The 56,559-nt window shown below is 53.9% G+C and carries 57 protein-coding genes, 1 tRNA gene and 2 pseudogenes (1 of these 60 cut by a window edge); 23 read left to right on the top strand and 37 right to left on the bottom strand.

Annotated elements, in window-relative coordinates; genetic code table 11:
• Window positions 1-603, bottom strand: the 5' portion of a protein-coding gene (locus GS614_RS18420) for a GlxA family transcriptional regulator (protein ID WP_253285436.1). 507 nt of this gene lie to the left of the window's left edge; the window shows 603 of its 1,110 coding nt (coding positions 1-603); the start codon lies at window positions 601-603; the stop codon falls past the left edge of the window.
• Window positions 604-838: 235 nt separating this feature from the next.
• Between GS614_RS18420 and GS614_RS22490 the strand changes: the two are divergent.
• Window positions 839-1,454 (top strand): annotated as a pseudogene (locus tag GS614_RS22490) (hypothetical protein).
• Between the two features lie 117 nt (window positions 1,455-1,571).
• Here GS614_RS22490 and GS614_RS18415 read toward each other — a convergent pair.
• The 3 genes from GS614_RS18415 to GS614_RS18405 form a co-directional block, all read right to left on the bottom strand.
• Window positions 1,572-2,654: a hypothetical protein gene (locus GS614_RS18415; RefSeq protein WP_216601204.1), complete on the bottom strand. Its 1,083-nt coding sequence runs from the start codon at window positions 2,652-2,654 to the stop codon at window positions 1,572-1,574.
• 343 nt (window positions 2,655-2,997) lie between these two features.
• A complete protein-coding gene (locus GS614_RS18410) occupies window positions 2,998-4,095 on the bottom strand; it encodes a Gfo/Idh/MocA family protein (RefSeq protein WP_171727016.1) in 1,098 nt (365 codons plus the stop codon).
• Window positions 4,096-4,107: 12 nt separating this feature from the next.
• Complete coding sequence (locus GS614_RS18405; protein ID WP_171727015.1) at window positions 4,108-4,818, bottom strand: UTRA domain-containing protein; 711 nt, start codon at window positions 4,816-4,818, stop codon at window positions 4,108-4,110.
• A gap of 105 nt (window positions 4,819-4,923) precedes the next feature.
• Between GS614_RS18405 and GS614_RS18400 the strand changes: the two genes are divergently transcribed.
• Genes GS614_RS18400 through dctP form a run of 6 tightly spaced genes read left to right on the top strand, consistent with a single transcriptional unit; the run spans window position 4,924 to window position 10,500 of the window.
• Entirely contained in the window at window positions 4,924-6,078 is a 1,155-nt protein-coding gene (locus GS614_RS18400) for an LLM class flavin-dependent oxidoreductase (RefSeq protein WP_171727014.1), read from the top strand.
• On the top strand, window positions 6,078-6,968 hold the full coding sequence (locus GS614_RS18395) for an aldo/keto reductase family oxidoreductase (RefSeq protein ID WP_171727013.1): 891 nt from the start codon (window positions 6,078-6,080) through the stop codon (window positions 6,966-6,968). The genes GS614_RS18400 and GS614_RS18395 overlap by 1 nt, the downstream gene beginning before the upstream one ends.
• Window positions 6,965-7,483, top strand: a complete 519-nt coding sequence (locus tag GS614_RS18390) for a flavin reductase family protein (protein WP_171727012.1) — start codon at window positions 6,965-6,967, stop codon at window positions 7,481-7,483. The genes GS614_RS18395 and GS614_RS18390 overlap by 4 nt, the downstream gene beginning before the upstream one ends.
• A 53-nt stretch (window positions 7,484-7,536) precedes the next feature.
• Complete coding sequence (locus GS614_RS18385; RefSeq protein ID WP_171727011.1) at window positions 7,537-8,124, top strand: TRAP transporter small permease subunit; 588 nt, start codon at window positions 7,537-7,539, stop codon at window positions 8,122-8,124.
• On the top strand, window positions 8,125-9,414 hold the full coding sequence (locus GS614_RS18380) for a TRAP transporter large permease (RefSeq protein WP_170345268.1): 1,290 nt from the start codon (window positions 8,125-8,127) through the stop codon (window positions 9,412-9,414).
• Between the two features lie 24 nt (window positions 9,415-9,438).
• Entirely contained in the window at window positions 9,439-10,500 is a 1,062-nt protein-coding gene (gene dctP / locus GS614_RS18375) for a TRAP transporter substrate-binding protein DctP (RefSeq protein ID WP_152460164.1), read from the top strand.
• Window positions 10,501-10,530: 30 nt separating this feature from the next.
• On the opposite strand, the gene GS614_RS18370 is transcribed toward dctP, so the two are convergent.
• A complete protein-coding gene (locus GS614_RS18370) occupies window positions 10,531-11,001 on the bottom strand; it encodes a tetratricopeptide repeat protein (RefSeq protein ID WP_171727010.1) in 471 nt (156 codons plus the stop codon).
• A gap of 3 nt (window positions 11,002-11,004) precedes the next feature.
• Between GS614_RS18370 and GS614_RS18365 the strand changes: the two genes are divergently transcribed.
• Window positions 11,005-12,288 (top strand): cytochrome-c peroxidase, encoded by a 1,284-nt coding sequence (locus GS614_RS18365; RefSeq protein ID WP_171119097.1) that lies wholly within the window; start codon window positions 11,005-11,007, stop codon window positions 12,286-12,288.
• A 30-nt stretch (window positions 12,289-12,318) separates the two neighbouring features.
• On the opposite strand, the pseudogene GS614_RS18360 reads toward GS614_RS18365, so the two are convergent.
• From GS614_RS18360 to GS614_RS18345, 4 genes and pseudogenes are all read right to left on the bottom strand, one after another.
• A pseudogene (locus tag GS614_RS18360) lies at window positions 12,319-12,437 on the bottom strand (IS5/IS1182 family transposase); the annotation flags it as partial.
• Window positions 12,438-12,972: 535 nt separating this feature from the next.
• A complete protein-coding gene (locus tag GS614_RS18355) occupies window positions 12,973-14,862 on the bottom strand; it encodes a TniQ family protein (RefSeq protein WP_171727009.1) in 1,890 nt (629 codons plus the stop codon).
• The gene (locus tag GS614_RS18350; protein ID WP_171727008.1) at window positions 14,816-15,817 is read right to left on the bottom strand and encodes a TniB family NTP-binding protein; all 1,002 of its coding nucleotides are present in this window, start codon (window positions 15,815-15,817) and stop codon (window positions 14,816-14,818) included. Before GS614_RS18350 ends, GS614_RS18355 begins: the two co-directional genes overlap by 47 nt.
• On the bottom strand, window positions 15,814-18,075 hold the full coding sequence (locus GS614_RS18345; RefSeq protein WP_171727007.1) for a DDE-type integrase/transposase/recombinase: 2,262 nt from the start codon (window positions 18,073-18,075) through the stop codon (window positions 15,814-15,816). The genes GS614_RS18350 and GS614_RS18345 overlap by 4 nt, the downstream gene beginning before the upstream one ends.
• 164 nt (window positions 18,076-18,239) lie before the next feature.
• Between GS614_RS18345 and GS614_RS18340 the strand changes: the two genes are divergently transcribed.
• Complete coding sequence (locus GS614_RS18340) at window positions 18,240-18,644, top strand: hypothetical protein (RefSeq protein ID WP_171727006.1); 405 nt, start codon at window positions 18,240-18,242, stop codon at window positions 18,642-18,644.
• 1,498 nt (window positions 18,645-20,142) lie between these two features.
• Here GS614_RS18340 and GS614_RS18335 read toward each other — a convergent pair.
• From GS614_RS18335 to GS614_RS18305, 7 genes are all read right to left on the bottom strand, one after another.
• Window positions 20,143-20,739 (bottom strand): hypothetical protein, encoded by a 597-nt coding sequence (locus GS614_RS18335; RefSeq protein ID WP_170567613.1) that lies wholly within the window; start codon window positions 20,737-20,739, stop codon window positions 20,143-20,145.
• A gap of 195 nt (window positions 20,740-20,934) precedes the next feature.
• On the bottom strand, window positions 20,935-21,420 hold the full coding sequence (locus GS614_RS18330) for a hypothetical protein (protein ID WP_171727005.1): 486 nt from the start codon (window positions 21,418-21,420) through the stop codon (window positions 20,935-20,937).
• The gene (locus GS614_RS18325) at window positions 21,413-21,577 is read right to left on the bottom strand and encodes a hypothetical protein (RefSeq protein ID WP_170685413.1); all 165 of its coding nucleotides are present in this window, start codon (window positions 21,575-21,577) and stop codon (window positions 21,413-21,415) included. Before GS614_RS18325 ends, GS614_RS18330 begins: the two co-directional genes overlap by 8 nt.
• A complete protein-coding gene (locus tag GS614_RS18320; RefSeq protein WP_170685414.1) occupies window positions 21,570-22,628 on the bottom strand; it encodes a hypothetical protein in 1,059 nt (352 codons plus the stop codon). Before GS614_RS18320 ends, GS614_RS18325 begins: the two co-directional genes overlap by 8 nt.
• Window positions 22,621-22,782, bottom strand: coding sequence for a hypothetical protein (locus GS614_RS18315; protein WP_171727004.1), 162 nt, complete (start codon window positions 22,780-22,782; stop codon window positions 22,621-22,623). The genes GS614_RS18320 and GS614_RS18315 overlap by 8 nt, the downstream gene beginning before the upstream one ends.
• A 19-nt stretch (window positions 22,783-22,801) precedes the next feature.
• Window positions 22,802-22,895, bottom strand: a tRNA-OTHER gene (locus GS614_RS18310).
• Window positions 22,896-23,509: 614 nt separating this feature from the next.
• Complete coding sequence (locus tag GS614_RS18305; RefSeq protein ID WP_171727003.1) at window positions 23,510-24,397, bottom strand: LysR family transcriptional regulator; 888 nt, start codon at window positions 24,395-24,397, stop codon at window positions 23,510-23,512.
• Between the two features lie 30 nt (window positions 24,398-24,427).
• Here GS614_RS18305 and GS614_RS18300 point away from each other — a divergent pair, with 30 nt between their 5' ends.
• The 4 genes from GS614_RS18300 to GS614_RS18285 all read left to right on the top strand — a co-directional run bounded on the left by GS614_RS18300 (window position 24,428) and on the right by GS614_RS18285 (window position 27,228).
• Window positions 24,428-25,363: an SDR family NAD(P)-dependent oxidoreductase gene (locus GS614_RS18300; RefSeq protein WP_171727002.1), complete on the top strand. Its 936-nt coding sequence runs from the start codon at window positions 24,428-24,430 to the stop codon at window positions 25,361-25,363.
• A complete protein-coding gene (locus GS614_RS18295; RefSeq protein ID WP_171727001.1) occupies window positions 25,360-25,737 on the top strand; it encodes a DoxX family protein in 378 nt (125 codons plus the stop codon). Before GS614_RS18300 ends, GS614_RS18295 begins: the two co-directional genes overlap by 4 nt.
• A 29-nt stretch (window positions 25,738-25,766) precedes the next feature.
• Entirely contained in the window at window positions 25,767-26,555 is a 789-nt protein-coding gene (locus GS614_RS18290) for a nuclear transport factor 2 family protein (RefSeq protein ID WP_216601203.1), read from the top strand.
• A 328-nt stretch (window positions 26,556-26,883) separates the two neighbouring features.
• On the top strand, window positions 26,884-27,228 hold the full coding sequence (locus GS614_RS18285) for a hypothetical protein (RefSeq protein ID WP_253285434.1): 345 nt from the start codon (window positions 26,884-26,886) through the stop codon (window positions 27,226-27,228).
• Between the two features lie 10 nt (window positions 27,229-27,238).
• Here GS614_RS18285 and GS614_RS18280 read toward each other — a convergent pair whose 3' ends face one another.
• The 7 genes from GS614_RS18280 to GS614_RS18250 form a co-directional block, all read right to left on the bottom strand.
• A complete protein-coding gene (locus GS614_RS18280) occupies window positions 27,239-29,983 on the bottom strand; it encodes an AsmA family protein (protein ID WP_171726999.1) in 2,745 nt (914 codons plus the stop codon).
• 108 nt (window positions 29,984-30,091) lie between these two features.
• Window positions 30,092-30,985 (bottom strand): DUF3299 domain-containing protein, encoded by an 894-nt coding sequence (locus GS614_RS22485; RefSeq protein WP_171206953.1) that lies wholly within the window; start codon window positions 30,983-30,985, stop codon window positions 30,092-30,094.
• Entirely contained in the window at window positions 30,907-31,752 is an 846-nt protein-coding gene (locus GS614_RS18270; protein ID WP_171726997.1) for an efflux RND transporter periplasmic adaptor subunit, read from the bottom strand. The genes GS614_RS22485 and GS614_RS18270 overlap by 79 nt, the downstream gene beginning before the upstream one ends.
• A 111-nt stretch (window positions 31,753-31,863) precedes the next feature.
• A complete protein-coding gene (locus tag GS614_RS18265) occupies window positions 31,864-32,244 on the bottom strand; it encodes a hypothetical protein (protein ID WP_171726996.1) in 381 nt (126 codons plus the stop codon).
• Window positions 32,245-32,268: 24 nt separating this feature from the next.
• Window positions 32,269-32,667 carry a hypothetical protein gene (locus GS614_RS18260; RefSeq protein WP_171206956.1) on the bottom strand — a complete coding sequence of 133 codons (399 nt, stop codon included), beginning with the start codon at window positions 32,665-32,667 and terminating at the stop codon, window positions 32,269-32,271.
• 64 nt (window positions 32,668-32,731) lie between these two features.
• Window positions 32,732-34,123, bottom strand: coding sequence for an amidohydrolase family protein (locus GS614_RS18255; RefSeq protein ID WP_171726995.1), 1,392 nt, complete (start codon window positions 34,121-34,123; stop codon window positions 32,732-32,734).
• Between the two features lie 69 nt (window positions 34,124-34,192).
• A complete protein-coding gene (locus tag GS614_RS18250) occupies window positions 34,193-35,554 on the bottom strand; it encodes an amidohydrolase family protein (RefSeq protein ID WP_171617642.1) in 1,362 nt (453 codons plus the stop codon).
• A gap of 182 nt (window positions 35,555-35,736) precedes the next feature.
• Here GS614_RS18250 and GS614_RS18245 point away from each other — a divergent pair, with 182 nt between their 5' ends.
• Window positions 35,737-36,762: an AraC family transcriptional regulator gene (locus GS614_RS18245; RefSeq protein WP_171206959.1), complete on the top strand. Its 1,026-nt coding sequence runs from the start codon at window positions 35,737-35,739 to the stop codon at window positions 36,760-36,762.
• Between the two features lie 314 nt (window positions 36,763-37,076).
• On the opposite strand, the gene GS614_RS18240 is transcribed toward GS614_RS18245, so the two are convergent.
• Window positions 37,077-38,198, bottom strand: a complete 1,122-nt coding sequence (locus tag GS614_RS18240; protein ID WP_171726994.1) for a linear amide C-N hydrolase — start codon at window positions 38,196-38,198, stop codon at window positions 37,077-37,079.
• Window positions 38,199-38,718: 520 nt separating this feature from the next.
• On the opposite strand from GS614_RS18240, the gene GS614_RS18235 reads away from it, so the two are divergent.
• Entirely contained in the window at window positions 38,719-39,735 is a 1,017-nt protein-coding gene (locus GS614_RS18235; RefSeq protein ID WP_171727027.1) for an MFS transporter, read from the top strand.
• Between the two features lie 127 nt (window positions 39,736-39,862).
• Here GS614_RS18235 and GS614_RS18230 read toward each other — a convergent pair whose 3' ends face one another.
• From GS614_RS18230 to GS614_RS18200, 7 genes are all read right to left on the bottom strand, one after another.
• Window positions 39,863-40,219 (bottom strand): PfkB family carbohydrate kinase, encoded by a 357-nt coding sequence (locus GS614_RS18230; RefSeq protein WP_253285432.1) that lies wholly within the window; start codon window positions 40,217-40,219, stop codon window positions 39,863-39,865.
• 207 nt (window positions 40,220-40,426) lie between these two features.
• Complete coding sequence (locus tag GS614_RS18225; RefSeq protein ID WP_171726993.1) at window positions 40,427-41,170, bottom strand: SDR family NAD(P)-dependent oxidoreductase; 744 nt, start codon at window positions 41,168-41,170, stop codon at window positions 40,427-40,429.
• Window positions 41,171-41,224: 54 nt separating this feature from the next.
• On the bottom strand, window positions 41,225-42,097 hold the full coding sequence (locus GS614_RS18220; RefSeq protein ID WP_171726992.1) for an NAD(P)-dependent oxidoreductase: 873 nt from the start codon (window positions 42,095-42,097) through the stop codon (window positions 41,225-41,227).
• Between the two features lie 25 nt (window positions 42,098-42,122).
• Complete coding sequence (locus GS614_RS18215) at window positions 42,123-42,542, bottom strand: heme-binding protein (protein WP_171117758.1); 420 nt, start codon at window positions 42,540-42,542, stop codon at window positions 42,123-42,125.
• 19 nt (window positions 42,543-42,561) lie between these two features.
• Window positions 42,562-43,848: a TRAP transporter large permease gene (locus GS614_RS18210; RefSeq protein ID WP_058272447.1), complete on the bottom strand. Its 1,287-nt coding sequence runs from the start codon at window positions 43,846-43,848 to the stop codon at window positions 42,562-42,564.
• Window positions 43,849-43,850: 2 nt separating this feature from the next.
• Entirely contained in the window at window positions 43,851-44,384 is a 534-nt protein-coding gene (locus GS614_RS18205; RefSeq protein WP_171331149.1) for a TRAP transporter small permease, read from the bottom strand.
• Between the two features lie 76 nt (window positions 44,385-44,460).
• Window positions 44,461-45,435, bottom strand: a complete 975-nt coding sequence (locus tag GS614_RS18200; RefSeq protein WP_171117754.1) for a TRAP transporter substrate-binding protein — start codon at window positions 45,433-45,435, stop codon at window positions 44,461-44,463.
• A gap of 322 nt (window positions 45,436-45,757) precedes the next feature.
• Here GS614_RS18200 and GS614_RS22480 point away from each other — a divergent pair, with 322 nt between their 5' ends.
• Window positions 45,758-46,426, top strand: a complete 669-nt coding sequence (locus tag GS614_RS22480) for a GntR family transcriptional regulator (RefSeq protein ID WP_171169384.1) — start codon at window positions 45,758-45,760, stop codon at window positions 46,424-46,426.
• Window positions 46,427-46,606: 180 nt separating this feature from the next.
• Here GS614_RS22480 and GS614_RS18190 read toward each other — a convergent pair whose 3' ends face one another.
• The gene (locus GS614_RS18190; protein WP_171206972.1) at window positions 46,607-47,290 is read right to left on the bottom strand and encodes an IS6 family transposase; all 684 of its coding nucleotides are present in this window, start codon (window positions 47,288-47,290) and stop codon (window positions 46,607-46,609) included.
• Window positions 47,291-47,520: 230 nt separating this feature from the next.
• Between GS614_RS18190 and GS614_RS18185 the strand changes: the two genes are divergently transcribed.
• Both GS614_RS18185 and GS614_RS18180 read left to right on the top strand, forming a co-directional pair.
• Entirely contained in the window at window positions 47,521-48,093 is a 573-nt protein-coding gene (locus tag GS614_RS18185; RefSeq protein WP_171726991.1) for a carboxymuconolactone decarboxylase family protein, read from the top strand.
• 221 nt (window positions 48,094-48,314) lie between these two features.
• The gene (locus GS614_RS18180) at window positions 48,315-49,094 is read left to right on the top strand and encodes a methyltransferase domain-containing protein (RefSeq protein WP_171726990.1); all 780 of its coding nucleotides are present in this window, start codon (window positions 48,315-48,317) and stop codon (window positions 49,092-49,094) included.
• A 103-nt stretch (window positions 49,095-49,197) separates the two neighbouring features.
• On the opposite strand, the gene GS614_RS18175 is transcribed toward GS614_RS18180, so the two are convergent.
• From GS614_RS18175 to mgtE, 3 genes are read right to left on the bottom strand one after another with little or no spacing between them, the layout of a single operon-like run.
• Window positions 49,198-49,686 (bottom strand): NUDIX hydrolase, encoded by a 489-nt coding sequence (locus GS614_RS18175; protein ID WP_171117744.1) that lies wholly within the window; start codon window positions 49,684-49,686, stop codon window positions 49,198-49,200.
• 21 nt (window positions 49,687-49,707) lie between these two features.
• Window positions 49,708-50,157: a CBS domain-containing protein gene (locus GS614_RS18170; RefSeq protein WP_171206975.1), complete on the bottom strand. Its 450-nt coding sequence runs from the start codon at window positions 50,155-50,157 to the stop codon at window positions 49,708-49,710.
• A gap of 58 nt (window positions 50,158-50,215) precedes the next feature.
• Entirely contained in the window at window positions 50,216-51,580 is a 1,365-nt protein-coding gene (mgtE, locus tag GS614_RS18165) for a magnesium transporter (protein ID WP_171726989.1), read from the bottom strand.
• A gap of 96 nt (window positions 51,581-51,676) precedes the next feature.
• Between mgtE and GS614_RS18160 the strand changes: the two genes are divergently transcribed.
• From GS614_RS18160 to GS614_RS18145, 4 genes are read left to right on the top strand one after another with little or no spacing between them, the layout of a single operon-like run.
• Window positions 51,677-51,955 carry a hypothetical protein gene (locus tag GS614_RS18160; protein WP_171117739.1) on the top strand — a complete coding sequence of 93 codons (279 nt, stop codon included), beginning with the start codon at window positions 51,677-51,679 and terminating at the stop codon, window positions 51,953-51,955.
• A 5-nt stretch (window positions 51,956-51,960) separates the two neighbouring features.
• On the top strand, window positions 51,961-52,443 hold the full coding sequence (locus GS614_RS22475) for a RimK/LysX family protein (protein WP_171117737.1): 483 nt from the start codon (window positions 51,961-51,963) through the stop codon (window positions 52,441-52,443).
• Between the two features lie 13 nt (window positions 52,444-52,456).
• On the top strand, window positions 52,457-53,362 hold the full coding sequence (gene rimK, locus GS614_RS18150) for a 30S ribosomal protein S6--L-glutamate ligase (RefSeq protein ID WP_171726988.1): 906 nt from the start codon (window positions 52,457-52,459) through the stop codon (window positions 53,360-53,362).
• Window positions 53,363-53,367: 5 nt separating this feature from the next.
• Window positions 53,368-54,402, top strand: a complete 1,035-nt coding sequence (locus GS614_RS18145; RefSeq protein ID WP_171726987.1) for a succinylglutamate desuccinylase/aspartoacylase family protein — start codon at window positions 53,368-53,370, stop codon at window positions 54,400-54,402.
• Window positions 54,403-54,449: 47 nt separating this feature from the next.
• Here GS614_RS18145 and GS614_RS18140 read toward each other — a convergent pair whose 3' ends face one another.
• Window positions 54,450-54,815, bottom strand: coding sequence for a hypothetical protein (locus GS614_RS18140; protein ID WP_171117731.1), 366 nt, complete (start codon window positions 54,813-54,815; stop codon window positions 54,450-54,452).
• A gap of 18 nt (window positions 54,816-54,833) precedes the next feature.
• Window positions 54,834-55,082, bottom strand: a complete 249-nt coding sequence (locus tag GS614_RS18135) for a hypothetical protein (RefSeq protein WP_171169366.1) — start codon at window positions 55,080-55,082, stop codon at window positions 54,834-54,836.
• 257 nt (window positions 55,083-55,339) lie between these two features.
• On the opposite strand from GS614_RS18135, the gene GS614_RS18130 reads away from it, so the two are divergent.
• A complete protein-coding gene (locus GS614_RS18130) occupies window positions 55,340-56,191 on the top strand; it encodes a LysR family transcriptional regulator (protein ID WP_171206982.1) in 852 nt (283 codons plus the stop codon).
• Window positions 56,192-56,559: the final 368 nt, after the last annotated feature.

The following is a 56,559-nucleotide window of genomic DNA, read 5'->3' as shown; positions in this document are numbered from 1 at the left end:
CAGATGCAGGGCAAGATCGAGCGAAGCCGCGCCCCCACTGCAAGTCACACGACGGCGATCAATAACCCAAAGCGCTTCACTGATGCCCGTCTTGGGGAACAATTCTTGAAACGCATCTATATGTTCGTAATGGACTGTTGCCGTATAGTTTTCCAGCAACCCGGCATGGGCCAGAATAAAGGCACCTGTATCTAGCCCGCCCAAGATTGCCTGACGTTTCGCGGCATTTCTGAGGTTCGCGCGCAATGCTGCAGAAACATGGCGCTCCGGCTCCCAACTTGACGAGACGAAAAGCATGTCCGCTTTGTTCATTCCCGCCTCCGAGAACCTGGCAGTGTTGACTTCAACGCCATTGCTGGCCGTCACCATTCCGCCCGCCTCGGACACAAGTTGCCATCGGAACAGTGTTGTTCCCTCGAGATAGTTGGCGGCACGAAATGGATCGATAAATGACATCGTGGCCGCCAGGTTGAAAAATGGTGTTACAGCGATTCTCAGTTCTGTTGTTCTGTCCGGCCCGCCGCCCTGGACCATGTCGCCAACTCCCTTCTGTTCTTTCTCAACCGTAGACAGTGCGGCCAGACAAGTAAAATCGACGACCAACTCAAGGCTGATTCAGCCGCGAAACGCAACGTGTATTGCAGCGACTCAAGCTTATCTTTCGCCTCGAACTGCGACGAAGGATCTTCCATTTTCGGCTGTCTGACTTCAGCACCCACCTGGTAGATTTGGGTATCTGTGTAACGGAGGAGTTCGAGTTCATTGAACCTATTGGCAAGCCAAGATGAACAAGAAATCTGGAACCTAGAAAGACGCAGACTAAAAGCTAGTCAGGAACATCAAACGCAAGACCCGCAAACATTACTGGGCCGAATAGAATGTCGGTATTGTCCCGGCCGGTCTGCGCGCTGAGGATAGCATTGCGGCGCTGTGTCTCCGCGAGGGCATAACCGAAAGCTTTTATATTCTGGTCGAAGGAGTTCCCGGAAGCCGGGAGAGCCCGTCTTGCGGGCGACACCGCTCGGCAGGTGACTGCCCCTGAGGCCTCGGACTGAGATCACGTCATGGTCGCACACGAGCCAAGGCTGCTCAGCGAAAACGGCTCGACATACGCCGCGGGTGATCTGGTGGACTGTCTCGGATCACGTGCACGGTGCGCCGCACCACACACAAACCCCACTCAAACCCCACTCCAGTTCGAGCGTTGGTACCAAACTAAGAAGAACTGGGTTCTCTTGGAAATTTACTTCCTACCCGGAGGTTTTGAGCGACAGATCGGCACCTTTGTCGATCACAACAACAACTACTGTTACCCCGAGAGCCCGGCCAACTTGACACCCGCCGACGTCTATCATGGCCGAGACGACAAAATCCTGAACATAAGAGTGGAGATCAAGAAGCAAACAATCAGAAACCGTAGGTTTCAGAACAAAGCCGCTGCCACTTTTACTTAAACGTAAACCGAACCAGAGCCTGCGTTACAAAGAGACCAACGCCAAAAAAACTCTGAAAACGGGCGATCGAGATCCATTTCGCATTTTTTGTGCCAAAGAACAGCGCACAGCTCACTTTCAATCGGTGACCTGCCCCGCGCCGATTATTGTTCCGAGAACAAATTGTGTCGCGGGATCAATTTCGCCCCTCACGATAAGCGCTTGAAATTGGTGATTCAGGGCGGTCTCGCCCCAGTTCCGCATGGCAACTGCGATCCGCGGCGCTAGATTACGGTCCTTTTCGAGTTCACTCGCGAAAATGCCAATAATCTGAGCGCGAAGTTCAGGCAAAACCGTGCCGCCTTCGGTCAAAGCCCGGATCAGGGATTGCTTTTCGGGCGGTTGCCAGCCGGGGCGCTGCAGTGCTCGCTCAATCGCAGTAACTGCAAGGGCGCCGTCGATTTCGATACCTGCGAGAGCCCATTCATAAAGGTTTTGACCATTGCTTTTCAAAACCTGTTCAAATCGCGAACGCACAACAGAGGCTGCCTGTTCATCAGATTGCAAGCCAAGCAGACGCACCGCGACGGGTATGTAACTGATCCTGTTCAGACTACGAAATTCTTGCAGGAGCTGCTCAGTAGGCACCGTGTTCCGCAGTGGATGAACAAATTCATATGGGGCACGGTAGATTTCAACCATAGCGATGTTTCTCAGCACATGATCTTCGTGGCTTAGATAGCCCGCAAAGAACATAACACGCTCCGAGCCGTCATTGTCGCCGTACGCCCACGATCCTCCAACAGCTATTAAATCCTCAACAAAGCGAGATCTGTCTGTCGTCATCATGAATAAGCGCTTCCAGCTTCGTGAAATGCTACGCCCTGCACCATCCTTGTCGGTTGCGCCATAGGTGAAGAGAACCGTCTTTTCTGGATTGGACCGGAAAGCTGCGCGGGTCTTGCTTTCGATCAGAAACGGTATTTCCGGCAGCGTTGAGATTTTCTGTTCTGTCCCTCTCAGAATGTGAACCGGAGAAAACCGGAACGGGTTGTCCGGTGTGGGACCGGCCAGAACGATAATGTCCGCGGAAATAATGTGATCAGCCGACGAAGCCTCAGGCAAAGTCACGCAGACTGAGCAAGCTTGCAAAGGTCTTGAGGTCACCAAGAAGATGGCCAGAATACAAAGCAGTGAGAGAAGTTTCGTTACTAAGCGCATAAGATACTGATGTTATTTAGTTTATGTGTTCCTTTTTACCTGTCGGCACTTGAGTTGGCACAATAATCTGTAACTCAACTTAGTTTAGAATGCGAATCTTCGACAGTGACTAAGCTCAGAACCCCGTGACGCGCTCGACCCGACAGAAAAGCAAAAACCAGACATTCCCGAACCGCCGCGTTCTGCATAAACACAGCGCGCTGCAGATTGAAGTTACAGCGAGCTTGACCCTCTTAAACCAATCAAGCGATCGTGGTCCTAGTCATACGATGAAAGACATTGCCAGCAACAGTCTAAGGCGTCTTTTAGCGATCGCAAAACGCACCCGGGACTCCGGCCCCGATCAGTCGGCCAAGTAAACCGTTTCACCGGTTTCAATTGCCTGTTGTGCCGCTTGCCCCATCCTGACAGCCCAGAGGCCGTCCTTCAAACTCACATCCGGTTTCGCCTTTTCGCCACGAAGCACGGACAGGAACCCTTTGTGCTGATAGTAGGTCGATCCATTGTGATCCCCAGCCGCCAAAAGGGTGGCGTCCACCGGAACGTCCATTGATACCGGACCTTTGGGATTGCGCGGGCTCAGGATCACCTGGGGCAATGGCGGGGCTCCCAAGTGATCGGGCCAGAATCGTCCGGGCCCGGGAACAAACGCCTCGATCTTGGCGTCCGGTCCGACGGCCGATATTTCTTCTTGATAGCGTGCGCCTCCGGCAAACATGCAAAGTTCCAACATCGCGCGCGCACCCGAAGCAAAGTCGACCAGAACATAGCCGTGATCCAGAATATCCGGGATTTGACCGTCGTAACTTTCGTCCAGATGGTTCACCGCCTGCCCGCCGCTTGCCGTGATGCGCACCGGATCGGATTGCAATACCAGACGCATCAGGTCGAAGAAGTGGCAGCATTTCTCGACAAAAGTGCCACCAGTATTTCGGTTGAACCGGTTCCAGTGGCCGACCTTGTCGAGGAAGGGAAAACGATGCTCGCGGATCGACAGCATTTTCACCCCACCTGTCGCCTCGGCCTTGTCGATCAAAGCAGCGATAGGGGGCATGTACCGGTATTCCATCGCAACCCAAATCGGGCAGGGGTAGTCGCGCTGCAACTGCTCGAGTCGGGGCACGTCTTGCGGGTTGGTGAATAATGGCTTTTCAACCAAAAGCGGTAGAGGACGTGTTTCAGCGATTTCGCAGATCTGGTCCACATGAAGATGGTTCGGGCTGACAATGACGACGCAGTCCAGTTCCTCTACCGCCAGAAGCTCTTGCACGGAACCTACCATGGTTGCAGTTGGCGCAATTGCCTTGGCGGCTTTTGCCATCTCTTGATCGGGTTCAAAGATCGCAGACACACTGGTACCTTCCAGCAATCCGATATTGTGCAGGTGCTCTTGCCCCATCATTCCGCATCCAATCAGCCCGTAATTGATGGTCCGGGTCATGTGCGATTCCTTTTACTTCAGACGTTGGACGTAGTTGGCCCGATCCGGGTCGAACCATGTTTTTGAGAATTCAACGGGTTCGGCGCTTTCCGACCAGCTGAACCGCTCGATATAACCGACTGCTTGGCCTGCTGGCTTGGTGAAGTCAGAAGGCGTCCAGTCCGGTAGGGGCCGGACCGAAACCCTGTCTTCGGCTCTTGCGATCCAAAAGCCCAACTGGCGCTGATAATAGCGATAGAGCGAGTCGGAAAGCAGGCTCTGGTCGATCAGGCCCGCTGATTCGTCCAGCCAGATTTCTTCGACGGCGATGATTGTATCATTCAGGTAGCGCATCCGCCGGACACGCGAACAGGCGTCAGAAGCACCGAATTTCGGCAGATCGACCGGCTTTTTCAGATGGTCAACCGACAGGATATCCGCACGAGGCAGGCCACCCCCTTCCGGCAGTTCCAGCCTGAACATTGCATAGACGCTGTTTTGCGTACCGGTCTCGCGTATGTAGTTGCCCGAGCCCTGGATACGCTCCAACATCCCCTTTTTTTCCAGCTCTGAGAGCGATTTTCGCAGCGTTCCAACCGAGACATTCAGCTCTGCGGCCATCTCGCGCTCGGGCGGCAATCGTTCACCGTCAATAAGACGACCAGCCGCGATGTCACGGATCAGAAGTTCCGCGATCTGAATATATACCGGCAGGGCATTGGGGTTTCGGTTGGATGCAGGCACAGCAGACGCTTCACTCGGTCGCAGGAAAAATTGATACACTATTGATCTACATCAAGGCGATTGCTACGCAAGAGGAAAGTCAAAGATGTACGGAGCGTGAATCAAATGAGCATCGTCCCCATCACATCCCCCGATCTGGATGCGGCCGAAGTTTCGTGGTTCGCTGCGCTGTGTTCCGATGATTACCAGTTCCTTGGCGTTCCCGACGGTGCCCTGCGGTCGAGTTGGGAGCATTGCTCGAACATTGTGAAAGAGGCCGAAGCGCAGGGTTTTCGCAACATCCTCTGCCCGTCCTCCTATCAGGTCGGTCAAGACACGCTGAGCTTTGTCGCCGGCTGCGCTCCGATCACCGAGCGGATCAACCTGCTGGCCGCCGTGCGCTGTGGCGAGATGCAACCGATCATGCTGGCCCGCACCATCGCAACGCTGGATCACATGCTGAAGGGGCGGTTGACGGTCAACATCATCTCATCCGACTTTCCCGGTGAGAAGGCCGACAGCGCGTTCCGCTATCAGCGCTCGCGCGAAGTGGTGGAGATTCTGAAACAAGCCTGGACGCAGGATGAGATCAATCATGCAGGCGAGGTCTATAACTTCTCGGGCCTGACCACCGACCCGGCCAAGCCATATCAGACCGGCGGGCCGCTGCTTTATTTCGGCGGCTATTCTCCCTCTGCTTTGGATCTGTGCGGCGAGCATTGTGACGTCTACCTGATGTGGCCTGAAACCAAGGATCAACTGGCCGAACGGATGAAGGCCGTTCACGCCGTCGCTGAAAACTACGACCGCACGCTGGATTACGGGTTGCGTGTCCATATGATCGTTCGCGATACCGAGGCTGAGGCACAGGAATACGCGGATTACATCGTCTCGAAGCTGGACGACGAATACGGTCGCGCCATCCGCGAACGGGCGCTGGATTCGACCTCTCTGGGGGTGGCGCATCAGGCCAGGAACCGCGATCTGGCGGATGAATACGGCTATGTCGAACCCGGTCTCTGGACCGGTGTTGGCCGCGCGCGTTCGGGCTGTGGGGCGGCGCTGGTCGGATCGACCGATCAGGTTATGTCGAAGATCGAGGAATACCAGAAGATGGGCATCCGCGCTTTCATCTTCTCGGGCTACCCGCATCTGGACGAAGCCCGCCATTTCGGCGCCCGCGTGTTGCCGAATTTGAAAACCTGTTCCCTTCCCGAAGCTTACGGAAGGGTTCCCAAATCGACCCCGGCCACACCGCTGGGCAAAGGAGAACGCCGCTGATGCAACGTGTGAAACTATCTGACTCGCTGGAGATGAGCCGCCTTGTCTATGGCATGTGGCGGTTGGGCGATGACAGTGACACGTCCGCGGGCCATGTCGAGGCCAAGATTCAGACCTGTCTGGATCAGGGTATCACCACCTTCGATCAGGCCGACATCTATGGCGGCTACAAGGCCGAGGCCGTGCTGGGTGCCGCCCTGCGCGCCAATCCAAACCTGCGTCAGAAGATGGAGATCGTCACCAAATGCGACATCGTCGCGCCGGTTGGCCGTTACGCGGATGCGAAGGTAAAATACTACGACACCTCGCGCGCCCACATTCTGAAATCGGTCGAGACGTCGCTGTCGGAAATGGCGATTGACCACATCGATCTGCTGTTGATCCACCGCCCGGACCCCATGATGGACCACCATGAAACCGGAGCCGCCCTGGATGAGGTCGTCGCCAGTGGAAAGGTCGGTGCGGTGGGTGTGTCAAACTTCCGCCCGTGGGATTGGTCGTTGCTGCAATCGGCGATGAAAACGCAGTTGGTCACCAACCAGATCGAAATTTCTCTGGGTGAGATCAGCCCCTTCACCAACGGGGACCTGGCGTTTCACCAACAGCATGGCCATCCGGTGATGGCATGGTCGCCGCTGGGTGGAGGCCTGTTGATGGCCGGAAACCCACCGGTTGGGGTCGTCGCCGACGAAATCGCAGCCAGGTTCGGCGTGGATCGCGCGGCCGTCGCAGTGGCGTTCCTGCTGGCCCACCCGGCCAACATCCTGCCGGTTCTGGGCACCAACAATCTGGACCGGATCAAACGCGCCTCGGACGCATTGAAAGTCAAACTGGATCGCGAAAGCTGGTTCCGCCTGTACGAGGCGGCACTGGGGCATGAGGTACCATGATGAACGCAATCTCAAAGGACATGACCCGCACCTTCATTCCGCATAAGGACGACACACGCACCCTGCGCGACGCCTTCGGCCGCTTTGCAACCGGCGTCACGATCGTGACTTGCGACAGCGCGGACGGGCCGGTCTGCATCACCGCGAATAGCTTTTCGTCCCTATCGCTCGACCCACCGCTGATCATGTGGGCCGGAGACCGCAACTCGCGCCGCTTCCCCTATTTCCACAAGGCGCGCCATTTCAGCGTCCACGTGCTGTCCGCGGAACAGGCCGAGCTGTGTTTCGGCTGCTCGAAAGACGCCTTTGCACTGCGGGACATCCGCCACGAGCGCTGTGAGAACGGGACACCGGTGTTGGCGGACTGCCTGGCGCGATTCGAATGCGAACAGCACGCGTATCACGATGCAGGCGATCACGTTATTGTAGTTGGAAAAGTTCTTCGGGCCAGCATGTCGGATGGCGACGCGCTGACCTTTTATGCCGGGAAACTCGGCCAATTCGCGAAAGCCTAAGCGCGATTTGATGACCACGGGGGACACCCGCGGCTGAACAAGGGAGGATCCGCATGGGCGGACTGGCATCGGTGCTTGCGCCGATTGCATTCGTGAACGAAACCGTGCTGCGTCTGGGCCGCGCGGTTGGTGTTGTTGCGATTGCGCTCATGGTGATCGCAATCCTGATCCAGGTGTTCTTCCGATACGTTCTGGGCAATGCCCTGCCGTGGCCGGATGAGGCCGCGCGGTTCTGCATGTTGTGGATGACCGGTCTTATGGCGCCCACCGCCTTTCGGCGCGGCGGCTTTGTGGCCATAGACATGCTGGAACGCTTCCTTCCCCGTATCATCGGTCAAACGCTGAATCTGTTCCTGCTTTTGATCGCGCTCGTCGTCCTGCTGGTCGCGGTCAACATCGGCTGGTCCGAGGTTACCGGCTTTGGCGGCAAATTCGCCACCGCCGCGCTGTATCTGCCCACCTCTTTCGGGTTCGACGAATGGTATCGCATTCCGCGCAGTTGGATGATGGCATCGCTGCTGGTGGGGATCATCCTGCTGATCTCGGTGAATATCGAGCTGATCCTGAGATCCTTCATTATTCTGCTGGGCGGCGGCCACCTGTTGCCCGAAATTCCCGATGCGGCAGTGGGGGCCGAATAAATGCTGATCTGGTTCCTGCCCACCTTCCTGATTTTCCTGCTGATCGGCCTGCCGGTCTTTTTCGCTTTGCTCGCGGCGCCCGGAATCCTGCTGTGGCTGAACGGCCAGACAAACGACATCACGTTGCTGTATCGCAATGTCTATAACGGCATGGACAGCTTCCCTCTGATGGCGATCCCCTTCTTCATGCTGGCCGGAGAGCTCATGAACCGAGGCGGCATAACCATCCGCCTTGTCGAGTTTTCCCAAGCTCTGATGGGCCATCTGCGCGGTGGTCTGGCGCATGTGAACGTGCTGAGTTCGATCCTGTTCGCGGGCCTGTCGGGGTCCGCCGTGGCGGACACCTCGGCGCTAGGGTCGATGCTGATCCCGGCGATGGAGAAACAGGGCTATACCCGCAAATTCGCCGCCGCGATCACGGCGGCGAGTTCGGTGATCGGGCCGATCATTCCGCCCTCGGGCATCATGATCATCTATGCCTATGTGATGGGCGAAAGCGTGGCCGCGTTGTTCCTTGCGGGTATCGTTCCGGGCGTGATGGTCGGTGTCGGTCTGATGCTGATGATCAAACTGATGGCCGACCGCTACGACTTCCCCGTCGCCAGCCGCAAATACACATGGTCCGAGAGGCGTCAGGCCAGTTTGAAGGCCTTCTTCCCACTTTTGACACCGGTCATCATTCTGGGCGGTATTCTGGGTGGTATCTTTACACCGACCGAGGCTGCGGCAGTCGCTGTGGGCTATGCCTTCATCATCGGTTTCTTCGTCCTGCGCACACTGACATGGAAAGAAGTTCCCGAGGTGCTCAGCAACGCAGGCATGACCTCAGCCGTTGTTCTTCTGCTGGTCGGCGCGGCAATGGCGTTCAAGACGGTTGTCAGCCTCAGCCATGCGCCGGAACAACTGGCCTCGCTGATCCTCAGCCTGTCGGAAAACCCGCTGATCCTTCTGTTCCTGATCAACCTGCTACTGTTCATCGTCGGCATGTTCCTGGACGCAGGCCCCGCGATCATCATCCTTGGACCAATCCTTGGCCCGATCTTCACCAGCCTCGGCGTCGACCCGATCCATTTCGCCATCATCATGAGCGTCAACCTGACCGTCGGCCTCGCCACCCCGCCAATGGGCTTGGTGCTATTCGTGGCTGCCGCCGTATCGCGCGAACGGGTTGAAACCATCGCCAAGGCGATCCTGCCGTTCCTGGCGGTCGAAATCATCGTGATTTTCTTGATCACCTACATACCCGCACTTTCCATGACGATCCCGAGGATAACGGGATTTGCCAACTAACTGAGTTTCACAGGGAGGAAACGCATGCTCAGAGAATTCATCAAAACCGCAGCGGTGGCCACATCGCTGGTGGCGGCGTCCGCCATGGCTGCGACAGCCGCCGATTATACGCTGCGCGCAACCGCAAATTCGAACGAAAACGATGAGGATTATGATGGGCTGATCGTCTTCAAGAACTATGTCGAATCTGCCTCGAACGGCGCGATCGAGGTCGAACTGTTCATCGGCACACAGCTCTGCTCGAACGGGGCCGAATGTTTGCAGGGCGTGGCAGACGGCACCATCGACATCTACATCTCGACCTCGGGCGGTGCCTCAGGCATCTTTCCCTACGTGCAGGTTCTGGACCTGCCCTATCTGATGGCCGATGACCGCATTGCCGAGCATGTCCTGTCGGGCGACTTCACCCGTACCATGCGTGACATGGCGCTTGAGGACTCGGGCGGCGCGATCCGTCTGATGACCATCGGCAACACCGGCGGCTGGCGCAACTTTGCCAACACCCAGCGCCGCATTGCCGAGCCTGCGGATATGGAAGGTCTGAAAATCCGCACCGTCGTCGCCGACCTGCCGCAGGAACTGGTCAAGGCGCTGGGTGCGTCGCCTACCCCGATCCCATGGCCGGAACTGTTCACCAGCTTCCAGACCGGTGTCGTTGAAGGATCTAAGAACGGCATCACCGACATCATGGGTATGAAATTCCCGGATGCGGGCCTGCAATATGTAACGCTGGACGGCCATGCCTATATGGGCGCACTGTGGTGGATGAACAACGCCAAGTTCCAGGAGATGCCCGAGGATCTGCGCCGCGTCGTGGTCGACGGATTCTATGCGTTGCAACAGGCCACTTTCGCCTCCCCCAAGCGCAAGTCGATCCAAGCCTATGAGGATTTCGTCGCCGGTGGCGGAGACCTCTATGTGCTGACACCCGACCAGAAGGCTGCGTTCAAAGAGGCCGCAACGCCAGTGTATGATTGGTTCCAGTCCAACGTTGCGCGTGGCGATGAAATCTTTGCTGCACTGACCGAAGCGGTCGCGGCGGCTGAAGCGGACGTCAACGCCGCTCGTGATGCGGATCTGAAGTGAACTGTTGGGCCGGGCTTTGCGGCCTGGCCCTCACCGAAACGGGTACATCCACCCTTTGTAGTCGTTGACCAGAACATGCGCCTTTTCGATCTGCTCCGGCGACATTTTTTTGACCACCTCCTCAAGGCTGATCGCCGCGTCGGGGTCGCCGCCAATGGCGCTGAGCGTGTACCACATATACGCGCGCACCAGATCGGGCGCGGGCATGCCCAGGCCCAATTCATAATACCAGCCAACGCCCGATTGCGCCCCCGGATGCCCCTTCATCGAGGCGCGCAGATACCATTCAAAGGCCCGTTCGTAATCCTGCTCGACCCCCAAACCCAACCCGTACATCACGCCGATCAGCTCTTCAGCCTCGGCGTTGCCCGAGCGAGCGGCTGGAAGAAGTGCCTCGCGCGCGGCTGCAAACTGACCGGCTTCCATCATATCGCGGGCTTGTTCCAGTTCAGCCAGAGCCGGAGACGCAAATACGCAAAGGGCAAGAACAAGCTGGCGCATGGGATGGTTGCCTTCTTCTGGGTCGGGGCCGCTGTGGCACAGGATTTGCCGCGCCCGCTGACCGATGATGACTTTATCCCCTTTGATATGGAACAGGCCGCCATCGGTCATCAACTGTTTTACGACCCGATCCTGTCAGGCAACCGCAACAACGCCTGCGCCCATTGTCACCACCCGGATTTCGGCACTTCGGACGGGTTGTCTCTGGGCATAGGAGAAGGCGGGCAGGGGTTGGGGCCGGACCGCACACCCGGCACCGGGGCCGACAGAATACGCAAACGCATCCCTCGCAACTCTCCGGGCCTGTGGAATCTTGGGGCCAAGGACATACACACCGTCTTTCACGACGGCAGGCTGAGCATTTCCGACGTCTACGGCAACGGCTTCAATTCCCCGGCGCAGGAGTGGCTGCCCGAGGGCCTGAACTCCCTGCTGGCGGCACAGGCTCTGTTTCCCCTGACCTCACAATTCGAGATGGCGGGCAATGTGGCCGAAAATGAAGTCACAGGCGCGGTGCATGATCGCATCGACAAGGGCTGGCTCATTCTGGCGAAACGCGTCCGCACCGATCCGCGCTATGGTCCAGCCATAGTCGCCGCCTTTGCTGAGGTCGAGACGACCGAGGACATCACGATCACGCAAGTCGCCAACGCTCTGGCCGCTTTCATGGCGATCGAGTGGCGCAGCACCGACAGCCCGTTTGACCACTATCTTGCGGGCGACATGAATGCCCTTTCACCGGCGCAAATCGAGGGGATGAGGCTGTTCTACGGCAAAGCCCGCTGCTCCGCCTGCCACAGCGGACCGCTCATGTCAGATCAGAAGTTCCATGCACTGGGCTTGCCACCCTTTGGGCCGGGTCGCACCCGGCAGTGGGATCCCTTCGTCCGGGATGTCGGCCGCATGGGTGAAAGCAACCGCCTTGAGGATGCCTACAGGTTCCGCACCCCGATGCTCCGTAACGTTGCCCTGACCGCACCGTACGGTCACAATGGCGCCTTCCCCGATCTTGAAAGCGTCATTCGCCATCATTTGGATCCGCAGGCCAGCCTGGACAAATGGACCCCACAAATGGCTGCCTTACCCCACGTGCCATGGTTGCAAAAAACGGATTTCCTAGTTTGGCAGGACCAATATGAAATGGCACGTCAACGCAAGAAAATTGATATTGATCCGATCCAGCTTGCGGAATTGGAAATAGAAAACCTGATTGCTTTTCTGCATTCGTTGACAGGTCGCAGCGTGGACTCGCCGATATTCGGTGTGCCGAAAGGGTTTACTCCTTAGCCATCCCTCTCATCAATTAGGTCATGTTGACTAATGGCTGAGCCAGAGACGGGTTGATGCGATATCGACGAAGCCGAAGAGCTTTCGGCGGGCACGTCGCAGCGAGTTGCAACTCGGCTGGCATTCTTCAACTTGTTGAAGCATTTCTCGGCTGGATAGCCTCATCTGGCCCCGCCCATCTCTGAAAGTTATCAATCGCCTACAAACAAATACTCTCTGCAATCTTCGTGGGCATTCTCAATTTGGCACCTGCTTTATTTCACTGCATGGCTAGAAGACCACAATCAGGCTAACGAAGCTTTGATTGGTCCAAGCGGACCAATGCGGTTTGGCACCCGCCAACTTTATCGGGAGCGTGCTAAAGCGCTGACAACTCTCTCTACACAATCCAAATCAAAAAAAGCCAGCGCCTCGAAACGCGATGGCAAAGTTCTGGTGGTCAAAGTTGCAGTTTGAGCAGGTTAAATTGCAGACTGTTGCTGGTTTTCTGTTCCGTCGGGCATAAATAACCCATAATCGGCAGCTCCCAAAATTTAAAGCATTGATTTTTATATATATTTATTATCACCCTTGATTATGCCGCGGCCACTTCACCCATCTTGACAACTCATTGTCGCCCACAAAAAAATTTGGGCAACAAAAAAGCCGCCCCGAAGGGCGGCTGTTACTTCAGCTTTTGTTCTTCTAGAATTCTGAGGTTCTGTAGAGCTCCACTCCCGCCGTTTTGGGTTCCCAAACTGGCAAGATCCCTCGAGATTTTAACTTCCTTCGGGCTTCCGGCACTGTTGTTGCCATTCTCGTCGCAACGTCGGTGATCTTTTGGTAGTCCAACTTGAAACGGTCCACGCTAGCAGGGCTAACAAGATCACGCATCTGCCCCATGTGTCTAGTTTGTCCGCAAATTGTCAGAACCGGTTCCATTCCGTCTGGTGGAGTTCGAAGAAGGAAGTCCACTGAGTTGGCAGAAAGGCCAAGCTTTCGCGCGACATCCGAAATCGATTTCCCGGGAGAACCAATTCGACAACCGAGTTTTTCACCCACTTCTGCCACGTCAACAAGTACAGATTGGTAACGCAGTTCTTCGTCGAGAAGCTCAACTCCAGTTAGTTGCCTTTGGAGCAACAGTTCGACAATCTTGACAGCGGGCACTTTCAAGGCTTCAGCCGCATTGGCAATTCCCAACACACCCTCTGAAGGTTCAGAAATGGGCTGTCCGAAACTTCGCAAGCGGTTCACAAAACTGTCCAGGTCGTTGGCGTCAACTCCCTGAGCAATGCTCCTTCGGCCATCTCTACAGCCCGCGATTGGTTTAAGCATGCCGGCTTCGATGAGCTGCGCCACTTGGGGCCGTTTGCAGCCTAGATATTTTGGAACTTCAGAAATCGGAACCGAACGCCGCATCCTCCTGAGAAGGTCTTCAGAACGTGCAACGTCAATGGCGCCGAAATCCCGTTTTGCGTCATAGTCCGCAGGCAGCAGATCGGCGACCATCAGCGCATTTTGAACAGTTCTGGGATGCACACCAAACTTCTGGCTCAGTGACACTACAGAATGACGCCGCCGCTGCACGACGGGTTCTCCAAACAGAATCGTTCCCGCACCAATTGGCATGGTTTCCAGAATATGTTCACGGAAAACCTCCCGAAATGGCCCAATCGGTTTTCGGTTTTTTTTGAACTGAATCCACTTATAAAGAACACCGAACACACCTTGCGGCCCGGCTTGGATCTTGGAGCATGGCGTCTTCTTCTGCACCGCTTCAAGCCCTTCTCGAATGCCTTCAGGGCCACATCGAGTAAACTCGTACCCAACCGCCCCGGCCAAGTCCCAATCCGCTTGCGATAGATTTGGAAGATTTGCATTTGGACCAAATGCGATACACGCACCGAGCATTTCAGATGCACGTGAGGCTAGATCAATCAGCTGCCCGTCTAGCCACTCTGGCCCAGGGCGCCCTTCAAGTCTGGCTTCAAGGTAAGATTGCAGTTCAGAGATGCGCCTCTGTTTCCCAATTTCGGCCAGCTTTGCCAATCGCGCTTCGTCTGGCATATGGGCAGCCAAGTCCAGGAAGAGATTGCCTCGGCCTCTCTCAGGCTCTCTGACCAAAGGAACGGAATGAACGGGACAAGTTCTCACAGGTGAAAAAGCCCAATTGATCTTCCCAACCGGCATTCTCAACGATTGAGGGCAGTCCGAGATGTCGTTCAAGATGCATTGCGGGCAATAACTTACTCGATTGCCCGCAACGAATTCTGAATGAAACTCTTCATCTCGATGTTTGTAGTAGCGAAAGGCAAGCTGTTTGTATCCGCCCTGCGTAAGTCGCTTCACAGGAATGCCGGTCAGCTGATGCATCTGCTCAACCGCGTTGTCTCGGGTCCTGGCGAGGTCCTGAAGTGGAATACGCACAAAAGAAGAAAACTCTTTCGCAGACATATCACATTGAACACGGGCGAACCGGCTGACCCATGAAACAAAGCTCTCACCTGGCAAAATGGGCATCATTGGTAAAATTGTACTCAATGCATCAACCCCGTCCAACTTGCTGATGTTGCCGCCGGGTTCGTTCTGCATCAAACTCTTCGGCGTCGCTATCAATCTCCAGCGCTGCCCAATCATTGATCTCGAACACGTTTTGATCCCAAGAGCAGCCTTCTTGGATGCTCCAAGCTTCCGCAAAATGAGATCGCTTCAAACAGTAGCTCTCTTCGTAGAGGGCTTGTTCGATGGCCGCGAGGATAGTCTCGATTGCTCTTCCGAACAGACCCCGGCTGCCATGGATAAGTCGCCTCAGTGTATCCGGTTCGATGTCGGGCCGGATACCGGCCATCTGACAGTATGTATCAATCAAGCCTTGAAGGTTTTGTTCGTGGTGACCCACGACAAGCGGTCGAGACATGATTTTCCTGAACCGTCGGTCGACTTGCTGGTCGTAGCGCGCCACCTCAAGAAGCCGGTCAGTACCACTGAGAACCAGGACCACTGCTTGGTCTCCTTGCATCAACGATTTCAGCGTTTTGAGCATGTCGTCAATCTCACGTGCTGAGCGTGACAGGAACACGTCTTGGGCTTCATCGATCCAAAGCACGACGATGCCCAACAACGACAAGCGATGCTTCACGACACGCCAGATGTCCCAAGCGGGGGCCCGCTCTGAAACATCGTTCAATCCAAGTTCTCCAAGAATGGCGCGGCCCAGGCTTTTGAGTGTCGCTGGACTTGGCACCTGAATGCGGATGTACCGAGGCAAGTCCTGCCCCGTCGCCGCTTGCAGCGCCGGATGGCGACTCAGGACCCTGTGAACCGCGGTAGTTTTGCCATCCCCCGGCTTCGCGACAACCATAAGCCCCCTGGCCTCAAGCCCCCCTGCATGGAGTTCCGGAGCAGGCAACCTACCACCTTGCTGGTCGGGTTGAAGCAAACGGTCGAGTTCACGCGTAATTTGGTGGTGCCGATTGTTTGTGAAGTACTTGGCCCGCAACGACTGCATAACCGTCTGAGGATCGATAACTGGGTTGATCTGGTTCATTTGTCGCCCTCCTCGTCGTTCTCCCAAACATCTTTTTCAACGGGTGGATGACGGTCCTGGTTGCCCTCGTCCTCGGACAAGTAGTCGGGTTTTTTCGGAGCAACGGTAATGCCAAACTGCGTTGGCCCCTGTTCCAGCCGTGTCTCAGACGAGGAAACGGTAAATCCGACAAACAGTTCCTTTTCCAACGCCGCCATGCGTGTCTCAGAGTAGACCTGTGAAACCAGACCGAACTCGAGCGATTTTTTGAGGTTCATTGCGTCAATGGCTTCAAGCGCATTTGCGACGACATTGTGTTCCCAGGCTCTTTGGCGCGGTTCAGCACTCTTCATCTTGCGTCGAGCTGCAACCCACTGTTGTGCATGAACACTGTCGAATTCATCGTAGACCGCTGGCACTTCATGCCAGTGTTCCCCAAGCTTTACAGAGATCGTCCCAATATTCTCAGGCAACCAGCTGACTTGCAGATCCTGCTTGCCACGATGCGCAAACCACTCCGCCAAGTGCTCTGAGTGGTACTGAACGCCCAAAACTGTGACACCTGATTTGCTCAGGGTCCGTTCGAGTTTCTTTCCAAAAATCAGCCGCCTCTTGCGCATATCAGGCGTTGCCTGAGCGGGGAAGTTGCCGTCCGCGATGTCTTTGTTCCACTGCTCGAGCGGTGTCCGGCCGTGCAGACCTTCATGAGGTGTATTATGGTAAACGTCCACAATCCAGCGCACCAGCGCAAAGCACAGATCTTCTGTGTTCAAGCAGGTGCGCTCCTCTGTCGGATGATCTCCGCGTTCAACCGAATTCGAAAACGTGCGACCATGAAGTCGGGCGGCAAGCCCCGTCGATGCAGTCTTGAAAAACCTTTCGACTGTTCCGCGCATACCAGGCATGCCGGCGATGGTTTTTTCGACGGTAATACCCAGATCCAGACAAGTGCTGATGAACTCTTGAGATTTGAAGGCAGCTCCATTGTCCGTAACAAGGACTTCCGGCAAACCAAACATGTCCCAAGCCGCTTCGGCGCCTACGGCATCCACCCAAGCACCTTTGTCCTGTACCGCCATTTGCAAGCAATCGATTGCTGTGGCGGATTTAGGGTTCTTCGTCAGCTTCATCGCAAGAATGCAGCGGCTGCGGCAATCAATAATGACAGACAACCACCAACGTGTGCTCTTTGCCCCCTTTTCGCCAAGCAAACCAAGGTCCTCGAGCTCTTTCTGATTGAACAGTTGGCCAAGACCTGTGCTGTTCACAAGGGTGCAAAGATCGACCCGCCATTCATCCATTTGAGCCTTTTGGAGCAATCGAGAAGTCTCAATTCCCCGCCCTACCGGCTTGCAGCGTTTCATCGCCTCGTCGTACCCGTACCGGTGCAGCAAAACTTCGAACTCACTATAGCTCTTGATGCATCGGCGCACTGCATCGCGACTAGGCACGCGGAATGGGGTCAGACCCTCTTTTTCACGTTCCTCGTTGACCCTTTCAAACGCCCGCTGAACGTCTTCGGTAGTCTTCTTTTGAGTCGGTCGGTTGAGATTGAAGTAACTTTTTCGCGTTTCTGCATCGAGCAATTTTTTCTCTTCGGTGCTGAAGTAACTAAACCGATTTCCGCGGTTATGGACGCTATCGATAAGACCAAGCTTGCCGTTTCGACGATATGCAGTCACCCACTTCCTCAGGGTGGTCGCATGGACAGGCTCAACGCTCCCTACAATCCGTCCGCCGCCATGACGACGACGCCGCTTTCCAGACCGAATTTCTTCGTCGCGCATGCACTCTTCTGGGGTCGGCATCTCTTCCAAGGCAATTGTTGCGGCCAATTGACAAATTTCCGCCATACACTCCTTGATCGACTTGTCATTTGGTGAGACACGATCCTCGCTTTCCAGCTCCAGATAAGCGCTTACCAAGCTGTAGCGTTTCCAGAACCGCTCTTTCTGCTTTTCCGTCAAATCGAACAGCGAGATAGAGTTATTGAAGTTTTGTTTGCGATCCGCCTTGGGCAGGAAGTGGTTACGTTCATGCACAATTTCGCCAGAGGCGTTGCGACGGCTCAATTCTTCATAACCAAAAAACTCGGCAAGTCCTGATCCGGAAGTTGGATAAAGGACATAGCCGTTTGCAGTTTTTCCGGCCAACCGCATACGTTTGCCTGCAATAGTTACGCGGTCATGCATCGAGATTTCGAAGCGGCTTTTTGTTGAAGTGCTTGCGGTATTCTTCGCTTCAGCCATTTTCTTGATCAGATCATAGTGAACAGTCATGGGAATTATCCTTTCCGTTGGACAAGTGTTTGGGGGTCGATGATTTCACGGGTAAGTGGCACAAGGTGTTGAGCGGCAACCAAACGCACGAGCGCTCGCCAACCGTCGGCACCAAGTCCAGTTTTGATTGTAAGGTCCCGCAGTGAGGCTGCGCCCAGAAGGTCTTGAGCTACATTCCAAGCTACGTCGTCAGCACTCGGCATAGGCTGCCGTACGGCCCAGAAAAGCTCTGCATTCCTCTTTTCAATCTGATCTGCGCTGCGTTCCGTCAGGATACGTACTTCATCGCAAAAGCCAGACTGAACGGAGAACCACGCAACCTCTTGCATTTTTTCTACAAATACCGACTTCGTGGCCTGAAAGCTTGGCTTTACGGCGAAAGCAACTTTAGAGCCTCCACGGATGTGCGCGACGTAATCAAACACATGCTCTCGCACCTTTTCGCTGAAGCCATTCCAACGGAACCGCACTTGATCGAAGATGTCTTCAACCTAGAGCTGCGCGTGCATTACCAGCAGATTGGCCAACTCAAGATGAGACTCCGCCTGAACCCTTACGCCCGGGTTTGAACCGATCACGGTGTAAGCAGTGCAATGGCGTTTCGCGGCTTTCGCAATGGCACGGTCTGAACGAAAATCTGACGGGAGCCGGATTCCGTCAGGAAAGTTCTTTTTCATGTGAATACCTCACGTCTTATCGAGCCCACCGAACGCGTTCGGTAGAAAAACTCGTGAATTGAATTTTGGTGGGAAGCAGGCGGCCGAAACCGCCCGATCACACGGCTATTCGCGTGAGATTCAAGAAACGCGGAGCAAAAGAAGGCGTGATGTCGCGATGGCTATCGCAACACATCTTCAAGAACCCCAATAGTTTTGTAGTAAACGCCATGACTAGCGCCTCATATCGACTTAGTGCCTACAGGAGCTCGCAGCAGAAGAAGGATATGTGTACCTATCGCTGAAGAGAGCTACCAACGGATCGGAAACTCAGAAAACCCGTATCTGATTGGGCGCGATATGATGGTCAGCATTTTGCATGGGCGTTCCTCGTACTCAAAACTCGGAGGTCTGCGCAAGCGAAAAGATGCGGGTACAGATGACGTGACTTTTACGCCGATAAAGTGTGACTAATTTGTCAGATCATTCGACCCCACTCTAAACAACTGGCTACCTCATTGATTAGCCGATTTGTGCTTTTCGTCTTTTTCAACGAAAAGGCGCCTCCGAACACAGCACTGCGTCACCAGCAGCAAATTTATCTACAACGAATGGCATATCTCTCAGCCTCGCTTTCATTTCGTGCACCCCCAGGTTGGGATAGGTTTGACACGCCAATCAGCATATCAAACTTCCGCCAATGCCTCAATAACTCATTGTTTTTACACATTTACCCTTGGGCGCGCTTGCGTTGCAAAAACCGACCCTGAATTAGGCTCTGCCTAATTCACTTCTTGCGAGTAAGGATAAATTCAAAGAGAGATGGTTGTCTTTGCGGCATGAGGAAGCGCCCAAGTGTAAGAATAGAATTCCTTCGCTTTCGTCTGGTCAAATGGCCTCAACAGCCAAATCACCCGTGTCCTGAGCGAGGTGATTCGCCGCTTGTTGAAACTGGAGCCCGGGCTCTTTGGAACCGACGGCAGTCTCCGCTCAATGTGCCCCGACACTATCGCAGTCAATCACTCGGGACGGTTTCACGGCGGTTAGTCCAATAGTGATATTGCGCGGATTGCCCTGCAAGTCATCAACGGCAGAAATGTTTATTTCCCGGAGCTATCGAATTCACGCACCGGTTTTGCGGAAAAAAGCCGGGATTTGATGATTTTATCCAGGTCGCGAAAGTACTGCATTTGCAATATCGCGATCTCGCATCGTGCGGACCCGATCAGTGTTTTGAATAAACCCATTTCAATGCGATTGGCCTTTTCGCCACGTTGCTTGATGATCCTCATCCGGGGCGCTTTGGTTCCTAGCAGGAGAGGCGCTTACAAGAAGCGCGCACTACTACAACGACAGTCGCCATATAAGACTTCGTATGTAAAATATTGGGTAATGGCGGCAGGTAACTGTACTAGCGGTCTGGGTCTGTATCGAGTTTGCCCCAGAGATCATCAACCAGATCTGAGAAGCCATCATTCGAGGTCCCCTTGGGCAGTAGACCAGCTCTTCGCCGGCGTTCGATCTCGGCCAGTAGTTCCTCCTCTGTAGCTGTTTCAACCACATCACATCGAAGAGCTTCAATCTCGTCCGCTGTCCACGACTCAAATTTGTCAGCGTAGAAGCCCAGGGAATACGGCTCGTCATCAGAAATCTGTTTGATCACAGCATTCCAATCGTCATTCTGGTTCGATGCCTTTTCGATCCTCTCGTCTGGTTCGCGAATGGACTCACGGATCAACGGCAGCAGCTTTGCCTGAGCGCTTTCTTCACCAGCACCAGTCCCTGCAAGCCAAAGGTCTGCGATCTTGCGAACAAGCGACCAAACAGTTTGATTTCGTGGGTGGTCTTCGATTCTGCCGCCAAGGCCTCGTTCTTCAACACCGAGCTGTTCAGATGCCCTCTCATTCATGCGGATATCGTAATTAGACACGTCAGCCAGATCTGAAGCGTTCTCAGCCACAGCTCGGGCGACCTCTTGATCACCAACATAGACAACCACCTTCAACATCCCGCTACCTCTTCCTTCGCCGGTTCATCACTCGGTCCAGGTGGCTGTAGTCCAGATCTCGCATGATCCTTTGAACTCGCTCTGGATCGACTTCGCGATCTTTTCCAGCGGTGCGGACGATGTGTCTGACGTAGACCGCCAACGCGACAACGATCACGGCGGATAAGATCAAGCTGTAATGCTCGGGGCCCATCACTACTTCTTCTTCCTTGGGTCTTCGATCCCGAGGTCGTCGAACACGTTGCCGCTACCATCAGTGATCTCGACATCATCGTCGTCAGTCACAAGATCCCAGGTGTTCTCTTTGACCCATTCATCCCGCCATTTGGGCGCGTCGGCCGGACGCTGTGCAAAATCGGCGATTTGCTCGAAAATCATTTTGCGCAATGCAAGCCAGACCTCCGGACCCTCTTTGCGACGAGCTTGCAACTCTGCGATCAACTCATCCAGAGGAACATCATGTAACGGGCGCCCGAAGATTTCTTTTACTGAACAAACTTCGCCTCTTTTGTTCTCAGCGATCCACTCGTCTGTCCACTCGGGAACCTCGTCGGGCTTTGGCACGACTTCCACCACGTGCTCTTGCACAACCTCCAGCAATGCTGGCCAAAAATCTTCATCCGCTTTCAAACGCGCGCGAATCTCGGTAATCAGGTCATCGCTAGAAAGTTCGTCACTCATCTGTCTTGTCTTTCGGCTCAGTAACCTTTCGCGCCCGGATCTTATCCGCTGAGATCGGCTTGGTTAGTTTCGCTCGACCGGCCGCAATTTCAGCCTCCCGAAGCCTAAGCAAACGCAAGGTTTGTTCATCCAGCTCAACGTCGTCGTCATCACCCATCAGACTTCTCCCGAGTACAGTAACAGTGAGAACAGAGCACTTGAGACCTGTCGGCTGTCCGAACGATGTCACCAACGTGGCCACACTCTTCACACGTCACACCGCATCGAAATTCCATCCAGTCAGCGTACTCCTGAATGAGATCGTGGTATCGACTGAAACCGATGGAAATCTTGCCATCCCGGCCTTTCCTAATTTCCGAGATCTGAATAGTTCCAAGGTCCAGTGCCCTGAAATCCTGACTGAAGGAAAGCTTGTGGAGTGCTTGCGAAATCATGACGAGCCAGCCCTTTCCGACAGCAGGAACAAGAGATGCGCAATCCGGAGAAACGAGGTCTGGATAGTTTTCCACAATGTCCAGCCTCAGGCTGTCGGGCCAGGATTCTTCAGCGCCCTCAAATCGCCGCCGCAGAGCATCATTGTAGCACCAGCTGCAAAGCGTCGTCACAAACCCAAGGAAGTTCTGGCGTTGGGCAGAATTAGAACAACCTTCACAGGTTTGCTCAATCTGATCGACACGCCATTGAATCTCTTCACTCGCAGCCTGGTTGCAGTCCGGGCCCTCATAGACGCGCAAGCCTCCCCATTTCTGTTTGATCTGAACGATGGACGGGTGTTCATCACCAAACAGGTCGGGCTGCTCGTCGATCAACCTTTTCACTTTCTCAAGTGCAAGCGTAAGCTGCTCCACCCACCCGGCACGATACTCACCAAGCTGCTTGAAGACGCTTCCATGAATATCGTTCCAGTCGACAACACTGCTCATCACTGACCTCCCGGCCCGCGCCTCTTTTAGATCATGTGAAACCTCCGCCATAGCAGTCATCATACGGTCGACCACTTCGCGGTCATCACACTCGACATGCAGAACCTCGGTCGACCATGTGACGTCAGAGACGTGCGGAGCTGGGTAGTTGTGCGCCATCACCAAACGCATCTCTTCGGCGTACCAGGCGTCAAATGAGCGGAGATCATCTGGCGCTCCATGGTCCTCGATCACACCTCGGACCTTTCCCCGGAATTCCTTCCAGCTCTTTTCGACATCATCCATCAGTCACATTCTCCAGAACTTGGTCTTGTTGAGATGGAAGACCCCTCTCGAGATCTGGCAAGCCGGACCAGCCTTCGGGTGTGCGTCCGAGGCACTCCTCGACCGATTGCTTGATGTCGTTGAAATCAATTGCGTTCGTAACGTCGTCCGCCATGTCGGACACCTCTTGAGGATGGTAGGAGGCGTCGGAATCGAACCGACTCGTGCACTCTAATCTGGAGCAATTACAAGGATATAAGCCTCGCCCGCATACCAATGCTGCCTCCCGCGGATTTCGCGTGGGTTATCGACCTCAGGCCGATATTCGATGGCAGTGGATGCGTATGAACGTCATGACCGCAAGCTGAACCAGTTCGCATAACCATGTCAAGACGGAGCGTGCGGCACTTCGAAATTCACCGCGTAGTTCTGGGAACCTTCGCGCTAGACGAGTGCCAAATAGGTTGTCCGCATCGCAGAATTGTAAACACATTAGGTATGTGCGGTGTAAGGCTTCCTCTAGCCACTTATGCGAAAGTCAGCGGCGCTCGATACCGAATCCAAATTGACTGATGCCGCGCGAAGCTCCGATGACAGCTATGCGCAGAAAGCGGACTTTGCAAATGTTCGGCGTGCAGCCCAGAGCTGTCGTCGGGCAGGTTATCCGGATGCTGTTGACGTAGTTCGCGGAGCCGACATTCGAGCACAACGAAGCAGATCTACGGGAGGTTGTAGTCTAGTCTCTGGGAAACCAGAAATCCGCGGTAAACTCAGTAGGGTCGACTTTGATTAACAAGAACCAACGCTGCCCTTGAAGTTCTCCTTCCTACGAGGTTGGCGTACAACATTACTGGCCTCATTGCACAGTTGGCACCGAAGAGCAGTACTAGATCCAATAAACGCTATGTTTCCAGCTGGCTACGGATCCAGCTGAGAAGGGGAGATCGTGCGTCTCGCTCATGCCAAATTGCACGGATTCCCAATTCCGGCAGAGGAAAAGGGCAATCGCGCGTGACTAGGTTTTTGTTGTTAGTAGCAGCTTGGGCGAGCGTCTCCGGCACAAAAGCGATTAGATTTGTTCCTTCCAGAAAGGCCGGTTGCAGATGCAGACTATCAGTCACCAGCCCAACCTGGCGTGGGGGCAAACCCTGATCCTTTCCATAAAGGTGAACTGGGTCATCTTGTTTAACCATTAGGTTCAGCCGGACGTGTGGATATAAAAAGACCGTCTCGGCGTTCCAGCTGTTCAAAGCTGGGTGGGTTCGGTCCAATAAGCACACTAGGCGCTCGCGCAGTAGACGCTTTTGAAGAAACTTAGGATTTGCCTGAAGTCCTGCGCCAATGATCAAATCGGCATCCCCGGAATCGAGCATCTGGTAGCTGTGATCTGAATAGCTGTGAATTTCGAACACGATCCCTGGAGCTTGATTTCGAATACGCCGAACTGCGTTTGCAAGGAAGCTGGTGGCAATAAAATCATGGGCATGAATTCGAATAGTTGCGCCCGCGTTTTCAGGTGAGAACGTAACCGGCGCGGTCAGCACGCTGATCTCAGAAAGGATCGTGTTCAACCGCGCAGCAAGGTCCAGAGTGCGCGCTGTTGGCACCATTTCGCGCCCTTGCTTGACGAACAGAGGGTCGTCAAACACACGGCGCAATCTTGCCAGAGTGTGGCTCATGGCAGGGTGCGTTACGTTCATTCGCTGCGCAGCACGTCCAACATGCCGTTCCGAGATGAGCGCTTGAAGAGATTTCAGTAGATTAAGATCAATTCCATCAATTTCATTCATACTAAGAAGAAATAATGATTATTTCCAATTATGTCTATTGATTGCCATTTTCCTCTCGACCACAAGAGGAACAGGAAGATGAATATTCTGATTACTGGGGCCAGCAGCGGCTTCGGAAAAGAAATGGCCATTGGACTCGCAGACGAAGGTCATTCTGTATTTGCCGGAATGCGTGCTTTGAAGGGGCGAAACGCCGAAGTAGCGGCCAGTCTGGAGGCAGTATCTGGGCAAATTTTTCCCATCGAACTGGATGTCAGCAGTGACGCGGGCGTAGACAGCGCAATTGCCAATCTGATGTTAAAGCTGGATGGCCCACTTGATGTCGTGATCAACAATGCCGGGATCTATGTCGGCGGAATCAACGAGACCATTTCTGCGGCTCGGTTTCAGAACATGCTTAATGTGAACGTTCTGGGACCGGTTCGCATTCTACGCGCCGTCCTTCCCAATATGCGCGCCCAGGGCTTTGGCACAGTGATCAGCATCACCAGCGACATGTCCAGGTTTGCTTTGCCGATGAGCGGTTATTACGCGGCCAGTAAGGCGGCACTTGAGCTGGTCGCCGAGACCTATGCTCTTGAACTCGCCCCTTTGGGACTGGAATCCCTTATCGTTCAACCCGGCGCATTTGATACTGGTATAATGCAGAAATCGCCGCCAACGGATGAACCGGAACGCATGGCTGGATACGGCCCAACGTTGGAAAAAGCACAAGCGATGGCCGGACGCTTCATGGGGTTGGCGCAAAAAAGCTTTTCTGAGGCGTGCCCTGCAATGGTTGCCGAATCCATCGCCGATCTGTTGAACCTGCCCTACGGCAAAAGACCATTGAGAACTATTGTCGACCCGTCGGACATTGGCGCTCTGGCCAACGCAATGAATGCTGCCGTAGCCGCCAAGCAGGAGAGGTTTCAGGACGCTCTCGGCGCCGAATTCTCCTTCCCCGTTCAGGAGGCTGCGGAATGAATGTGATCACTGTTTTCGTCGGACTTCTGTCCGTCTTCTTCCTCTTCGCAAGCTCGATCAAGATCTTCGGCTGGCAGAAGTTCGTTTTCGAAACCCAACAGGCGATGTTCATCAAGTACGGGTTAAACCGCCAGATTATGGCCTTGGTTGGCGTGGTTGAATTGTTTGGTGCAATCGCGATCTGGTTTCAGGGGTCCTGGATCGGAACTTTGGGCGCGTTGGCAATTCTTGGCACATCCATCGGTGCAGTTGGTTGTCATCTGATCTGGGACACCTGGAAAGAAGGCGTTCCCGCCATGGTCACAGGCACCTTGTCCACTATCGTGGCCTGGTCTGGCCGTGAAACGGTGTTGAGCATTTTAGGTATTGGTTGAAACCAAACTGTGAAACGGGAGTACATATCGTGACTGACAGTATCCGCGTGGCAAACGCCAAAGGCCTCTATCTGGAAGGCATTTGTGACGGCAAAATGGTCGAAGCGCTCGATAAATTTACCGGGGATCGCTACACGCAACACTCAACGGGTGTACGCGACGGTAAAGAAGGCTTCATCGAGTTCTTCACACCTTTTCTTGAGCGGAATCCGGTGCGCGACATTCAGGTTCTGCGTACAATCGAGGATGGAAATTTCGTCTTCGTGCATGTGTATCAAAGACTCAATAACGGTGAAGCCCAGTGGGTGACGGCCGATATCTTTGATACCGACGGAGACGGTAAAATCATCGAGCATTGGGATGTGATTGCCGCGTATAAATGGCCAACCGTTTCGAGCCGCAGCATGGTGGATGGTCCAACCGAAATCGAAGATTACGATTTCACCGAGGCCAACAAGACCGTGGTGCAAGGGTTCATCGACAATGTCCTGATGGCAGGGCGCATCGATCTTGTGAATGACTACATATCGACCGAGCAATACGTTCAGCACAACCCAGAAATAGCCGACGGATTGGGAACTTTCTCCAAGCATCTTGGAGAGATGACAGTTGGCGGAAAAACCGCGCAATACGTCAAAGTTCACCGACTACTCGGCCAAGGAAATTTCGTGGTTGCTTTTAGTCATGTAAAACAAGACGAGGACGACTGGGCCGTCTTTGACTTGTTCCGGCTCAAGGGTGGAAAGATCGTCGAACATTGGGATGTTCGGGAACAGATCGGCCCGAAAGAGACTTGGAACAACTCTGGCAAATTCTAGGGGAGGAGACTGTCATATTTTCTCTGGCAGAGGCCGAAGGTGATTGCTTTTTCACGGCAAGGGCGCGTTTACGTCGGCACAACATTCCAGAAATCGAATGGTTGTATTTGATTTACCCCGCGCGATATTCTGAACGCAGCTCAAAACCTTCGGAACAAGTGTGGAGCAACGAATGAACAAGTTAGCGCTGACAGCAATGGCATTGATCTCCACTGGCGCGGTGTGGGCCGCCGGTATGGAGCGGTGGGGTGAATCCGGGGACTGGACAATTCTGATTGATCCCGAAAAGGGAAACGGCTGTCTCGCGTGGAAGCCCTTTGAAAATGACATGACCGTTGAAATCGGCGCAGCACCCAATCAGGCCGGCGGCTTTTTTGCCGCTTTTAATCCGGCCTGGGTTCAAATCGAGGATGGGGCGACCGGGGTCGTACAGTTCGATTTTGGTGATGCGAAGTTTGAAAGCGAAGCGGTGGGTGTCTTCAAGAATGGCGTACCTGGTGGCTACGCCTTTTTCGACAACCCGGCTTTTGTAACCGAGTTTGGAAGACGCCAAAGTGTCACGATTATTGGTGAAAGCGGGGCTGAGGTTGAACTAGATCTCAGCGGGTCTGCAAAAGCAATTGAAGCGGTTCTGGCGTGTCAGGCCGAACAGCCGGAACCACTGAAGAACTAGGTGCGTCCGATTACTGCAATTGATCGATGTCTGGCACGCAGGGTTGCCTGTTGGCAGGCATAGCATCAGCGCCTTCAGGGGCCTTGTTTCTGGACCCGCCCACATCAAGCTTGAACTTTGGCGACGAAAGCTGGCCAGTCACATCAAAGGGCCAGGCGCTTCGGGATAGGGGTTTGCCAACGCGCCGCGGCTCCGCTCTTATTGCTATCGTATCATTCAGCCAATCCACTTGCCCCCTAGCAACCAATTGAACCGATCCTGTTTCTATTACGATGGAATTTGAACTGACTTGTCCGGCCTGGATATCAACCGGGGCAACGACGCAAGTTATGTCGGTGTAGCCTTTTCTGAACTCCTCTGAAAACAGCCAGGGGAAAATGCCCAGCCCCGCCAGTTCCAATAAGCTGGTGCTGATATAGCCCTGCGACATCGACAAAGACGCGTTGCCGCGCATCGAGTTGATGAAGGCCTTGCCCGAGGCAGTATTGCCAGAAACGTTGAACTCACCGCTCAAACGGCCATAGGCATCAATTCCAATTCCCAATTCATCAAGGATTTCACCAAATTCCCATCCTGAGGTCGATCCTGACAATGAAAGCCAATCAGGTGAGTCAATCAGGTCCATGACCGCCCGCAGGCTGAAGTTTCCGCCGCCGTAAGACATCTGAAGAGGTCCGAAATCCACGGTTCCTTCTTTGGCAGACATTTGGCTGGAAACAGATGTTACGCCTTGTTGGCCTAAAATCTCTTTGAATTCGATTTGTACCTCGACGTCAGCTTCTGTTAGCACGCGTTGCACATCCAGAAGATCGGCAGGTTTCCCTTTTTCCTTTGGCAACACCAGGGGCTGGACATCTGTCTCCTTCGGCAAAACCAAGGGCTGAACTTCGGCGTCAGGTTCTTTTGAGGCCTCGCCCACCAAGCTTTTCAGTTGGTCCAACACGGCAGTCAGGTTCTTCAGGTCGTTGAGATCGAGTTTTTCGCTTGTGATGTTACCACGGACGACGGGTGCACCTTCGGGAAACTTTGTATCCAATGCTGCAAGAAGATGCGAAGATCCGGCTTCGAACTCGATTGCGGCATCAAAGTCTTCGCCCTGCCTAGAGGTTTCAGCATCGATAGCTAGTGCTCCGATTTCGACAGGTTGCAAGTTGAGCGCGGTCAGAAACTGGGCACCGTCGTCGACATCCAGTTCAACGTCGAAAACGAGACCGGCTAGCCCTTTTAGCTCGTTGACAGATAGTGCGAGATCGAGTGCCCAGAGATCGGTGTCGTAAGCAGTCGCGTTAAACCTGTTGAGTGAAACCGGCCCACCCGCGTTGGATATGTTGAAATCGGCTTTGATGCCGCCGAACTGGTCAACGTAGTCTTCATCGAGGTTGGGCAAAATCAACTTGGCGGGCCCGTTTAGCTCCCCATCGAAAGTCACGTCCTGAAGCTGAAGCAGATCGAGGATTTTACCTTCGGCTTTCAGGACAGGCTCTTCAATTGGACCGGCTTGCAGCGCGATGCCCAGCATGGCGAGCCGGCCGTCCGGCATGCGGCGAATGCTTTCGATTGAGGCTGGACCGATTACGTCCAGCCCTTGGTCGAATGCATTGGTTTGGAACAGCAACTTCTCGAATTCGAAGGAAGCCAGGGATCCGACCATATGCATTTCAAAGCCCGTGAACTTCAATTCCTGGATACTTTTTGCTGCTGGTGGCGGCTGTCCTTCGGGATGAAGTCGCGCGTTGAAAAGCAGATCGACGCCCTGAGCGGTGTAGAGGTCATCTATTGAACCTTCAGCTTCGAGTTTCTGTCCATCTTCCAGGCTTACAGTTGTTGTAAACGCCTCAATCTTCAGAGCGTCCTGAGACACGAGCTCAGCCTGCAACTGGCCATTGCCTTCCAGAACGCGTTCCAGCCCGATGACGTCCAGAAAATCACCGAATTCACCTGTGTCCATCTCCAAGACTGCGCGATAGCCGCCCCCTTCGTCTGCCGAGAAGGGCTCGCCATCGTAGCTTACGGTCATTTCGCCAAAACTGGCGCGTGTCGTAAAAGGTGCGGCGTGTGGGTAGTCGCCTTCGATTTCGAAAACCTGACCGTTGACGGAGCCGGAACCAGAGACCTTTGTTCTTTGTCCATTATCTACTTGTTCGAGCGCGAGGACCTGAAGGTCAAACACAAAGGAGAAGCCCGAGACCTTGTCGTCGATGTTTAACCCGATTGACCTGAAGCTGACGTTCTTGTCGCTCAGGAAGTTCAGAATTCCACTGCTTTCGGTGTCGATCTCATCGATACTATCAGCGCTCGCGACGTCTTTTTGATCATCCGCCGATACTGTTTCCTCGGACACGGGCTTGGGTGTTGGCCTGTCTTTTTGCCAGCTTATGGTGCCGTCTGCGGCCGTCAGAAGATTTGCTTGGAGGCCTTCCACGACGAGATTGTCAAAATGCAGACGTCCGTTGGTCAAAGCGGCAATGTCCAGCTCCAGTTCCAGTAGGTTCAATTCTACAAGAGGTGACTCCGGCATTGTTTGGCTTGGGATGACTACCCCACCGACGTAAATGCGACTAATGCGTCCAAGCGCGACGCTTACATCATCGTTGACCAAAAGTGGCCGACCAATTTGTTCCGAAAGAACTCTTTCCACAAGGTCGCGCCGTATGTCCGAGAACATCGGAGCAGCAAACAACAACCAAACAAACGCAACTGCTGCGAAAGCGAGAAGTGCAACAAGCCCAATTACCCTAAATAGCCAAACCCTCATGCGCTCCCCTATCGCCGCTTTCGCCGTTCAGTCTCTCACAAGCAGATATTCGGCCCACCTAACTGAACGCCCCTTCTGAACCATATTCGGGTCAGTTGGGCTGTGTCATTATTCGTCTTTGATAGCCCCGCCAGTCGCTTTTATTCTTCCCATCAGTACGCTTGCCCTATTGGTCGAAGCCTCTTCGGAAGTCTGGATTGTTTCAAAAGTCTGAACGTCATCGACCTCCAAAGTGAACGCAGCCTTCATGAGGACAGGACCATCAACAACCAGCATTTCCTTCTGCGTCGGGTCAATCCTGATTTGACCGGTTACAACGATGGGCTCGTAAACTGTCGATGGCGTCCAGGAATCACTCAGGCGCAAACGCACCATCTGGTTCGGAGGCGGAGGCGGCACATGGCTGCACATTCCACGTTCCGGCACGATATATGCCATTTGGGAGCCATCTTCGTCGCGGGGTGCCGGGATCACAAATCCGCCCAACGAAACGGTTGCACCATCGATGTCGACGTTGGCGGCCATACCCGCCTTCTCGCGTCTTTCCATCACAACCCAGCGTTGGGAAATCAGCCAATTTGCATCAACGCCTTCCTCAGCAAGGGTTGTTTCAGTCGCCTCGATATCCAAATTAATCTGATCCAACAGCTCTGGCGTCGATCCGCCTTTCTCTAGCTGCGCGCGTAACCGGACCAATCTGCGAAGCGCGTTAAGCTGTTTGCCCGTCAACTCGACGAAAGGATCTTCATAATCCTGAGCGGTTTCATCGACCAAGTCTGCCCATTCGATACGTGCAACTTCCGAATGAGCCGGCAATGCCAATAAGCACGCGGCGATTACTGCAAAGGAAAGACGCATTGTCATATGCTCCTCACTTGTCGGCAAAACAGCGCTTGTTGCCACTGGCTTCGACGGGTCATCATTCAGTTCCTCAGACTCGAAATAACTGTGACTTTTGCTCCTGGGCGAAGCAGCAACTCTGGATTCGGGAACTCGGCCCACACATCCATCAGCTGCGTTTTGGGATTAACCTTGAATGCCCCACCGAAATAACGGCCCTCGTAGGGGTGCAACTGTCCGTCCGGCATCTGCAAGGACAGGCTGAGCCCCTCAAACGCCTCGACATCTGAATCAAATATCTGACGCCGTTTGATGAATTCCTCGTAGGGCACTTTGACGACAACGTAGACAGGGTCGATGTCTAACAGGATCGCCAGCGTTTCGTCCCCCCGTCGTTCTGTGCTCAGATACTGGTACTGCTTGACATGCGGTTGGCTAATAATCCCCGAAAACGGCGCATGTAATTCGGTGAAGCTATACTCGAGCTGTGCCCCTTCATAAGCGAGGCCCGCCCGTTCAGCTGCGATTTCAGCAAGATCGCGGTTCACCTGGGAAAGCTGCAACTCCGCTTCCGGTATCAGCTCTTTCAGGTAGAGTTCCTTTTTTCGGGCCAATTCAGCGTCGGCGAGCCTGAGTTGGGCTGTCGCATCCTTCACAGCTGTTTCGCTTAGCCGCATTTCGATGAAGGGGCCCTTCTTGCCAAACTCGAACAGAAGGTCGCCCTGCTGAACATATTGGCCCGCGTGAAACGTAATTCGGGTGACCACATTGTCGACCAGTGGCGACAGCTCTGCTTCGCGACTTGGCTGTACATAACCCTCAAAGCGTATTGTTTGCGGGGCGTCTGTTGCTCCGTTTTCCTGAGCGAGTAGGGCGCTTGCTGACGAAAAGGTAGCAAGCGCAAAAAGAACAAGAAGGGCCTTTATCATCGTAGCGCCTCGGATCCGGGTTTTGAACTTGGGCCGGGGTTCACAAATGATCGCCCCGGCCAGCGTCAGGGCAAACGAGGTAGTTCTTGCCCTGAAACATCGTACTTTCGCCTAATTTAGAAGATCACCGACGATGCCGACGGCATCGACCACGGTAGACAGGTCATTCGTAACTTCGAGGACTTCACCATCGACCTGAATGTAGCGGTTTCCATTGCCCGGCTCCTTCAGCTTCCATTTGGAAAGATCCCCGATTTCCTCGAACTCTAGGTCAGATGGGAGCTTGGCACCGCGCGTGTAGCGCTTGATCTGTCCAGGTGGTACAGCTTTTGGGCCTTTGCCGGGTTTGTCTTCTATCTGAATGCTGACATCACCGTTCTTGCCCCCCTTGTTCGGCTTTTTACCCTTGTTGTCTTTGGCATGGGCATCGCTGCCTCCAAGGATGAAAAACACAACTGCTAAGGCTGCAAGAATTCCGTATGCAATCTTCATAGATTGTTCCTTTGCTTCCCAACTTCATTCGACCGGCGTTGAAAATTCCGGCACGCGCTTCAGGGCTTCGACCATGTCCGCGCTCGTCATCAGTTCGATGAAGGTGTAGTCTTTCAGAACCCCCTGGCTCAGACGCGAAATATACATGGCCTGCACCATGCCCGGATCGTCCGGGAAGCGGACGGTGATGTAGTTCTTGCCATCGGCCAGTCCCCAGAAATAACTGATCATCTCACCGCCCATTGCGGCGAGGGCAGCGCCCATGTCCTTTTCCCGGTCGGTCGGATTGTCGATCATGATTTGCCAGGCATCGGGGTTTGGTTCCCCGATCCCCAGGTAGTATCGGCTATGAGACTCCTCCGCCGCTGCTCCGGAAAAACCAATCCCAACTGCGCAAAGAGTTACTGCGATTGCCTTGTTCATTGATCGCTCCCCTGTTCAGGATCGACGGCGCAAGGCGCAGGGGTCAATTTTCCGCATACTCTGCTCATTCGAGTGTATTCTTGTAGAAGACGCCGTCTTTCATGATCACGCGAATGGTCTCGAACCCTCGATCACGCGCAGGTGCATCAAACCACTTCGGATTTGCTCCAAGAACCGATAGGTCCTCCAGCGGGTTTCCGTCGACGATCAGGATGTCTGCATAGGCCCCTTCTTCGATCACACCCAGCTTATTGGGATAGGGGTTCCGCCGCCCTGTCAGTTGCGCCAACTCACCCCCTGTTGATGTGGCCGCGACCAGGAAAGCGTGGTTCCCCAGCAATTCAGCGAAATAGTGCTTCTCAAAGTCCCGGTGTGCGCGGCCAAACCCAATAGTGGACAGCACGGTGTCGACGTTATGCACGATCTTGGGCTTGTATTTTTTGATGTACTCAATGACGTTTTCTGACCCGACCAGATATTCTTCCAGTTTTGGTTTCACCGTCGGCATCGAGAAATTCGGATGGTCGAGCAGCGCGGGATCCATGCCTGCAACATTCAAGGCCCAGAAGATACCTTCATCCGCAATGCGTTTGACGGTCTCCTCGCTCACCATTTGAGCGTGCTCCAGTGACTTGACGCCTGCGTCCAGAGCCATTGTAACCGTTTCGTCTGTATATGCGTGGACAGTCACATAGGTATCAAAGAAGGACGCGGCCTCGACCGCCGTCGAAATCTCATCAACGTTGTAGGCAACCGACCAAAGCGGATCGAGCTCGGATGACACACCGCCGCCAGCCATCAGTTTCAGGAAACTCGCCCCATGCGCGAAGTTAAGCCGCGATGCCTTCCGGATTTCTTCGGCACCATCAGCAATATAGGACAGGTTGAACGTATTGGCGACGTCGTCCGAACCCATGTTGAAGGTTCGCTGCTCGGGGTTTCGCCAGTCACCATGCCCGGATGTCGGGCCGATGGCCGCACCTGACGCATAGATGCGTGGCCCGTCTACAATCCCCTTGTCGATCAGTTCACGCAGACCTGATCCCATTCCGCCGGTATCCCGCACCGTGGTGTAACCGTCGTAGAGATAGTCGCGGGCATTTTCAGCCGCGGTGGCCCCGATCTGATCCCATTTGGCGGCCTGAAGACCCGAGAAGGATTGCACGAGCCCTGTCGCGTAGAGATGCACGTGACTGTCAATCAACCCTGGCATCAGCGTGCGACCACCCCCGTCAACAAGCGTTGCGTCGGGCGCATCAATACCGTCGGTCGAGACTGTCTTTATGAGATTGCCTTCAACCAGAACATTCGCGTTTTCGATCCGCTCTTCACTAATTCCGTCAAAGATATGCACATTGGTGAACAAGGTTTGCGGGAGCGCGTCCTGCGCCAACGCACCGCTTGCTGCCAAGGAAACAAATCCAGCGATTGCTGTCAGTGAGGCCAGTGTTTTCACGTGTCAGTACTCCCATTTGTCAAACTAAGGGGGCGCGGGATGCCGAGGTAAATTCACCCCGCGCGACACTCAATCGAGTGTATTCTTGTAGATCACGCCATCTTTCATGATCAGGTCGATGTTGTTGGTGTAGTCGACCAGTATCCCGGCATCCTCGACCGGGTTTCCTTCAACAAGCAGTAGATCGGCATATGCGCCTTGTTCGATCACGCCCAGCGGGCCTGCTGTGTAGGGATTGAGTTTTCCTGACAGTGCCAGAAGTGCGGCCGATTTTGACGTCGCCTGTTGCAGGATTTCGTGCGAAGTCCACGCCTCCAGCCGGTATTTGAATTCATCGTTTTGCTTGGTCAGCGCGACGGGATCGCCGATAATGTCGGTGGAGAAAGCCACATTCTCGATCCCGAAATCTTTGATCAACTGCATCTGCTTTCGCGCACCCGCTTGCACGCTGAGGAACTTTTCGGCGGACCCAGGCCCAAGTGCAGTAACAATGGTTTGCTCGTCGATCCCCAGAAGAGAATAGAACGGAACGATCCAGGCATCCGCGTCTTTGATCGCTTGCGCACCGACTTCGGTCATCAGTTGTCCATGTTCAATGCTGATCACACCTGCCTCAATTGAGCGAACAATAGATTCGTCCGTATAGGCGTGAACCATCACATAGGTTCCCCAATCGGCAGCGGCCCGGACAGACGCCTCAAGCTCTTCCGGCAGACCCTGAACGGTGTGTAGGGGATCAACCTGAGAGGATACCCCACCGCCAGCCATGACTTTGATCTGGACAGCGCCAAGGCGCAGGGCTTCGCGGGTCGCGCGCAGTGTTTCCGGCACGCCGTCGGCCAGAAACTCCAGATGCTGGTTAAAGAAAGATGGTTGCGCCCCCATGAAATTGGGATGGGGCTCGGTGTAGACGCGATGCTCTCCATGCCCTGAGGTTTGCGAGATTACTGGCCCAGAGGCGTAGATACGCGGGCCAACGGCCTTACCCCGATCAATCGCTTTTTGAAGACCAATTGCCGGGCCGCCCGCGTCCCGAACGGTTGTGAAACCACGCAAGAGCATTTTCTCGGCCTCAATCGTGGAGACTGCACCCCAGTACATCCAGTCGAAGTTATCGCGCAGGTCCGCCACCGGTTCGGTGACCGTCATATGTACATGTGCGTCGATCAGGCCCGGCATCAGGGTTCGACCACCACCGTCAATGATCTGTGCATTGGCGACGGCCAATGGTTCCGCTGATACGTCTGCGATCAGGTTGTCCACGACCAGAACGTTTGCGTTCTCAATTCGCTGTTCATCGACACCGTTAAACACGTGCACGTTGGTAAATAGGATCGGAAAGCTTTCTTCCTGCGCAAAACCTTGGCCCGCGATTACCAGGCTTGCAGAAAAGGCTGTCGTGGCCACCAGGTGTTTGAGTTTCGGTGTCATTGAGGCCCTCCAAATACGAATCACAGATGTATGTTTCTGAATATGATTTTAGAGTGATTGCCGGATTTTGCCTGACAGTATGGCGGGCTGCGCCAAATTGATTTGGCATTCTGCATGCTTTTGGCGCCTTTTTGTGTGTTTTCTGTCTTTCTGTCGTTACCTTCATGATATTTGAGGGCGACATGGGCGTATTTGAGCAAAACACAAAGAAGGCCTTGCCGCTGGTTCGGGCATCGGTTGCTGCACCCGTCGTAGCTGCTTTGCGTGGTGCCGGTGTTGAACCGGCTGTTGTTCTGGACCCTCTGGGCGTGAGCGAAGCTCAGGTGATGGATCGCCAAAACTTCCTGCCACACGAGACGATTTATAAAATCCATCAAGCCGCTGCTGATGCAACATCGCCGGACTTCTGCGCGCAAGTTGGTCAATCAATCGACCTTGTTAGGTTTTTGCCGCTTGGTGACATATTGGCCGAGGCGTTGACGCTAGGTGACTTCTTTACGCGCTACACTCAAGCCGTCTCGAAAGAATCCAACGCGGTCACACAGTCTATGCTTGTGGAAGGCGAGCACGCTTATTTCAGTGCCAAGCGGAATTTCAAGTTTTCAGTTTCGCCGGGACAGACCGACGCATTTCTGGCGAGCATCTGGATATCATTACTGCACCGGGTTCTGGATTTTAGGTGGGACCCGAGCCAGATCATCTTACGGGTCAGCGAACCTGACGTGCTGCCCAAGCATTTTCATGGTGTCCAAGCCATCAAGTGTAGCCCTCAGGGCTTTTCGATCCGGTTTCCTTCACCCTGGCTGAGCCATCAATTGATCCCGGAAATATTGGAGAACCCGTCAGACCTTCCTGTCACTGACCCTGACTTTGCGGCACCGCAAGATTTCCTGGCCGGGCTTCAGAGCCTGATCCGAACTCACCTCGGCGAGCCGGGATTTGGTGTAGACGAACTGGCACGCCTATGTGGTTTCCACCGGGAGACATTGAACAATCGGCTGGCCTCTTACGGGCAATCAGCCTCTCAGGTCATATCTGGCGTCAAACTGGAAGAAGCAAAGAAGCTGCTGGGTCCGGCAGAGAAGTCCGTTGGTGAGACCGCACTGCGGCTTGGTTACGCAGACTCCACCGCGTTTTCGAGGGCCTTCCGAAAATGGTCTGGAATGTCGCCGTCGGATTTTAAGAAAACGGTAAAAGAACGGGGCTGAAATACCTGCGCCAGTGCGGTCGCATGCTGCTCGCCGTCGTTTCTTCGGGCATAGGATGTGAACGCTAGCCGAATATATCCCAAGTTTCGCGCACGTTGTGAAAATCTGGTCGAGCGCCTGCAACACCATTCACTCCTGTCCGGTTCCGCTAAAAACTAGAATTGCAAAGTCTTGTTTTGAATGTCCGGTTTGAGCGGTGATTTCAACTGATCGCCGCAACACATTCTGCGAACTTCTCAGCTGGTGTTTGATATTGCAAGGTTTTGCGGGGCCGCAGCCAGCGGTGATGCCGCCACGGCCCGCGTGGTATAACGTCAATTCGTTGGGGTCACATCGACCAACGTGGGTTCTCGATCACCGCTGGTTTCAAAGACGATCATCTCGTCTCCCATAGCTCCGAAGTCAATCTGCTTCATATCAACCATGTGCACCGTTCGGTCGTACATTGTGTGATAGTAGTAGACGAGGTTCAGGGAGTCCGCAGCGGTCGTGATCTGTGTTGCGCTGTAAAGCAGGTCATCCGATTGCACATCGTCTTGGGCACCCTCAGCGGCATCGGCCGGAATGTTGAAATTATCCAGAATGCGAAACGCCTCGCGCACGGTGTCATAGCCGCCTTGCGTCTCCCGCGCCGTCTGGGAAAAGGCGACAGCACGGACAAACCGGGATGGGGGTGTAAAGTCGCCTGGCAGTCCTATCATACCGCTCCCAGCGCCCAGGGGTGCGAAGGTAACCCCGCTTGCCTCAACTTCCGGAAGCCCAAGAGCCGACAGGTTTACGTAGTTGTTTAGGTTGGTCATGTGCCAATCGTAGTTTGGCGAATTGGTGATCACGCCAAGCGGAGCATCGAAAATCGTCAGTTCACCATCAATGTACTCGACAACTATCCTTCCGCCGAACCGGTCAGCAACCAGCATATGAAATGGGAAGGGAAATCCGAGGGTCTCATCCACAACCCCGACGACACGGACATTCGCTAACCCGGTGGCAGCCTCTTCAACTGTCTCAAACTGGGAAAGAACATAGCTGGCGAGCAGATCGCCGGGAATCGTGTTGTCGGCAAGGTCAGGATCGTACTCCTGATACTCGGTAAATCCGGGCAGATAAAACAGTCCGGCGGTCAATCCAGCTTCGTTGATCCCATCTGCGGGAGCTCCATGATCCAGCATGCTGATACCGACCATCCCAAAACGACCGGTCCAGTTTGTTCCGTCTTGCCCATCGGGCATTTCGCCTGCGGAATACGTGAAACCTCGGGGAATAATGTTGATCTTTGTCTCAAGATCGAACGGCCCCCACTCGGCGGTCCTAGCGCGAACGATGCTTCCATCCTGCCCCGTCAACATGATGCCAGTACATCCCCAAGCCATCGATACTGAAGCCACAAAGGCTATGGTCGCTTTTGGCAATGTTCGAAGTAACTTGAAATGACGCATGGTCGTTCTCCAATTGGACTGATCTGATCTCATGAACTCACTCAATCAAGCTACCACACTGGTTCTCAAGTTGAATGAAGTTTGCATGATCTCCAAAGAGGCGAGAAAGTCCGCCTATTCCGTCCCTCGGACTTTGCAAATTCCGACTCTGAATGTCTGGTTTGGGGCTGGATCGGTCGCTTGCCCAGGGCGCAGAGGACAGCAGCGGAGAGCTCATTGTGCCAACTTACCGTCGCTCTGCGAAAATTAGGTTTGAAGCTGCGCGTGACCTGAACCCATCCTGTTTAGTAGTTTACGATTGTCGGATGTCATTCAGTGTGACTACCATAGCAGACCGGCGATACGCTACGCGGGTTCAGGTTTCCAGTTTCGGAGCATGTTATTGCAAAATCGCTGGATCATTCTGTTTGTGCTGTTCTTTGCGCGAACGACTATGGCCTTTCAGTTCCAATCAGTAGCGGCGCTGTCTCCACTTATGATTGACAGCTTGTTGTTGTCGATCACGGAGATAGGGCTGTAGATCGGCCTCTACCTCGGCCCAGGGGTTATCGTAGCGATCCTTGGGGGATCAGTTGCGTCTGTGTTTGGCGACAAACGCGTCGTCGTAGTGAGCCTCATTTTGATGTTCGTGGGGAGTATTTTGGTATTGCAGGCCTCGACCTTTAGTGGGCTGGTCGCTGGGCGCGTCATGGCCGGTATCGGGGGCGTAGTCGTCAATGTCCTTATGACAAAGATGGTGATTGATTGGTTTGCCGGGCGCAATCTGGCAGCCGCGATGGCAATATTCATAAGTTCATGGCCCATGGGAATTGGCTTGGCACTAGTCACCCTGCCAAGGGTCGCGGATCAAGGTGGTTTGGATTTAGCCTGGGCCTGTGTCGCGTTAGTAATTGCGATGGCGTTGGTCGCGTTCTGGACGAAATACAAGACACCAGAAGGAGCCGTTGCACATGGGCGTATCGCCGTAGTTGAACTGCCTTGGGTGCCATTGAGCTTAGCAGCATTGGTCTGGGGCTTTTACAACGCGGCTCTCGCGATGGTTTTTGGCTTTGGCCCAATCATATTAGTCAATAGTGGGCTTTCGGTTGCAGGAGCGAGCACTGCAACGAGTCTTTTTATGTTCGCCATAGTCATTGCGGCACCTTTGGGGGGATGGGTCGCTGACAGTCTAAACCGTCGAGATGCACTGATCCTATTTACTTTGGTTGCTGCAATCTTAGTACTTCCGCTGATGCTCTACCTTTCGGCATCGACTGCTTGGATCGTATTCTCTTTGGCTGGTTTTCTTATCGGGCTTTCGCCTGGAGCGATTGTCAGTATGACCTCGCAGATACTCCCGGCAAATGCGCGAGCCTTTGGCACCGGTATATATTACTCCATATATTACGTTGTCATGTTGGTTTCACCGCCAATGGCTGGCGCACTAGCGGACCATATGGGAAACGTGAACATTACTCTTATACTTGCTGCGGGGATGATGAGTATCTGCATTTTGGCTCTTCTGGCTTTTCGAAAAACAGCGTTATCTACAAGTTGAAATTCGCTTCACAGTAAATGCGTTACCAAAGAAGAGTGTATTCGGCTTACACACCAAAAAAATGGGTTGTACTGTCTATACCAGTCATTGGAGCAGACGCAGCGATAGCTCACCTTGTACGCCAAAGCTACAATTGCAAAGTTCGGATTTGAAGGTCTGCTTCGGGCTGAACGTGCCAGTGAAACAACCGAAGAAAGGGCGGCTCAGGGTTCAAGATTGCCAGAGTGACGCCCGAGAAATAGATGAGATCTGATTGCGTCATGGCATGGGCAAGTGCTTGCTTGTCTTGGGCCAATAGGCGTGCGGCCGACTGGCCGCGCCAATAGGTAAAACTACGTTCCCCGTTATTTAGCGTGATAAGATACAACTCCACTGAACGGTTTGGCACGATCCGCACCTGCTGGGTGTTGACTCCGCTTTCGCGCATCGCACCCAGCATCCGGGACGAGATGGCATCATCTCCGACGGCGGTAAAATAGGACAAGGGCGTTTCGGGTGTGAGTTAGGCCAGATACCAAGCTGTATTGAACGTGTCTCCGGCGAACCCCATTTGATACGTGCTTGGCGCGTCAGTTGGGGCCATTTCGGCCATGCATTCACCTATCGCTAGAATTCGCATACTCCGGTTTCCATTACTTCGAAGTTTAACAAACGGTAGCGTTCGACAATTAGGTAACCTGTTTTGCAGTGGTCACGAGAACAGCATCCCACCATTGATATCGACATTGGTCCCGGTCAGATAAGCCGAGTCCTCGCTTGCCAGAAACGCCACGAGGTTCGCAACATCCTGAGACTGGCCTTGCCGCTTGAGTGGCGCAGCAGCTTCTAACCCCCGACGACCTGCGTCGGGAGTGTGGATGTTATGGAAATCCGTGTCGATCATACCTGGGCAGATTGCATTAACACGAATGTCAGGGCCCAGTTCTTTTGCGAGACTGCGGGTAAATGTCATCACAGCACCCTTTGATGTTGCGTAAGCCGACGCACCCGGGCCGCCGCCGTCGCGACCCGCCTGACTGGCGATGTTTACAATGGCCCCGGATTTCATATGCAGCAGTGCCGCTTTGACCATAAGAAACGTGCTGGTCAGGTTGAGATCCATGACAGCCTGCCAATGCTCAAGCGACATCTCGGTGATTTTCTTGCGCGCAATCAAACCTCCGGCATTGTTCACCAGAATGTCCAGGCTGCCATAGGTATCGACCGTCTTGGCGATCAACGCATCGACCTCTTCGGGTTTGTTCAGGTCACCTTGCATTGCAAACGCCTGTCCACCGATCTTTTTGATCTCGGCTACGGTTTCCTCGGCGCCGGCACTACTGGCGAAGTAGTTCACCGCGACATTCACCCCTTCGGAGGCGAGTTTGACAGCGCAGGCGCGCCCGATATCGCGGCCACCACCCGTGACAATTGCGGTCTTTCCCTGAAGTCTCATGGTTGCTCTTTCCCGTTCAATTGGTGCTGCTATGCGTGACTGATGGATCTGACGCTAAAGCTTGGCAAAATAGTCGAAGATTTCCGGCACGTTGCCGTCGCCCATGCCTGCGTCCGCGGCTGCCTGAAGGTTGTTCGCGGTTCCTTCAGCGATCTCGGCACGAGTGCCCACGTCCTCGGCCAGTTTCAGGAAGTAACCAAGATCCTTGTTGGCGTTGTTAATCGAAAACCCCAAATCGCTGACACCATCTACCGCGTAGTTCTTACAAAACTGCATAAAGGGGGAATTGGACGGTCCAGCTGACATGATGTCAAAAAGCTGCTGTTTGTTTACCCCTGAGCGTTCAGCCACAGCAAAGGCTTGGCTCATGGTGCAAGCTGTCGTCATGCCCATATAATTGTTGATGAGCTTGGTCACATGGCCCGCACCCAGTTCGCCGAGGTGAAAGACATTTTCCCCCAGTACATCCAGGACAGGTTTCACCTTCTCAAAGGTGGCTATATCGCCCGCTGCCATGATGTTCAGCAAACCATCCTTGGCGTGCGAGGGTGTGCGTCCCAGCGGCGCATCAATCATACCAGCACCTTTTGCGGCCAAGTCTGCGCCGATTTTGCGTGTGGACGCTGGGATCGAGGTGCCAAAATCAATGACTACAGCACTATCTTTGATGCCTGCCAGGATGCCGTCATCTCCGTAGATCAGGCTTTCGACGACATCCGATGTTGTTACACAAAGCATCACGATATCGCTGTTTTCAGCAAGCTCTCGTGGGGTCGCAACCTCCACAGCGCCGCGGTTGACTGTGGCGGCCACCGCTTCCCTGTTGCGGCCCATGACAACCAAATCGAAACCGTTGTTTTGCAGGCATTCTGCCATGTTGCCGCCCATGAGACCGAGGCCGATGAAACCGATGACGGGTTTTGTCATATCTGACTCCTTAAACTCTTTCTAATTAGACTTCGCAGAGCGCTGTGACCGCTGCATGCGCGACTTCGAGATCTTGCGCTGGTGAGCCCGAGCTCACTCCGATCCCGCCGACAACATGTCCGTCAACCGTCACAGGGAGGCCACCTGCAACGGTCACCATGCGCCCCCCCAACGATGAAGATATTCCATGTGCGGCCATACCCGGCTGATTAGCTTCACCAAGAGCGTCCGTACCTTTTTGGATGCCGGCCGCGGTGAAGCTCTTGTCGATGGCTAGGTTGATGCTGGTGATCTTGCCGCCGTCCATCCGCTCAAACGCGATGAGGTTGCCGCTTTCGTCGGTGACGGCAATACACATTGGCACGCCGATTTCCTGCGCTTTGGCTCGCGCTCCTGCGATCAACTTGCCCGCGTCATCGATGTCCAGGCGTCTTATTGTCAGCATCACCACATTCTCCTTTGATTTAGGGGCCAATGATCAGGTTCGGCAGCGTCAGCGATATTGCCGGTACAAAAGTGATCAGCATGAGCGCGGCAAAGATGGCGAGGTAGAAAGGCCAAATAGTTTTGACCGCTTTCTCCATCGGTAGTTTTCCTACAGCACACCCCACAAAGAGACAGGTCCCGACAGGTGGCGTGCAAAGACCAAGACCGAGGTTCACCAAAAGGATCATACCGAACTGCAGCGGGTCGATACCCAGCATGTTCATCACCGGCAGGAAAATCGGCGTGCAGATCAGGATCAACGCGGCCATGTCCATGATCATCCCCAAGAGCAACAGCACAGCGTTGATCATCAACAAGATCAGGATCGGGTTTTCTGTGATACCCAACAGGAATTCGACTGTTTTTGTCGGCACCCGGTTGAACGTCAGCATATAGGCAAAGGCACCGGCGCAGGCGATTAGGATCATCACCATAGACGTTGTGCGCACCGAAGAGATAACGGCGGTTTTGAAGTTTTCCCAGGACAGGCTGCGATAGACTACAAGCGTCACCACAAAGGCATACATTGCCCCGAACGCGCCGGATTCAGTCACCGTAAAGACGCCTGACAAGACCCCTCCGACAATGATCACGGCCGTCAATAGACCCGGAATCGAACCCACAAAAGCAATGGCAAGTGCGGTCCAACCTGGAAACTGCTCGGCCTGATAGCCGCGCTTGACCGCTACGACGTATGCTGCAATTGCAAGGCAGCAACACATAAGGACGCCGGGCACAACGCCAGCCAGAAACAGTTTTGAGATAGAAACCGCACCGCCCGTTGCAAGGGCAAAGATGATCATGTTGTGGCTGGGCGGAATGATGATCCCGGCAATTGATGACGTCACTGTGACGTTCACCGCATAGTCGGCATCATAACCTTTGTCTTTCATCACCGGGATCAGGATCGACCCAAGCGCCGAGATATCGGCAATTGCCGATCCGGAAATGCCACCAAACAACATGGACGAGAAGACATTGACGATGCCAAGTCCACCGCGCACAGCGCCTACGGCGGCCTGCGCAAACCGAACCAACCGGATCGCGATACCACCGTGAAACATAAGCTCGCCCGCAAAGATGAAGAACGGGATCGCCATTAGGGAAAAGACGTTGATCCCCGACACGATACGCTGGAATCCAACAAACAGCGGCAATCCTTCAAACCAAAAGGAAGCCAATGCAGCAATACCAAGGGCGTATGCCACTGGCGCGCCTATGATGACACATAGGGCAAAAACCCCCAACAGAATCATGAGTCCCATGACTATCCCTGATCTATGTTGTCTTGGCGTTCGTCTCGGCCCAGAAACAGGCGGATCAGATGGCCAGTGGAAAAAAGGAACACCAACGCGCCGCTGATTGTCAGTGGCAAGGAACGCAAGCCCTCTGACCATTGGATGAGCGGGATCAGCGTGTTCCATTTGAATTTGGTCAACTCGATTCCGTACCAAAACATCATGCCACCGAAACCTGCCATCAGGACATCAGAGACCACGACGAAAACCGTTCGCACAGAGGGCGGAACTATATTGCGGAACACGACAACAGAGAGGTGCGTGTGATTGTGCACGCCCGCAGCCGCACCGAGGAACGCGATGACCATGACCAACAGCAGTGAAACCTGCTCGACCCACGTGGGCGTGTTGTTCAGAACGTAGCGGCCAAATACCAGCCAGGCAAAGATCGCTGTCATAACAACAATGGCGACGCCGGACAGCAACATGCAAACTCGTGCGAGCAGATCAAGAATCCTGTCCATGTTGCGCATGGCGGCAGGGGGGGTATCGGGCTCTTGCATTGGATTTCCTCTGAGACAAACCGCCCGGCATCCAATTGGCGGAGCCGGGCGCTCAAAGTTGAACTGTTAAGACAACTTATTCAGTGGCTTGCGCCATTTCTACCAACGCTTTCATGTCAGGATTTGCAGCCAAGTAGTCAGCATAAACCGATTCCATTGCAGACTGGAATGGGCCTTTGTCGGCGATTTCATTGACGGTGATGCCGGCCGCTTCAACATCTTTGCGCGCTTGTTCAGAGCCAATTGCCCAAAGCTCACGCTGGACCAATGCGGCTTCTTCTGCTGCACCGCGCACAGCGGTTTGCAATGCAGGAGACAGGGCATTGAATTTGGCCGTGTTCACGCAGATGCACTCGGGGATAATCAGGTGCTCGGACAAAGAATAATTTGTGGTCACTTCATAGTGACCGACATTCTTGAACGACGGGAAGTTGTTCTCCGCACCATCAACAACGCCGGTTTTCAGCGCTTGCTGAACTTCGGAGAAGGCCATTGGCGACGGGTTACCGCCCATAGCTGAAATCATAGATGTATAAAGATCGTTGTTCATCACGCGGATTTTCAGACCTTCGACATCTGCGGGCGTGTTGATCGGCTTTTGACTGTAGAAAGAACGCGCACCGGCATCAAACCATGCCAGTGGCAGAATGCCTGCTTCACCCATCGCAGATGAGACAACCTCACCGGCGTCGCCGTCCAGCACGCGGAACATGTGCGGCACATCTTTGAAGATGAAAGGAAGCGATACAAGGTTAGCTTCTTTCACCATTGGGCCAATGGGACCGAGGTTGAAGTTACCAACCTCGATTGCCCCGATACGAACTTGTTCTAGGGCATCCGGTTGGGAGCCAAGAACACCTCCGTGGAACACATCGACGGTAACTTCGCCTTCTGTAGCAGCGTTAACCAGTTCGGCGAACTTGTCCATTGCAGCCGTGTTGGGATGGCCGTCGTTGTGGATATTCCAGGCCCGCCAGTTTTCGGCTGAAGCTGACGTTGCAATGAATGCCACAGCGGTCGCAGTTGCAAAGAACGATTTCGTGAAAGTCATGGGTTCTCCTCCCCGGTTAATTTTGGACAGGATTTGGCTTTCATGGAATTTCAGAGATCGTAAGCCACGTAGCTTTCGATTTCCCCCAAGAACCAGAATCGCTGCTGCCCTTAAAGGGACACTAGTATCCAAGTTATGTCAACAGTAGGCATCTAGTATGTCAGATTGCTTGACAGTCGAAAGCGCAGGGCATTTGATAGGTGACGGGCATATATTGGTTCACTCAAGCAAAGTGAAATAGAATATTCTTTTTATTTCAATGTTATAACAGTGAATCTGTAATTTGAAACGTGACTAAGACAGAGGGCGCAAGCAACATACCGTGGAAGAAATTGTCAGACGAACCACAACCGATGCGGTCTATGAAGCGCTACACGACGAGATCGTTTCGCTAAAAATTCTTCCCGGTACAAAGCTATCCGAAACAGAGGTAGCCAGCCGATTCGGCGTATCACGCCAACCTGTTCGCAACGCATTCACAAGGCTCGGCAACGAAGATCTGCTCTTAATACGACCACAAAAGGCGACCGTAGTTCGAGGATTTTCTATGGAGCGTGTGGCTCTCGCGCGGTTGGTTAGAATGGCGGTGGAGCTAGAGATCGTCCATCGGGCAATGGAAGTTTGGGACGCAACACGTGAAGCAAAACTTGCAGAGAATCTCGCCTTACAAGAGCAGGCAATCAGTGATGGTGATCTATCGGCGTTTCACTCTCTGGACTATGATTTTCACAAACTGATCTACGTGCTCAGCGGCAATCCGATGGCATTTGAAGTAATGCTAGAATCCAAGCAAAAGGTTGACCGGCTTTGTATGCTCAGTCTTGAAAAGGGCAGTGCCGCAGACGCCATCCTCGCCGATCACCGAGAGATTGCACAGGCCATGGCGGCAGGAGACCATGACCAAGCACAAGCCGCTGTTAGAAAACACCTGTCCCGCCTCGACGAAACCATCGAGTTCATTCACAAGACGCACCCAGGCTACTTTGAGTAACCTAGGGTGTGTCGCAGCTACGGGAGCAACAAGTTTGCGGTGAGAATCTCTGATTTGTCATCTTCACCGATCGACTTCTCGCTTGGCTCAAAATATCTAGTTTCTAATAATGATAGAAGCCTGAAGGGGCTTTGTCGCACTTTTTTCTGAAGTCTGAGTGCCGCTTAAAATTTGCTGTCTTTAGATGGCTAGTTCCGCAAACTGCTTGAACGGACAGAATCCGAGTCCGAACTGACCCTTTCGGATCATCTGCGAAACTTCAATCCCATCAAGCGTAGCGGAAGCAGATTCAAAAGATTTGAAGCCGAGCATTGGTCGGATCCGGCGTTTAATAAATCGGTGGTCTTGTTCAATTATGTTGTTTAGGAATTTCCGTCTCACCATCTGGATCGGGATCGGGCAACCAAAGCCCTTCAACATCTTGTTGACGGCTTTGATACCGGCCGTGTTGGCGCCGCTTTTGTCGATAACAGTCTTGCTGGGCAATCGGTTTACTTCGAGCGCACGAGCGAAAAATTTAGTCGCTGCAGCTTTGTTCCGCCGTTTTGACAGCATGAAATCAAGGGTCTTACCGTGTTTGTCGACAGCGCGGTACAAGTAGACCCATTCACCTTTGACGCGCACGCATGTTTCGTCCATTCGCCAGGATCGATCGCAGCATTGCTTCTTACGACGCGCCCGGTCGGCGACCAGAGGGGCGTATTTAACGATCCAACGGTTCAGTGTCGCGTGATCAACCGAAGTGCTTCGCTCAGCCAGAATTTCTTCCAGATCCCGGTAGGATACAGAATAACGAAGATAGAAGAACACTGCGTGTAGTATCACGTCCCTTGGGAAGTGAGCGCCTTTGAATGAGATTGTCACGACCTGCCCCTGTCTGTTTTGAGCACGCGTCTACCAAAACTTCCGTCGGCCTAACAGGTTCGCTCAAAGTTTGCGACAGAGCCCCTGGGGTGTCGTCAGGCAAACCTGCCGTTGGCAGTATTCCAGCAGAATCTCTGTGCGGAACCCGGAATTGCTTTAAGGTAGCGTACACATCGTTGCTTCCTCACTTTGAGGCAAACCTATCCATAGCAAGATTGAAAGAAAACTGAATGAAACGTCTTTTTCCATCTCTGCCGGAGGACGCGACACTCGGAAGTGTCTATCAAGCCTTTCCAGACAAACTTTCCCCGCTTTGTGCGTACGAAAGCTTGGTGATGAGGGGAGAGAGCGACCTATCGGTCGCCCAACGTGAATTGATTGCAGCCTATGTCTCGGGCTTGAATGCTTGTGCCTATTGCCATGGCGCACACATCGTTTTCGCCAAAGCCTATGGCGTTGAAGTCGAGACAATCGAGGCACTGATGGAAGACCGCGATACGGCGCCCATCGAGGATCATCTTAAACCGTTACTAGCATACATTGAAAAGCTCACCGTCTCGCCATCACGAATGACGGAAGCCGATGCAAAAGCGGTCTACGCCGCAGGCTGGTCGGAGAGTGCGTTGTTTGATGCTATCCAAGTGTGCGGTGTCTTTAATCTCGTGAACCGCTTCATAGAAGGAACAGGTGTTCAAAGCCCTGGCACCGATCCAAGAGATGCGGACGAGGCCACTTTAAGCCGATGCCGCAGTGACAGCTTCTATACCGATTTTGGACGCGAGAACGGCCTCGACATCCCTTGAATTGATGTTGTTCGAACTTTCAAACGACGACAAAAAGCTGGTCCGAAAAAACGGCAGATGCGTCCTTCGCTCTCGGGGGTTAAATCATTCGTCGATACCAGTCGGCACCTTCAGTTATTTTGGTAGATCCATGTTCAAGCCTCAATGATCCGTCTGCTTTTCGTAGATAACCCATTTTCTGATAAGGTTTGGAGACTTGTGGTCTTTGTAAGGGGAGCGAGTTGCTTAAATTTGACGCTGAAACAACGAGATTACTTGAAATCGCCTATCAGGGAGCCGAATTGACACGGCGAAGACAGGCTTCATTTGATGCGCTGCGCCCGGCTCCTGGTGAGACTATTTTGGATGTCGGTTGTGGCAACGGGATGTTAACAGCGGAGTTGGCCCGCGCAGTCGGCTCGGATGGCTATGTCATCGGAATCGACCCAAGCGAGGATATGACAGCAGCCGCGAGAGAACGATGCAGCGACTACGCAAACGTGGAGTTTCGTGCTGGTGCTGCAAATAGCTTGCCCATTGAGGATGAGAGTGCTGACAAGGCCGTCTCGGTACAGGTCTTTGAGTACATCGACGATATAGACGGTGCACTGGATGACACGCTGCGGTGCGTCAAACCCGGCGGGCGCCTTGTCATCAGTGATCTCCACTTTGGTAGCTTAATCTGGTTCAGCGGCGAGCCTGACAGAATGCAAAAAATGCTAACTTCTTGGAACCAACACTTTGTGAGTGGTTCCCTCCCGGAAAGACTGCCCGCACTGATAAAGGCTCGCGGCAACTTTGTGGAAGATGTCTTGCCGTTCACAATGACAGATTACCAGCTAAAGCCTGATGGCCTCGCAATCATGATGATGCACCTCATGAAGCAATACGCTGTCGCAAATGACCATGTTGAACCCGCTGTTGCGCAATCGTGGTTTGACGAACAGCATAGCCTTGCAAAAGTCGGACGCTTCTTCTTTTCGATGACCCAATTTATCGTCGTGGTGCACAAAAAGGGTTGACCGTCCGGCCCCATTGCCCGGCATTTCGATGATACCATTGTCAGTCTTTTCCAGATTGGTCCAACACGGTGTAACAGTTCCGGGGCGAGCAGATATGTGCACATTAGACACTGGGGTATTTCTTCAACATTTTTCGCAACCAGTCTGGCCGAGCATCAATGCTCGAAATCATTGCTCCCAACTCCGGTTCACACACACTCTTTGCCGCTTGCTCGGGTGAGAACCAGCACCTTGTTCGCTCGTGTTTTTCCTTCCACTTCTTGCTGAGTTTCTGCACAACCATCGGGTAGAGTGTCACGCGGCAAGTTATTGCGGTGCCGTCATTGAGGATTTTGTTGTAGTCGTATGTCCCGACCGGTGTTTTGGAAATAGCGCCTATTGCGCCTGCTTCCTCCCAGGCTTCGATCTTCGCGGATGACCAAGGACTTTTTCTCTTGTTCGTCCATCCCTTTGGTGGAACCCAACGTCCTGTATCTCGGGACGTCACCATCAACACCTCTACCTTAGAAGCGTTTGACAGTCTCAAAGGCAGCGCTGCAGCCTGCGCATACAGCTTACCTGTCGTATCGGCGGCCCTTCTGGTTTTGCTCATTTATGCAGTTGCCATTACGTCTCAAACAACAAATCGACCGGGTTTATTGCGTTCTCTGTCGCGCAATACTTTCAGTTCCAATTCGTCTTCCTCATGAATCCTTGCCAGTATCTCTTTGCTGCTAACGACGGAATAAGGCTCGCCGCGTTGGGTGACGACTAAGTTTCGAATGTCGTGTTTCGCCATCAGATTGAGAGCGGTTGAAAGCTTCGAGCCAGTTGCACATGTAATTGGTTTCTCTGTCATCCAGTCATCCACTGTTTGTTCGTAGAAGGCCGAACCTGAGTCCGCGAGACACAACAGCACGTCGTGATCCGTGATGATCCCGACCAACTTCCCATCCTCAAGGACCGCAAGCGCATTCACCTCCAATAGCGCAATGGTCACCGCCGCTTCGAACACGGTTGTGTCTGCGTCGCAGAACGGGCGTCTTTTCAGATTCGGTGTGTCGACAATGCTTGAGATCGTCATTCTTTATTCCTCATGAGAAGGCACCCGGCCGAACTGATGGTTCGGGTGCGGGAAAGCGTCAAACCAGAAGTGGCATCATTGCGGTTGCAAGGCTCAATACGAGGAAGAACCCCGCCATGTCGGTTATAGTCGTCAATAAAGGGCCGCTGGCGACGGCGGGGTCCTGACCGATGCGCTTCAACAGCAATGGTAGAACACCGCCAATGGACACGGCGACGACGGTGTTGAGCCCAAGTGCTCCACCAATCACCAGCCCCAGAAACGGATTGCCTTTCCACATCCAGGCAACGACGCCGATCAGAAGCCCCAGAACGAACCCATTGATCACCCCGACCGACACTTCTTTGAACCAGACACGCATGGCGTCGATGGGCCGGACAAGGCCGAGGGACAACTCGCGCATGCTGACGGCGACGGCCTGATTGCCCGAGCAGCCGCTCATGTCGGACACCATCGGCAGGAACACTGCAAGCGCGATTACCGCGGCAAGCGTTTCTTCATAGGCGGCTATGACGCTGGCTGCTATGACGTTGAGGACGATATTGGCCGAAAGCCATTGAAGCCGCCGCCGCGCCCTAAGTGGCAGCGGCATCGAGCGAAGTTCATCACCGAAGACGCCCTGGCGTTTCAGGCTGGCCGATTCCGCACGTTCCAGAAGGGCTTCATCGACGGCAGACCGCGAGACGACGCCCACCAGATGCCCGTCCGCCTCCACGACCGGTAATCCAAGAAACGGGTGTTCATCGAACAAGTCTTCTAATTTCTCCAGCGGCATGTTGGCCGGGACGGCAATTGGAGGCGCCATGATATCGGTCAAACGCGCGCTTCGACGAGTGGACACGAGACTGCGTAATGAGACCACTCCAATTGGGGCACCATTTGAATCCAGCACATAGGGATGCTGACCCCGATAGCGTTCAAGGTCATACTCTTCATTGGCGAAGCGCCTGAGCACTCTTCCCACTGTATCGGTTTCGGAAAACGTGAAGGCTTCGGCAACCATGAGGCCTCCTGCAACATCATCCTCATATTCCACCAGCCGACGTACATTTGCGGCGTCCCCAGGATCCATCCGGGTAAGGATCGCTTCCGCATCTGCGTCTTCAAGCTCTCCTATGACATCAGCCTGAACATCGGAATCCAGCTCTTCGATGACCTCTGCGGCCTGCTCAGACTCCATGCGCTCGACAAGGTCGACCGCCATCGCGTTCGGAGCCTCTTCGACAAGTTCGGCAGCCAGTTCCGGTGACAGCAAAGATAGTGCGGCACTCCGCTGCTCTACTGGCAGATTGAGCAGTTCACGCAGGGCATCACTCAACGGAAGCGGATCAAGCAGTTTTGCGAGCTCAGCCCCGTCACGCTCTGCCAGGGCTTGCTGCAACTGCGCTTCCAGTTCCTTCGGGATAGTATCGATGTCTCTCATCTTCGTTTCATTGGTGGAGATTCTGTTCAGTGAAAGCCCTATATCAGAATATTTTTGTCTATAGACAAATTATTTTTGTCAATATAGGTAAAAGTCATGCTTGAAAGTGACTGGACATCTATGACCGCCGTACGCCTGGCCGAACTTTACGATCAGGACTTTGGCGGTAAGCCAAATGGACGCTATCGAATCCCGGACAAGCTCGTCCGTCGGATCGCAGGGCGTAGACGTTTATACGAAACAGACATCCGTGCACTGTCGGTTGCACTTTTTGAACTTGGGTACGTGTTAATCGACATGGATACGTTCTATGTCGTGATGAGCGCCAATTCGTTTGTGAACTACAGACGTGCCAACGATGATTGCTTAGAGTAAATGCTATGGTGAAGCGTGTCTCAAACCCGGAAATCATAGGTTGGCGTGAACGCATAAGCCTGCCCGAATTCGGAATAGAGAATATCCCGGCCAAGATAGACACCGGTGCAAGAACCGCAGCACTCCATGCTGTGGACCAGACAGTGTTTGAAATTGACGGCGAGCGATGGGTCGAGTTCATGATACCAGTCCAAAACCGCCGTTCACCAAACCGGGTTCGAACCAGGGTTGTCGACGAGCGCGAAATCAAGAACACAGGTGGTGTCCCCGAACGTCGATTGATCGTGAGAACGCAGCTTTTGCTCGGACGGCATCGATGGCAGATCGACGTCTCTCTGGCCAACCGCGCGAAGATGGAATTTGACTTGATTCTCGGCCGCACAGCCATTCGCAGGCGCGGTATCCTTGTCGATCCGGGTCATTCATATCTACTGAAAGCACCAAAACACCTAGCAATACCAAGAAAAAAGCTAACATCAAAGACATAGAGGGAAGCCGAGAATGAAAATTGTGATGCTGGCCCGGAACCCTGATCTTTACTCGCACAAGCGCCTCAAGGAAGCCGCCGAACAGCGGGGGCATGAACTTGATGTCGTGAACACGCTGCGCTGCTACATGAACATAGCGTCGCGTCGACCGGAGGTTTACTGTGACGGCAAAAACCTCGGACACTACGACGCGGTGATCCCCCGGATCGGAGCATCGGTCACATTCTATGGATTGGCCGTGCTGCGACAGTTCGAGATCATGGGGGTCTTTCCACTCAACGAGTCAGTGGCGATTGGCAGATCGCGCGACAAGCTGCGCTCCATGCAACTCATGGCGCGGGACGGCATTGGCCTGCCTGTCACCACGTTCGCTCATGATCCAAAGCAAACCGACGAAGTTCTCAAACTCGCGGGGGACGCTCCTCTGGTGGTCAAGCTTCTGGAAGGTACGCAGGGCATCGGGGTGGTTCTTGCCGACTCAAACCGCTCGGCAAAATCCGTGGTCGAGGCATTTCGCGGCGCGAAAGTTAACATCATGGTACAGGAGTTCATCAAGGAAGCGGGCGGTACAGATATTCGTGCGCTTGTGGTTGGTGGCCGCGTTATCGCGGCGATGCAGCGGAAGGGGGCCGAAGGAGAGTTCCGATCCAACCTGCACCGGGGCGGGAGCGCCCAGCCTATCAAGATCTCACCCGAGGAACGCTCTGTCGCTGTGCGTGCAGCTAAGACGATGGGGCTGAATGTCTGTGGCGTAGATATGCTACGCGCCAATCATGGGGCGGTTGTCATGGAGGTGAATTCCTCACCCGGACTTGAAGGGGTGGAAAAGGCAACTGGCATTGATGTTGCAGGCAAGATCGTCGAGTTCCTGGAAAAGAACGCCACCAAGGGAAACACCAAGACACGCGGGCGCGGATAACAGCCATGCGCGAGCCATTTGAAATCGGCGGTTTCACCGTCCCGGCAGGCACGCGGACTACGCTGGACCTGCCGGTGAGCGTGATGTCCGATCATACGCCGGTCAGCATGTCAGTGCATGTGGTTCATGGCCGCCGCCCAGGGCCGGTCCTGTTTGTCAGCGCGGCGGTTCATGGCGATGAAGTGATTGGCGTCGAAATCGCACGGCGATTGCTACGGGCCCCTCAACTCGACAAGATCGCGGGCACGTTGCTGGTTGTGCCTATAGTGAACGCGTTCGGCTTCATGACCCAATCGAGATACCTTCCGGACAGGCGCGACCTGAACCGGTCTTTTCCCGGTAGCGAGGGCGGATCATTGGCGGGCCGCCTCGCACATATCTTCATGACCGAAATTGTTGAGCGTTCCGATCTCGGTATCGATCTTCATTCTGCCGCTATTCATCGCACCAACCTGCCTCAAATACGAGTTTCTCCGGCCTCGGATGCAACGATCAGATTCGCCGATGCGTTCGGTGCACCGGTCGTCATGATTTCAAAGCTGCGCGACGGGTCGCTGCGAAAGGCAGCCCAAGAGCGCGGCGTCGATGTATTGCTGTTTGAAGGTGGCGAAGGGCTTCGATTTGACGAGCTTTCGGCGCGGGCGGGGCTCGCCGGTATTCTTCGGGTAATGAACGCGATGGGCATGGTTGCCAAGCGCGGGATCGCGTCTGTGCGTGAGGCGCCCGTTCATGCAAGAATGAGTTCCTGGGTACGCGCTCCGGCCGGTGGATTGCTAAGAACATTCAAGGCGGCGGGCGAATATGTAGAGGTCGGCGACTTGCTCGGCCGGATTTCGGACCCGTTTGGGGAAATCAGAATGGACGTTCTTGGAGAAGCGGACGGCATCATTGTAGGACGCACTAATTTGCCATTTGTGCACGAGGGCGACGCCTTGTTTCATATCGCCAAAACGACGAGCGCGGATGTTGAAATGCGGATCGACATGATCGCCAATCAGCTCGACGGCGATCCAATGTTCGATGAAGACGAGATCATTTAGATAGTCTGAATGTAAAAACGCGGGGCAGTTGCCCGCCCCGCGCCAGGTTACGAGATTGCACGCAATCCGCGGCTCGCCATTACCTCCCATACGACGAGCGCGATCAGCGCTGATCCCGTTAGCCATGCATTGGCCGTCGCCACAATATGGCCGGTGAAGCTCAGCGACGTTGGAGCCGCGATCAATAGGAACCCCAGAGCTGAAACCGGAGCCACCCGTGCGAGAAGGTGGCTCCGGCCGTCAGCGCCGGACATGACCAGAACAACAATGCCAGTTGCCATGAAGGCGATTGCTTCAAGTTCAGCCATGCCCTGCAACAGTGTTTCCTCCCGAAACAGGACAAAGGGGGACAAAACCAACCAAATACCCATCGCGGCAAGCAGCCATTTGTGGGGCGGGATTGGCTTCCTCATAGCCGTGACAACCTTTGCTTACTGATCACCTGTGGGACCAGGGAGAAGTTCTGCGTCAACGGCGGCAACCAATTCGTCGTCATTGATGAAACCATCTGCATTCGCATCGATCTCCAGGAAGAGATCATCCGAGACTTCAGGATACTTGGTCTGAAGCTCTGCCAGAGACGCCAGGCCATCACCGTCCATGTCAAGATCAGCGGGCATAGCGAATGCCGGAACAGCAAACAGCGAAGAGAGAAGAGCAACAACAGAAACTCGACTCATTTTGTTTTCTCCATGAGAAAATGGGCTTCTTGCCCATTGTGGGGTTGGTGCAGCGCTCCGGTGTGGGTGGCAAATTCACAGGATTCAGATTGCAACGGTTCCTCAGCTCGGGATCTCCACTACAAACGAGAATTGTTGATTGGCGTTCCGATCTGGTGGGGGCACTTTCGCGCTACATAGAGAGTATGGCACACACGTATCTTGTTGAATAACGAATTTTTCTCGCCGATAATATCGGATATTCAAATAGGTTGGCTATGGATATTGAACTTGCTCGAACTTTCCTCGCGGTTGTTGAAACGGGCACCTTTTTCGATGCTGCGAACAAAGTTCATGTCACGCAATCAACAGTCAGCATGCGAATTCGAACGCTTGAGCAACAGCTTGGTCAGCCGGTGTTCAAACGTGGTAAGTCAGGCGCAACACTGACCATTGCAGGGCGGCATTTCCTGAAACACGCTCAGGTTCTGGTGCGCACCTGGACACAGGCAAAGCTGGACGCTGGTCTTCCCGCCACCATGGCAGCAGCGTTGGAAATCGGCGCGGCGCCAAGCCTTTGGGACGGATATCTCATAAATGCCTTGCCAGACCTAATGACATCGCTACCCGATGTTGCAATCAGAGCATCAGCCGCTTCTTCCGAAACACTGACGCGCGAGATTGAAGAAGGAAAACTGGACCTTGCAATCATGTATCGGCCGCGAAGCGTGTCGAGCCTCTCTGCATTACAACTCTTTGAAGATGAGTTTGTTCTTGTCACCAGCGGCCCGTTGGCCCTTCCTACCGTTCACAGCGTCAACTATGTCTTTATTGATTGGGGCCCTGAGTTCCGAGCAGACCATTTGTTGAACTTTCCGGAGCTTGACACGCCGCGCCTTCAGCTTGGCATCGGAACCCTGGGCCTTCAGTATCTGAAGTCAGTTCCTGCAGCCGGATACTTTCCCAAGCGTGTGATTATGCCAGAGCTTGAAGAAGGCTGGCTCGCATTGATAGAGGCTGCGCCGCGCTTCGCATACGCAGCCTATGCGGTGTTTGATGGGAGCGACGTTGATGGGTTGCCGGGCCAAGCCGCAAAACAGCTTCGCAGCCTCGCGGCCTCCGTTTGTTGAATACGAGTTAGATTAATTCCGAAACCAAAATCTCAGCTCAAAGGAAGGGCTGAACCCAGACCACAAGCCCCCTTAATCTCATCGCCGAGCCTTGAAGTCTGACATCGCCGAGATATCGCTGATTGCGTTACGTGGGGTTTTGGAAGCATGTGAGTAAGTGAAAGTGCAACTTTCAAAAAACTGTGGAACTACCGGAACTCAAGGCTGCTCTTGCAAACGGGTTCTGTGATCACTGCGGCGCCACGGTATCGAAACTGATCCAACTCGGGGAGATTCTGGAACTCTGCGGACCGGAACACTGTTTTGACTATGAGACCGGCGAGAGTATCGAGGTCGCCATTGCGCTTTGCCTTTCCTACCACAAAGCC

It is taken from the genome of Ruegeria sp. HKCCD6604 (assembly GCF_013110635.1).
Lineage (GTDB): Bacteria > Pseudomonadota > Alphaproteobacteria > Rhodobacterales > Rhodobacteraceae > Ruegeria.
This window is presented reverse-complemented; position numbering and strand designations above follow the sequence as displayed.

Excerpts from the sequence above, each read along its gene's own strand:
- GS614_RS18415 (WP_216601204.1), bottom strand. The coding sequence starts at position 2,654 with ATGCGCTTAGTAACGAAACTTCTCTCACTGCTTTGTATTCTGGCCATC.
- GS614_RS18410 (WP_171727016.1), bottom strand. The coding sequence starts at position 4,095 with ATGACCCGGACCATCAATTACGGGCTGATTGGATGCGGAATGATGGGG.
- GS614_RS18400 (WP_171727014.1), top strand. The coding sequence starts at position 4,924 with ATGAGCATCGTCCCCATCACATCCCCCGATCTGGATGCGGCCGAAGTT.
- GS614_RS18395 (WP_171727013.1), top strand. The coding sequence starts at position 6,078 with ATGCAACGTGTGAAACTATCTGACTCGCTGGAGATGAGCCGCCTTGTC.
- GS614_RS18390 (WP_171727012.1), top strand. The coding sequence starts at position 6,965 with ATGATGAACGCAATCTCAAAGGACATGACCCGCACCTTCATTCCGCAT.
- GS614_RS18385 (WP_171727011.1), top strand. The coding sequence starts at position 7,537 with ATGGGCGGACTGGCATCGGTGCTTGCGCCGATTGCATTCGTGAACGAA.
- GS614_RS18380 (WP_170345268.1), top strand. The coding sequence starts at position 8,125 with ATGCTGATCTGGTTCCTGCCCACCTTCCTGATTTTCCTGCTGATCGGC.
- dctP (WP_152460164.1), top strand. The coding sequence starts at position 9,439 with ATGCTCAGAGAATTCATCAAAACCGCAGCGGTGGCCACATCGCTGGTG.
- GS614_RS18370 (WP_171727010.1), bottom strand. The coding sequence starts at position 11,001 with ATGCGCCAGCTTGTTCTTGCCCTTTGCGTATTTGCGTCTCCGGCTCTG.
- GS614_RS18365 (WP_171119097.1), top strand. The coding sequence starts at position 11,005 with ATGGTTGCCTTCTTCTGGGTCGGGGCCGCTGTGGCACAGGATTTGCCG.
- GS614_RS18355 (WP_171727009.1), bottom strand. The coding sequence starts at position 14,862 with ATGCAGAACGAACCCGGCGGCAACATCAGCAAGTTGGACGGGGTTGAT.
- GS614_RS18350 (WP_171727008.1), bottom strand. The coding sequence starts at position 15,817 with ATGAACCAGATCAACCCAGTTATCGATCCTCAGACGGTTATGCAGTCG.
- GS614_RS18345 (WP_171727007.1), bottom strand. The coding sequence starts at position 18,075 with ATGACTGTTCACTATGATCTGATCAAGAAAATGGCTGAAGCGAAGAAT.
- GS614_RS18335 (WP_170567613.1), bottom strand. The coding sequence starts at position 20,739 with ATGTTGAAGGTGGTTGTCTATGTTGGTGATCAAGAGGTCGCCCGAGCT.
- GS614_RS18330 (WP_171727005.1), bottom strand. The coding sequence starts at position 21,420 with ATGAGTGACGAACTTTCTAGCGATGACCTGATTACCGAGATTCGCGCG.
- GS614_RS18325 (WP_170685413.1), bottom strand. The coding sequence starts at position 21,577 with ATGGGTGATGACGACGACGTTGAGCTGGATGAACAAACCTTGCGTTTG.
- GS614_RS18320 (WP_170685414.1), bottom strand. The coding sequence starts at position 22,628 with ATGGATGATGTCGAAAAGAGCTGGAAGGAATTCCGGGGAAAGGTCCGA.
- GS614_RS18315 (WP_171727004.1), bottom strand. The coding sequence starts at position 22,782 with ATGGCGGACGACGTTACGAACGCAATTGATTTCAACGACATCAAGCAA.
- GS614_RS18305 (WP_171727003.1), bottom strand. The coding sequence starts at position 24,397 with ATGAATGAAATTGATGGAATTGATCTTAATCTACTGAAATCTCTTCAA.
- GS614_RS18300 (WP_171727002.1), top strand. The coding sequence starts at position 24,428 with ATGTCTATTGATTGCCATTTTCCTCTCGACCACAAGAGGAACAGGAAG.
- GS614_RS18295 (WP_171727001.1), top strand. The coding sequence starts at position 25,360 with ATGAATGTGATCACTGTTTTCGTCGGACTTCTGTCCGTCTTCTTCCTC.
- GS614_RS18285 (WP_253285434.1), top strand. The coding sequence starts at position 26,884 with ATGACCGTTGAAATCGGCGCAGCACCCAATCAGGCCGGCGGCTTTTTT.
- GS614_RS18280 (WP_171726999.1), bottom strand. The coding sequence starts at position 29,983 with ATGAGGGTTTGGCTATTTAGGGTAATTGGGCTTGTTGCACTTCTCGCT.
- GS614_RS18270 (WP_171726997.1), bottom strand. The coding sequence starts at position 31,752 with ATGATAAAGGCCCTTCTTGTTCTTTTTGCGCTTGCTACCTTTTCGTCA.
- GS614_RS18265 (WP_171726996.1), bottom strand. The coding sequence starts at position 32,244 with ATGAAGATTGCATACGGAATTCTTGCAGCCTTAGCAGTTGTGTTTTTC.
- GS614_RS18260 (WP_171206956.1), bottom strand. The coding sequence starts at position 32,667 with ATGAACAAGGCAATCGCAGTAACTCTTTGCGCAGTTGGGATTGGTTTT.
- GS614_RS18250 (WP_171617642.1), bottom strand. The coding sequence starts at position 35,554 with ATGACACCGAAACTCAAACACCTGGTGGCCACGACAGCCTTTTCTGCA.
- GS614_RS18245 (WP_171206959.1), top strand. The coding sequence starts at position 35,737 with ATGGGCGTATTTGAGCAAAACACAAAGAAGGCCTTGCCGCTGGTTCGG.
- GS614_RS18240 (WP_171726994.1), bottom strand. The coding sequence starts at position 38,198 with ATGCGTCATTTCAAGTTACTTCGAACATTGCCAAAAGCGACCATAGCC.
- GS614_RS18225 (WP_171726993.1), bottom strand. The coding sequence starts at position 41,170 with ATGAGACTTCAGGGAAAGACCGCAATTGTCACGGGTGGTGGCCGCGAT.
- GS614_RS18220 (WP_171726992.1), bottom strand. The coding sequence starts at position 42,097 with ATGACAAAACCCGTCATCGGTTTCATCGGCCTCGGTCTCATGGGCGGC.
- GS614_RS18215 (WP_171117758.1), bottom strand. The coding sequence starts at position 42,542 with ATGCTGACAATAAGACGCCTGGACATCGATGACGCGGGCAAGTTGATC.
- GS614_RS18210 (WP_058272447.1), bottom strand. The coding sequence starts at position 43,848 with ATGGGACTCATGATTCTGTTGGGGGTTTTTGCCCTATGTGTCATCATA.
- GS614_RS18205 (WP_171331149.1), bottom strand. The coding sequence starts at position 44,384 with ATGCAAGAGCCCGATACCCCCCCTGCCGCCATGCGCAACATGGACAGG.
- GS614_RS18200 (WP_171117754.1), bottom strand. The coding sequence starts at position 45,435 with ATGACTTTCACGAAATCGTTCTTTGCAACTGCGACCGCTGTGGCATTC.
- GS614_RS18185 (WP_171726991.1), top strand. The coding sequence starts at position 47,521 with ATGAAACGTCTTTTTCCATCTCTGCCGGAGGACGCGACACTCGGAAGT.
- GS614_RS18175 (WP_171117744.1), bottom strand. The coding sequence starts at position 49,686 with ATGAGCAAAACCAGAAGGGCCGCCGATACGACAGGTAAGCTGTATGCG.
- GS614_RS18170 (WP_171206975.1), bottom strand. The coding sequence starts at position 50,157 with ATGACGATCTCAAGCATTGTCGACACACCGAATCTGAAAAGACGCCCG.
- mgtE (WP_171726989.1), bottom strand. The coding sequence starts at position 51,580 with ATGAGAGACATCGATACTATCCCGAAGGAACTGGAAGCGCAGTTGCAG.
- GS614_RS18160 (WP_171117739.1), top strand. The coding sequence starts at position 51,677 with ATGCTTGAAAGTGACTGGACATCTATGACCGCCGTACGCCTGGCCGAA.
- GS614_RS22475 (WP_171117737.1), top strand. The coding sequence starts at position 51,961 with ATGGTGAAGCGTGTCTCAAACCCGGAAATCATAGGTTGGCGTGAACGC.
- rimK (WP_171726988.1), top strand. The coding sequence starts at position 52,457 with ATGAAAATTGTGATGCTGGCCCGGAACCCTGATCTTTACTCGCACAAG.
- GS614_RS18145 (WP_171726987.1), top strand. The coding sequence starts at position 53,368 with ATGCGCGAGCCATTTGAAATCGGCGGTTTCACCGTCCCGGCAGGCACG.
- GS614_RS18140 (WP_171117731.1), bottom strand. The coding sequence starts at position 54,815 with ATGAGGAAGCCAATCCCGCCCCACAAATGGCTGCTTGCCGCGATGGGT.
- GS614_RS18135 (WP_171169366.1), bottom strand. The coding sequence starts at position 55,082 with ATGAGTCGAGTTTCTGTTGTTGCTCTTCTCTCTTCGCTGTTTGCTGTT.
- GS614_RS18130 (WP_171206982.1), top strand. The coding sequence starts at position 55,340 with ATGGATATTGAACTTGCTCGAACTTTCCTCGCGGTTGTTGAAACGGGC.